The 54,180-nt window shown below is 63.9% G+C and carries 65 protein-coding genes and 2 tRNA genes (2 of these 67 running past the window's edge); 45 read left to right on the top strand and 22 right to left on the bottom strand.

Translation table 11 applies throughout. The annotated features are described in order from the left end of the window. The 18 genes from rplD to rpmD form a co-directional block, all read left to right on the top strand. Window positions 1–160 carry the 3' end of a 50S ribosomal protein L4 gene (rplD, locus tag DKT70_RS03880; protein WP_072295587.1) on the top strand. Its footprint begins 461 nt before the window's first position, so the window shows 160 of its 621 coding nt (coding positions 462–621); the start codon falls outside the window, past its left edge; its stop codon occupies window positions 158–160. Further along, window positions 157–453, top strand: a complete 297-nt coding sequence (locus DKT70_RS03875; RefSeq protein WP_072295585.1) for a 50S ribosomal protein L23 — start codon at window positions 157–159, stop codon at window positions 451–453. Before rplD ends, DKT70_RS03875 begins: the two co-directional genes overlap by 4 nt. A gap of 92 nt (window positions 454–545) precedes the next feature. Next, window positions 546–1,385, top strand: coding sequence for a 50S ribosomal protein L2 (gene rplB, locus DKT70_RS03870; protein WP_072295583.1), 840 nt, complete (start codon window positions 546–548; stop codon window positions 1,383–1,385). 3 nt (window positions 1,386–1,388) lie between these two features. Then, entirely contained in the window at window positions 1,389–1,667 is a 279-nt protein-coding gene (gene rpsS / locus DKT70_RS03865; RefSeq protein WP_072295582.1) for a 30S ribosomal protein S19, read from the top strand. 5 nt (window positions 1,668–1,672) lie between these two features. Then, entirely contained in the window at window positions 1,673–2,053 is a 381-nt protein-coding gene (gene rplV, locus DKT70_RS03860) for a 50S ribosomal protein L22 (RefSeq protein ID WP_072295580.1), read from the top strand. Then, on the top strand, window positions 2,053–2,763 hold the full coding sequence (gene rpsC, locus DKT70_RS03855; protein WP_072295578.1) for a 30S ribosomal protein S3: 711 nt from the start codon (window positions 2,053–2,055) through the stop codon (window positions 2,761–2,763). The genes rplV and rpsC overlap by 1 nt, the downstream gene beginning before the upstream one ends. A 12-nt stretch (window positions 2,764–2,775) precedes the next feature. Further along, window positions 2,776–3,189, top strand: a complete 414-nt coding sequence (gene rplP / locus DKT70_RS03850; RefSeq protein ID WP_072295576.1) for a 50S ribosomal protein L16 — start codon at window positions 2,776–2,778, stop codon at window positions 3,187–3,189. A 208-nt stretch (window positions 3,190–3,397) separates the two neighbouring features. Beyond that, the gene (gene rpmC / locus DKT70_RS03845; protein ID WP_072295575.1) at window positions 3,398–3,604 is read left to right on the top strand and encodes a 50S ribosomal protein L29; all 207 of its coding nucleotides are present in this window, start codon (window positions 3,398–3,400) and stop codon (window positions 3,602–3,604) included. Between the two features lie 12 nt (window positions 3,605–3,616). Beyond that, on the top strand, window positions 3,617–3,862 hold the full coding sequence (rpsQ, locus tag DKT70_RS03840) for a 30S ribosomal protein S17 (RefSeq protein WP_072295574.1): 246 nt from the start codon (window positions 3,617–3,619) through the stop codon (window positions 3,860–3,862). A gap of 76 nt (window positions 3,863–3,938) precedes the next feature. Next, a complete protein-coding gene (gene rplN / locus DKT70_RS03835; protein WP_072295573.1) occupies window positions 3,939–4,307 on the top strand; it encodes a 50S ribosomal protein L14 in 369 nt (122 codons plus the stop codon). Next, on the top strand, window positions 4,307–4,612 hold the full coding sequence (rplX, locus tag DKT70_RS03830; RefSeq protein ID WP_072295572.1) for a 50S ribosomal protein L24: 306 nt from the start codon (window positions 4,307–4,309) through the stop codon (window positions 4,610–4,612). Before rplN ends, rplX begins: the two co-directional genes overlap by 1 nt. Continuing rightward, window positions 4,612–5,172, top strand: coding sequence for a 50S ribosomal protein L5 (gene rplE / locus DKT70_RS03825; RefSeq protein WP_111557844.1), 561 nt, complete (start codon window positions 4,612–4,614; stop codon window positions 5,170–5,172). The genes rplX and rplE overlap by 1 nt, the downstream gene beginning before the upstream one ends. 20 nt (window positions 5,173–5,192) lie before the next feature. Next, window positions 5,193–5,498, top strand: coding sequence for a 30S ribosomal protein S14 (gene rpsN, locus DKT70_RS03820; RefSeq protein WP_072295569.1), 306 nt, complete (start codon window positions 5,193–5,195; stop codon window positions 5,496–5,498). Window positions 5,499–5,514: 16 nt separating this feature from the next. Then, window positions 5,515–5,907: a 30S ribosomal protein S8 gene (gene rpsH / locus DKT70_RS03815; RefSeq protein WP_072295664.1), complete on the top strand. Its 393-nt coding sequence runs from the start codon at window positions 5,515–5,517 to the stop codon at window positions 5,905–5,907. A 12-nt stretch (window positions 5,908–5,919) separates the two neighbouring features. Continuing rightward, on the top strand, window positions 5,920–6,453 hold the full coding sequence (rplF, locus tag DKT70_RS03810) for a 50S ribosomal protein L6 (protein WP_072295567.1): 534 nt from the start codon (window positions 5,920–5,922) through the stop codon (window positions 6,451–6,453). A gap of 12 nt (window positions 6,454–6,465) precedes the next feature. Then, entirely contained in the window at window positions 6,466–6,825 is a 360-nt protein-coding gene (rplR, locus tag DKT70_RS03805; protein ID WP_111557843.1) for a 50S ribosomal protein L18, read from the top strand. Window positions 6,826–6,944: 119 nt separating this feature from the next. Next, window positions 6,945–7,511 (top strand): 30S ribosomal protein S5, encoded by a 567-nt coding sequence (gene rpsE / locus DKT70_RS03800; protein ID WP_072295565.1) that lies wholly within the window; start codon window positions 6,945–6,947, stop codon window positions 7,509–7,511. Between the two features lie 12 nt (window positions 7,512–7,523). After that, window positions 7,524–7,709 carry a 50S ribosomal protein L30 gene (rpmD, locus tag DKT70_RS03795; RefSeq protein ID WP_072295563.1) on the top strand — a complete coding sequence of 62 codons (186 nt, stop codon included), beginning with the start codon at window positions 7,524–7,526 and terminating at the stop codon, window positions 7,707–7,709. Window positions 7,710–7,771: 62 nt separating this feature from the next. Here rpmD and DKT70_RS03790 read toward each other — a convergent pair whose 3' ends face one another. Next, window positions 7,772–8,386, bottom strand: a complete 615-nt coding sequence (locus DKT70_RS03790) for a hypothetical protein (protein WP_111557842.1) — start codon at window positions 8,384–8,386, stop codon at window positions 7,772–7,774. Between the two features lie 235 nt (window positions 8,387–8,621). Between DKT70_RS03790 and rplO the strand changes: the two genes are divergently transcribed. The 18 genes from rplO (at window position 8,622) to DKT70_RS03700 (ending at window position 24,494) form a co-directional block, all read left to right on the top strand. Then, complete coding sequence (gene rplO, locus DKT70_RS03785) at window positions 8,622–9,098, top strand: 50S ribosomal protein L15 (protein ID WP_111557841.1); 477 nt, start codon at window positions 8,622–8,624, stop codon at window positions 9,096–9,098. A 108-nt stretch (window positions 9,099–9,206) separates the two neighbouring features. Continuing rightward, entirely contained in the window at window positions 9,207–10,577 is a 1,371-nt protein-coding gene (gene secY, locus DKT70_RS03780) for a preprotein translocase subunit SecY (protein WP_111557840.1), read from the top strand. Window positions 10,578–10,647: 70 nt separating this feature from the next. Further along, window positions 10,648–11,295, top strand: a complete 648-nt coding sequence (locus DKT70_RS03775; RefSeq protein ID WP_111557839.1) for an adenylate kinase — start codon at window positions 10,648–10,650, stop codon at window positions 11,293–11,295. 180 nt (window positions 11,296–11,475) lie between these two features. Then, window positions 11,476–11,844: a 30S ribosomal protein S13 gene (gene rpsM / locus DKT70_RS03770; RefSeq protein WP_072295555.1), complete on the top strand. Its 369-nt coding sequence runs from the start codon at window positions 11,476–11,478 to the stop codon at window positions 11,842–11,844. Between the two features lie 11 nt (window positions 11,845–11,855). Then, complete coding sequence (rpsK, locus tag DKT70_RS03765; protein ID WP_042247912.1) at window positions 11,856–12,245, top strand: 30S ribosomal protein S11; 390 nt, start codon at window positions 11,856–11,858, stop codon at window positions 12,243–12,245. 115 nt (window positions 12,246–12,360) lie between these two features. Further along, on the top strand, window positions 12,361–13,377 hold the full coding sequence (locus DKT70_RS03760) for a DNA-directed RNA polymerase subunit alpha (protein ID WP_072295554.1): 1,017 nt from the start codon (window positions 12,361–12,363) through the stop codon (window positions 13,375–13,377). Between the two features lie 116 nt (window positions 13,378–13,493). Next, window positions 13,494–13,913 (top strand): 50S ribosomal protein L17, encoded by a 420-nt coding sequence (rplQ, locus tag DKT70_RS03755; RefSeq protein WP_072295553.1) that lies wholly within the window; start codon window positions 13,494–13,496, stop codon window positions 13,911–13,913. A 287-nt stretch (window positions 13,914–14,200) separates the two neighbouring features. Then, window positions 14,201–14,812, top strand: a complete 612-nt coding sequence (locus tag DKT70_RS03750; RefSeq protein WP_072295552.1) for a helix-turn-helix transcriptional regulator — start codon at window positions 14,201–14,203, stop codon at window positions 14,810–14,812. 58 nt (window positions 14,813–14,870) lie between these two features. Next, window positions 14,871–15,461, top strand: a complete 591-nt coding sequence (locus tag DKT70_RS03745; RefSeq protein ID WP_072295551.1) for an acyl-homoserine-lactone synthase — start codon at window positions 14,871–14,873, stop codon at window positions 15,459–15,461. A 54-nt stretch (window positions 15,462–15,515) separates the two neighbouring features. After that, window positions 15,516–16,838: a replication-associated recombination protein A gene (locus DKT70_RS03740; RefSeq protein WP_111557838.1), complete on the top strand. Its 1,323-nt coding sequence runs from the start codon at window positions 15,516–15,518 to the stop codon at window positions 16,836–16,838. 31 nt (window positions 16,839–16,869) lie between these two features. Continuing rightward, window positions 16,870–17,244 carry a fluoride efflux transporter FluC gene (locus DKT70_RS03735; RefSeq protein WP_111557837.1) on the top strand — a complete coding sequence of 125 codons (375 nt, stop codon included), beginning with the start codon at window positions 16,870–16,872 and terminating at the stop codon, window positions 17,242–17,244. After that, window positions 17,241–18,290 carry an RluA family pseudouridine synthase gene (locus DKT70_RS03730; RefSeq protein WP_111557836.1) on the top strand — a complete coding sequence of 350 codons (1,050 nt, stop codon included), beginning with the start codon at window positions 17,241–17,243 and terminating at the stop codon, window positions 18,288–18,290. The genes DKT70_RS03735 and DKT70_RS03730 overlap by 4 nt, the downstream gene beginning before the upstream one ends. Then, entirely contained in the window at window positions 18,287–18,943 is a 657-nt protein-coding gene (locus DKT70_RS03725; RefSeq protein WP_111557835.1) for an HAD-IA family hydrolase, read from the top strand. Before DKT70_RS03730 ends, DKT70_RS03725 begins: the two co-directional genes overlap by 4 nt. Then, on the top strand, window positions 18,940–19,653 hold the full coding sequence (locus DKT70_RS03720; RefSeq protein WP_111557834.1) for an ATP12 family chaperone protein: 714 nt from the start codon (window positions 18,940–18,942) through the stop codon (window positions 19,651–19,653). Before DKT70_RS03725 ends, DKT70_RS03720 begins: the two co-directional genes overlap by 4 nt. A gap of 169 nt (window positions 19,654–19,822) precedes the next feature. Continuing rightward, a complete protein-coding gene (locus DKT70_RS03715; protein ID WP_072295545.1) occupies window positions 19,823–20,848 on the top strand; it encodes an amino acid ABC transporter substrate-binding protein in 1,026 nt (341 codons plus the stop codon). A gap of 132 nt (window positions 20,849–20,980) precedes the next feature. Then, window positions 20,981–22,237, top strand: coding sequence for an amino acid ABC transporter permease (locus DKT70_RS03710; RefSeq protein ID WP_111557833.1), 1,257 nt, complete (start codon window positions 20,981–20,983; stop codon window positions 22,235–22,237). A 2-nt stretch (window positions 22,238–22,239) separates the two neighbouring features. Beyond that, complete coding sequence (locus tag DKT70_RS03705) at window positions 22,240–23,694, top strand: amino acid ABC transporter permease (RefSeq protein WP_111557832.1); 1,455 nt, start codon at window positions 22,240–22,242, stop codon at window positions 23,692–23,694. Between the two features lie 11 nt (window positions 23,695–23,705). After that, complete coding sequence (locus DKT70_RS03700; protein ID WP_072295542.1) at window positions 23,706–24,494, top strand: amino acid ABC transporter ATP-binding protein; 789 nt, start codon at window positions 23,706–23,708, stop codon at window positions 24,492–24,494. A gap of 67 nt (window positions 24,495–24,561) precedes the next feature. Here the strand turns inward: DKT70_RS03700 and DKT70_RS03695 are convergent, their stop codons facing one another. The 10 genes from DKT70_RS03695 to rpmH form a co-directional block, all read right to left on the bottom strand. Further along, on the bottom strand, window positions 24,562–25,080 hold the full coding sequence (locus tag DKT70_RS03695) for a SixA phosphatase family protein (protein WP_111557831.1): 519 nt from the start codon (window positions 25,078–25,080) through the stop codon (window positions 24,562–24,564). Between the two features lie 119 nt (window positions 25,081–25,199). Further along, window positions 25,200–26,099 (bottom strand): acetylglutamate kinase, encoded by a 900-nt coding sequence (gene argB / locus DKT70_RS03690; RefSeq protein ID WP_072295663.1) that lies wholly within the window; start codon window positions 26,097–26,099, stop codon window positions 25,200–25,202. Between the two features lie 62 nt (window positions 26,100–26,161). Continuing rightward, window positions 26,162–26,812: a ribosome biogenesis GTP-binding protein YihA/YsxC gene (gene yihA / locus DKT70_RS03685; protein WP_111557830.1), complete on the bottom strand. Its 651-nt coding sequence runs from the start codon at window positions 26,810–26,812 to the stop codon at window positions 26,162–26,164. Then, complete coding sequence (locus DKT70_RS03680; RefSeq protein ID WP_111557829.1) at window positions 26,809–27,570, bottom strand: MOSC domain-containing protein; 762 nt, start codon at window positions 27,568–27,570, stop codon at window positions 26,809–26,811. The genes yihA and DKT70_RS03680 overlap by 4 nt, the downstream gene beginning before the upstream one ends. Next, a complete protein-coding gene (yidC, locus tag DKT70_RS03675) occupies window positions 27,567–29,414 on the bottom strand; it encodes a membrane protein insertase YidC (protein ID WP_111557828.1) in 1,848 nt (615 codons plus the stop codon). The genes DKT70_RS03680 and yidC overlap by 4 nt, the downstream gene beginning before the upstream one ends. A 134-nt stretch (window positions 29,415–29,548) precedes the next feature. After that, complete coding sequence (locus tag DKT70_RS03670; protein ID WP_111557827.1) at window positions 29,549–30,889, bottom strand: EAL domain-containing protein; 1,341 nt, start codon at window positions 30,887–30,889, stop codon at window positions 29,549–29,551. A 58-nt stretch (window positions 30,890–30,947) separates the two neighbouring features. Beyond that, window positions 30,948–31,835 (bottom strand): tRNA 2-thiocytidine(32) synthetase TtcA, encoded by an 888-nt coding sequence (gene ttcA / locus DKT70_RS03665; RefSeq protein WP_111557826.1) that lies wholly within the window; start codon window positions 31,833–31,835, stop codon window positions 30,948–30,950. Between the two features lie 11 nt (window positions 31,836–31,846). Beyond that, window positions 31,847–32,110, bottom strand: coding sequence for a membrane protein insertion efficiency factor YidD (gene yidD, locus DKT70_RS03660; protein WP_111557825.1), 264 nt, complete (start codon window positions 32,108–32,110; stop codon window positions 31,847–31,849). Continuing rightward, entirely contained in the window at window positions 32,107–32,517 is a 411-nt protein-coding gene (gene rnpA / locus DKT70_RS03655; protein ID WP_111557824.1) for a ribonuclease P protein component, read from the bottom strand. The genes yidD and rnpA overlap by 4 nt, the downstream gene beginning before the upstream one ends. A 42-nt stretch (window positions 32,518–32,559) precedes the next feature. Further along, the gene (gene rpmH / locus DKT70_RS03650) at window positions 32,560–32,694 is read right to left on the bottom strand and encodes a 50S ribosomal protein L34 (protein WP_072295533.1); all 135 of its coding nucleotides are present in this window, start codon (window positions 32,692–32,694) and stop codon (window positions 32,560–32,562) included. Between the two features lie 261 nt (window positions 32,695–32,955). On the opposite strand from rpmH, the gene DKT70_RS03645 reads away from it, so the two are divergent. The 4 genes from DKT70_RS03645 to DKT70_RS03630 all read left to right on the top strand — a co-directional run bounded on the left by DKT70_RS03645 (window position 32,956) and on the right by DKT70_RS03630 (window position 36,663). Continuing rightward, a complete protein-coding gene (locus DKT70_RS03645) occupies window positions 32,956–34,368 on the top strand; it encodes a sensor histidine kinase (RefSeq protein WP_111557823.1) in 1,413 nt (470 codons plus the stop codon). Window positions 34,369–34,452: 84 nt separating this feature from the next. After that, window positions 34,453–34,529, top strand: a tRNA-Arg gene (locus DKT70_RS03640). Between the two features lie 309 nt (window positions 34,530–34,838). Then, entirely contained in the window at window positions 34,839–35,933 is a 1,095-nt protein-coding gene (locus DKT70_RS03635; protein WP_111557822.1) for a GSCFA domain-containing protein, read from the top strand. Beyond that, window positions 35,917–36,663 carry a hypothetical protein gene (locus tag DKT70_RS03630; protein ID WP_111557821.1) on the top strand — a complete coding sequence of 249 codons (747 nt, stop codon included), beginning with the start codon at window positions 35,917–35,919 and terminating at the stop codon, window positions 36,661–36,663. The genes DKT70_RS03635 and DKT70_RS03630 overlap by 17 nt, the downstream gene beginning before the upstream one ends. A gap of 31 nt (window positions 36,664–36,694) precedes the next feature. On the opposite strand, the gene opgC is transcribed toward DKT70_RS03630, so the two are convergent. From opgC to DKT70_RS03590, 8 genes are all read right to left on the bottom strand, one after another. Continuing rightward, entirely contained in the window at window positions 36,695–37,834 is a 1,140-nt protein-coding gene (opgC, locus tag DKT70_RS03625; RefSeq protein WP_111557820.1) for an OpgC domain-containing protein, read from the bottom strand. Next, complete coding sequence (gene mdoH, locus DKT70_RS03620) at window positions 37,831–39,897, bottom strand: glucans biosynthesis glucosyltransferase MdoH (RefSeq protein WP_233490402.1); 2,067 nt, start codon at window positions 39,895–39,897, stop codon at window positions 37,831–37,833. Before mdoH ends, opgC begins: the two co-directional genes overlap by 4 nt. 2 nt (window positions 39,898–39,899) lie before the next feature. After that, window positions 39,900–41,468, bottom strand: a complete 1,569-nt coding sequence (locus DKT70_RS03615) for a glucan biosynthesis protein (RefSeq protein ID WP_111557818.1) — start codon at window positions 41,466–41,468, stop codon at window positions 39,900–39,902. A gap of 130 nt (window positions 41,469–41,598) precedes the next feature. Next, window positions 41,599–43,845, bottom strand: coding sequence for a phosphoenolpyruvate--protein phosphotransferase (gene ptsP / locus DKT70_RS03610; RefSeq protein WP_111557921.1), 2,247 nt, complete (start codon window positions 43,843–43,845; stop codon window positions 41,599–41,601). A gap of 67 nt (window positions 43,846–43,912) precedes the next feature. Then, complete coding sequence (locus tag DKT70_RS03605; RefSeq protein ID WP_111557817.1) at window positions 43,913–45,169, bottom strand: aspartate kinase; 1,257 nt, start codon at window positions 45,167–45,169, stop codon at window positions 43,913–43,915. 84 nt (window positions 45,170–45,253) lie between these two features. Beyond that, a complete protein-coding gene (locus DKT70_RS03600; protein ID WP_111557816.1) occupies window positions 45,254–45,661 on the bottom strand; it encodes a DUF1178 family protein in 408 nt (135 codons plus the stop codon). A 35-nt stretch (window positions 45,662–45,696) separates the two neighbouring features. Further along, window positions 45,697–46,899 carry a 3-deoxy-D-manno-octulosonic acid transferase gene (locus DKT70_RS03595; RefSeq protein ID WP_111557815.1) on the bottom strand — a complete coding sequence of 401 codons (1,203 nt, stop codon included), beginning with the start codon at window positions 46,897–46,899 and terminating at the stop codon, window positions 45,697–45,699. A gap of 29 nt (window positions 46,900–46,928) precedes the next feature. Beyond that, window positions 46,929–47,002, bottom strand: a tRNA-Cys gene (locus DKT70_RS03590). Window positions 47,003–47,151: 149 nt separating this feature from the next. On the opposite strand from DKT70_RS03590, the gene DKT70_RS03585 reads away from it, so the two are divergent. The 3 genes from DKT70_RS03585 to DKT70_RS03575 are packed head-to-tail and all read left to right on the top strand — an operon-like array spanning window position 47,152 to window position 49,741. Next, entirely contained in the window at window positions 47,152–47,805 is a 654-nt protein-coding gene (locus DKT70_RS03585; RefSeq protein ID WP_111557814.1) for a protein-L-isoaspartate O-methyltransferase family protein, read from the top strand. Between the two features lie 50 nt (window positions 47,806–47,855). Then, complete coding sequence (locus tag DKT70_RS03580; RefSeq protein WP_111557920.1) at window positions 47,856–49,187, top strand: TolC family outer membrane protein; 1,332 nt, start codon at window positions 47,856–47,858, stop codon at window positions 49,185–49,187. Between the two features lie 23 nt (window positions 49,188–49,210). Then, a complete protein-coding gene (locus tag DKT70_RS03575; RefSeq protein WP_111557813.1) occupies window positions 49,211–49,741 on the top strand; it encodes a hypothetical protein in 531 nt (176 codons plus the stop codon). Between the two features lie 6 nt (window positions 49,742–49,747). Here the strand turns inward: DKT70_RS03575 and DKT70_RS03570 are convergent, their stop codons facing one another. Genes DKT70_RS03570 through surE form a run of 3 tightly spaced genes read right to left on the bottom strand, consistent with a single transcriptional unit; the run spans window position 49,748 to window position 52,362 of the window. Then, window positions 49,748–50,854: a LysM peptidoglycan-binding domain-containing protein gene (locus tag DKT70_RS03570; protein ID WP_111557812.1), complete on the bottom strand. Its 1,107-nt coding sequence runs from the start codon at window positions 50,852–50,854 to the stop codon at window positions 49,748–49,750. 36 nt (window positions 50,855–50,890) lie between these two features. Beyond that, window positions 50,891–51,547 (bottom strand): protein-L-isoaspartate(D-aspartate) O-methyltransferase, encoded by a 657-nt coding sequence (locus DKT70_RS03565; RefSeq protein ID WP_111557811.1) that lies wholly within the window; start codon window positions 51,545–51,547, stop codon window positions 50,891–50,893. Next, the gene (gene surE / locus DKT70_RS03560; protein WP_111557810.1) at window positions 51,544–52,362 is read right to left on the bottom strand and encodes a 5'/3'-nucleotidase SurE; all 819 of its coding nucleotides are present in this window, start codon (window positions 52,360–52,362) and stop codon (window positions 51,544–51,546) included. Before surE ends, DKT70_RS03565 begins: the two co-directional genes overlap by 4 nt. A 206-nt stretch (window positions 52,363–52,568) precedes the next feature. Between surE and DKT70_RS03555 the strand changes: the two genes are divergently transcribed. Together DKT70_RS03555 and DKT70_RS03550 are read left to right on the top strand one after the other, a co-directional pair. After that, the gene (locus DKT70_RS03555; RefSeq protein ID WP_111557809.1) at window positions 52,569–53,483 is read left to right on the top strand and encodes a sulfite exporter TauE/SafE family protein; all 915 of its coding nucleotides are present in this window, start codon (window positions 52,569–52,571) and stop codon (window positions 53,481–53,483) included. Continuing rightward, on the top strand, window positions 53,483–54,180 hold the 5' portion of the coding sequence (locus DKT70_RS03550; protein WP_233490401.1) for a TIGR02186 family protein. 184 nt of this gene lie beyond the right edge of the window; 698 of the gene's 882 nt are visible here — the first part of the coding sequence; the start codon lies at window positions 53,483–53,485; its stop codon lies beyond the right edge, outside the window. The genes DKT70_RS03555 and DKT70_RS03550 overlap by 1 nt, the downstream gene beginning before the upstream one ends.

Below are 54,180 nucleotides of genomic sequence, written 5' to 3'. Positions count from 1 at the left end.
CGGTTCCGAAGTGAACGAGAACTTCGCCCGTGCCGCCCGCAACCTCGAAGGCGTGGATATCCTGCCGTCGATGGGTGCCAACGTGTATGACATCCTCAAGCGTGACACGCTGGTGATCACGCGCGCTGGTGTCGAAGCTCTGGAGGCTCGTCTGAAATGAGCGCGAAAGCTGAACATTACGACGTGATCGTCAAGCCGATCATCACCGAAAAAGCGACCATGACCGCCGACAACAACGGCGTCGTGTTCCAGGTGAGCAAGGATTCGACCAAGCCGCAGATCAAGCAGGCCGTCGAAGCCCTGTTCGGCGTCAAGGTGAAGGCGGTCAACACCACCATCACCAAAGGCAAGACCAAGCGTTTCAAGGGTCAACTTGGCCGTCGGGTCGACGTCAAGAAAGCCTATGTCACGCTGGAAGCCGGCAACACTATCGACGTGTCGACCGGTCTCTGATAGCAGAGCACGATTCTGCGGCCACGGGCGTGTCCCGGGGCCGCATCGACTGAAACGGACCACCTCGGTCCAAAGCAACGGAAGACAGAAAGATGGCATTGAAGTCGTATAAACCGACGACGCCTGGCCAGCGTGGGCTGGTTCTGATCGACCGTTCGGAGCTTTGGAAAGGTCGCCCGGTCAAAACCCTCACTGAGGGTCTGACCAAGAAAGGCGGCCGGAACAACACCGGACGGATCACCATGCGTCGCCAAGGCGGCGGTGCAAAGCGCCTGTATCGCATCGTCGATTTCAAGCGGACGAAATTCGACGTGGCGGCTGTTGTCGAACGCATCGAATACGATCCCAACCGCACGGCATTCATCGCACTGGTCAAGTACGAAGACGGCGAGCAGGCCTATATCCTGGCCCCGCAGCGTCTGGCCATTGGCGACAAGATCTTCGCCGGCAAGAAAGTCGACGTAAAGCCGGGCAACGCCATGCCCTTCAGCGGCATGCCGATCGGTACGATCGTCCACAACGTCGAGCTGAAGCCCGGCAAGGGCGGCCAGATCGCACGTTCGGCCGGCACCTATGCCCAGTTCGTCGGTCGCGACGGCGGCTATGCACAGATCCGCCTGTCCTCGGGTGAACTGCGCCTGGTCCGTCAGGAATGCATGGCCACCATCGGTGCCGTGTCGAACGCCGACCACTCGAACCAGAACCTGGGTAAAGCAGGTCGCAACCGCCACAAGGGCATCCGTCCTTCGGTTCGCGGTGTTGCCATGAACCCGATCGACCACCCGCATGGTGGTGGTGAAGGTCGCACGTCGGGTGGCCGCACGCCGGTCACGCCCTGGGGTAAAGACACCAAGGGCAAGAAGACCCGCAGCAACAAGGCGACCGACAAGTATATCTTGCGTTCGCGCCACGCGAAAAAGAAGGGGCGTTGATCCATGGCACGTTCTGTTTGGAAGGGCCCCTTTGTTGACGCCTATGTGCTCAAGAAAGCGGAAAAGGCCCGTGACGCGGGAAAATCCGACGTCATCAAGATCTGGTCGCGTCGTTCGACCATCCTGCCGCAATTCGTGGGTCTGACCTTCGCGGTCTACAACGGGCACAAGCACATCCCCGTTGCCGTCAGCGAAGACATGATCGGCCAGAAATTCGGTGAATATTCGCCCACGCGCACCTATTACGGTCACGCTGCGGACAAGAAAGCCAAGAGGAAGTAATCGTCATGGGTAAGGAAAACAATCCGCGCCGCGTGGCGGAGAACGAGGCCTTCGCAAAGACGAAGATGCTTCGCACCTCGCCGCAGAAGCTGAACCTGGTCGCGCAACTGATCCGCGGCAAGAAAGTCGACAAGGCCTTGGCCGACTTGACCTTCTCGCACAAGCGGGTCGCTGGCGACGTGAAGAAATGTCTTCAGTCGGCAATTGCCAACGCTGAGAACAACCACGGCCTGGACGTCGACAACCTGATCGTTGCCGAAGCCTGGGTTGGCAAGAACCTGGTGATGAAGCGTGGCCGTCCGCGGGCACGTGGTCGTTTCGGCAAGATCATGAAGCCGTTTTCGGAAATCACCATCAAGGTGCGCCAAGTCGAGGAGCAAGCGTAATGGGTCAGAAGGTCAATCCGATCGGCATGCGTCTCCAGGTCAACCGCACCTGGGACAGCCGCTGGTACGCCGACGACAAGGAATATGGCAACCTTCTGCTTGAAGACCTGAAGATCCGGGACTTCATCAAGACGGAAGCCAAGCAGGCCGGCATCAGCCGCGTCATCATCGAGCGTCCCCACAAGAAGTGCCGCGTGACCATTCACGCAGCGCGTCCCGGTGTCATCATCGGCAAGAAGGGTGCGGACATCGAGGTCCTGCGCAAGAAGCTGGCGAACTTCACCGACAGCGAATTGCACCTGAACATCGTCGAAGTGCGCAAGCCCGACATCGACGCGGCGCTGGTCGCCGAATCGATCGCCCAGCAGCTGGAGCGCCGCGTGTCGTTCCGTCGCGCCATGAAGCGTTCGGTGCAGAATTCGATGCGTCAGGGTGCCTTGGGTATCCGCGTGAACGTCGCCGGCCGTCTTGGCGGCGCCGAGATCGCCCGTACCGAATGGTATCGCGAAGGCCGCGTGCCGCTGCATACCCTGCGTGCGGACATCGACTATGCGCTCTGCGAAGCCACGACCCCCTACGGGATCATCGGCGTCAAGGTGTGGATCTTCAAGGGCGAGATCATGGAACATGATCCCCAAGCCCGCGATCGCCGCGCTGCCGAGGCCCAGGAAGGTCCGGCACCCCGTGGTCCGCGCCGCGACGCTCGGTAAGGAGTAACCAAAATGCTGCAACCGAAACGCACTAAGTACCGCAAACAGCACAAGGGCCGTATCCACGGTGATGCGAAGGGTGGTTTCGACCTGAACTTCGGCTCGTTTGCACTGAAGGCCGTCGAACCCGAGCGTGTGACCGCGCGCCAGATCGAAGCGGCACGCCGCGCGATCACGCGTCACATGAAGCGTCAGGGTCGTGTCTGGATCCGTATTTTCCCGGACGTCCCGGTTTCGTCGAAGCCGACCGAAGTCCGTATGGGTAAGGGTAAGGGCTCGGTTGATTTCTGGGCTGCCCGCGTCCATCCGGGCCGGATCATGTTCGAAATCGACGGCGTCAACGACACCATCGCCCGCGAGGCCCTGCGCCTTGGCGCGATGAAGCTGCCGGTCCTGACCCGGATCGTCCAGCGCGAAGACTGGTAAGTCGGCGGCGCGCCTGACGCGCCCTTGACGATGCCCTGACCCCGCCGGGAAACCGGCGGGGTTTCCCTTTTCCCAGACACGCCGGGATAAAGGGTTGCATAAAGACGGAATCGCCTGTATGCGCAGGCCTTCATCACGAAACTCCACCGGAATCAGGGTGGCCCTGGATGTCAGGGGCCCTCCGGTGATGTTGAAAGGAAGAGGCGTCATGGACGCGAATGAACTCAGGAATAACACGCCTGACCAGCTGAAAGACCAGCTGGTTGCGCTGAAGAAAGAAGCCTTCAACCTGCGCTTCCAGCAGGCCACCGGCCAGCTTGCAAGCACTGCGCGCATGCGCGAAGTCCGTCGTGACGTCGCCCGCGTGAAGACGATTTTGAACCAGAAAGCGGCGGAAGCCGCGGCCTCTAACTAAGGAGCCCGGCACATGCCCAAACGCATCCTGCAAGGCCGCGTCACCAGCGACAAGAACGAACAGACCGTCACCGTCTTGGTCGAGCGCCGCTTCAAGCATCCGCTGCTGCACAAGACCGTTCGGTCGTCCAAGAAATACCGCGCCCATGACGCGGAAAACCAGTTCAAGGTCGGCGATATCGTCCGTATCACGGAATGTGCGCCCATCTCGAAGACGAAACGCTGGACTGTCCTGTTGGACGAAACCGCTTCGGCATAAGTCCATCATCACAGATCAGAAATGATCGAAACCCTGGGGCCGGACGATCCGGTCTCCAAAGGTCGGGAGAAACCAAATGATCCAGATGCAGACCAATCTGGATGTTGCTGACAACTCGGGCGCTCGCCGGGTTCAGTGCATCAAGGTTCTGGGTGGTTCGCACCGTCGCTATGCGTCGGTGGGCGACATCATTGTCGTGTCCGTCAAGGAAGCCATCCCGCGGGGCCGGGTCAAGAAAGGCGATGTCCGCAAGGCCGTCGTCGTCCGCACCGCAAAAGAAGTGAACCGTGAAGACGGCACCTCGATCCGTTTTGACCGCAATGCTGCCGTCATCCTGAACAACCAGGGTGAGCCGGTCGGTACGCGTATCTTCGGACCGGTCGTTCGTGAACTTCGCGCCAAGAGCTTCATGAAGATCATCTCGCTTGCGCCGGAGGTGCTGTAATGGCTGCCAAGCTTAAAAAAGGCGACAAGGTTGTCGTGCTGGCCGGCAAGGACAAGGGCAAGCAGGGTGAAATCACCGCTGTCATGCCCAAGGACAACAAGGCCATCGTGGACGGCGTGAACGTCGCCATCCGCCACACCCGGCAGTCGCAGACCAGCCAGGGCGGACGCGTGTCGAAGGCCATGCCGATCGACCTGTCGAACCTGGCGCTGATGGACAAGGACGGCAAAGCGACCCGCGTCGGCTTCCGCGAGGAAGACGGCAAGAAGGTCCGTTTCGCCAAGACCACGGGAGACGTGATCTGATGCTGGACGCAACCAAGTACACGCCGCGTCTTCGCGCGCAGTTCAACGATTCGATTCGTGCTGCCCTGAAGGAAGAATTCGGCTACAAGAGCGACATGCAGCTGCCCCGTCTGGACAAGATCGTCCTGAACATGGGTGTCGGCGAAGCTGTCAAGGACACCAAGAAGGTCAAGCAGGCCGCTGAAGAGCTGTCGCTGATCGCCGGTCAGAAGGCTGTCATCACCTATGCCAAGAAGTCGATCGCCGGCTTCCGCGTGCGTGAAGAGATGCCGCTTGGCTGCAAGGTGACCCTGCGCGGTGACCGCATGTACGACTTCCTGGACCGCCTGATCAACATCGCGCTGCCGCGCGTCCGCGACTTCCGCGGCGTGAAGCCGACCTCGTTCGACGGTCGTGGCAACTATGCGATGGGCCTGAAGGAACATATCGTCTTCCCGGAAATCAACTTCGACAAGGTCGACGAAGTTCTGGGCATGGACATCATCATCTGCACCACCGCGAAGACCGACGCGGAAGCGAAGTCGCTGTTGAAGCATTTCAACATGCCGTTCACCAGCTGAGTCGCGGAGGGAAAGAAGATATGGCAAAGAAATCCATGGTCGAGCGCGAGAAGAAGCGCGAGCGTCTGGTTCAGAAATACGCCGCAAAGCGTGCCGAACTGAACGAGATCGTTCATGACCAATCCCGCCCGATGGAAGAGCGCTTCAAGGCCACGCTGAAGCTGGCCGAACTGCCGCGCAACTCCTCGGCTACGCGTCTGCACAACCGGTGCCAACTGACCGGTCGTCCGCATGCGTATTACCGCAAATTGAAACTGTCGCGGATCATGCTGCGCGAGCTGGGCTCGAACGGACTGATCCCCGGCCTGGTCAAGTCCAGCTGGTAAGGGGGAACACAGAATGATGAACGATCCTCTCGGCGATATGCTGACCCGCATCCGCAATGCGCAGATGCGTGGCAAATCGACCGTTCGCACCCCTGCCTCCAAGCTGCGTGCTTGGGTTCTGGATGTGCTGAAGAACGAAGGTTACATCCGCGGATACGAGGAAGTGACCAATGCCGCCGGCCATAACGAGCTGGAAATCGGCCTGAAATATCACGACGGCGTTCCGGTTATCCGTGAAGTGGCGCGTGTCTCCAAGCCTGGCCGCCGCGTCTATACCGGTGCCAAGGCTATCCCGCAGGTTCGTCAGGGTCTGGGCGTCTCGATCGTCTCGACTCCGAAGGGCGTCATGTCGGATGCAGCGGCTCGCAGTGCCAATGTTGGCGGCGAAGTTCTCTGCACCGTGTTCTAAGGAGGGCAGCAGATGTCTCGGATTGGTAAAAAACCGGTCGAACTGCCCAAGGGCGTGACGGCCGAGATCAAAGGTCAGCAGATCGAAGTGAAGGGGCCGAAAGGCACCCGCAGCTTCACCGCGACCGATGAAGTGAACATCACGCTTGACGACAACCTCGTCAGCGTTGAGCCCCGCAACAACACCAAACGTGCTCGCCAGCAGTGGGGTCTGACCCGCTCGATGGTCGAGAACCTGACGATCGGTGTGTCCACGGGCTTCAAGAAAGAACTCGAGATCCAGGGCGTGGGTTACCGCGCAACGATGCAGGGCAATGTCCTGAAGCTGGCTCTGGGTTATTCGCACGACGTGAATTTCGATGTGCCCGAAGGCGTGACCATCACGGCTCCGAAGCAGACCGAGATTGTTGTCGAAGGCATCGACCAGCAACTGGTCGGCCAGGTTGCGGCGAACATTCGCGAGTGGCGCAAGCCCGAGCCCTACAAGGGCAAGGGAATCCGCTACAAGGGCGAGTATGTTTTCCGCAAGGAAGGCAAGAAGAAGTAAGGGGCGCATGAAATGGCACTGAAGAAGCAAGAGCTGTTCCAGAAGCGTCGCTTGCGCGTGCGGAACAAACTGCGGGCAATGTCGAACGGGCGTCCGCGCCTGTCGATCCATCGCTCGTCCAAGAACATCTCGGTTCAGGTCATCGACGATCTGAAGGGCGTGACCCTGGCTTCGGCCAGCACGCTGGAGAAGGATTTCGGCCTGGTCGGCAAGAACAATGTCGAAGCGGCTGCCAAGATCGGCGCGGCAATTGCCGAGCGCGCAAAGGCAGCCGGCGTGGAAGAAGTCGTCTTCGACCGCGGTGGTTTCATCTTCCACGGCAAGGTCAAGGCTCTGGCCGAAGCCGCCCGCGAAGGTGGTCTGAAGTTCTGATATTGCGGTCGGCGCGTGTCCTTTTTGGATACGCGCCGTCCCGATGATCCGGGGATGCTTCATCCACTTGGATCGGTCAACACGGCGCGATTTGCGCGCCACCGTAAAAGGAATGCCTCATGGCAGAACGTGACAATCGCCGGGGCGGTCGCAACGACCGCGAAGAAAACCCGGAATTCCAGGATCGCCTGGTCGCGATCAACCGCGTGTCGAAAACCGTCAAGGGTGGTAAGCGCTTCGGCTTTGCTGCACTGGTCGTTGTCGGCGATCAGCGCGGCCGCGTTGGTTTCGGCAAGGGCAAGGCCAAGGAAGTTCCGGAAGCCATCCGCAAGGCGACCGAGCAGGCCAAGCGTGGTCTGATCCGCGTGCCGCTGCGCGACGGTCGTACGCTGCACCACGATATCGAAGGGCGTCATGGTGCCGGCAAGGTGATCATGCGCACCGCCGTTCCGGGTACCGGCATCATCGCCGGCGGTCCGATGCGTGCCGTTTTCGAAATGCTGGGTGTCCAGGACGTCGTGGCCAAGTCGCAGGGTTCGCAGAACCCCTACAACATGATCCGCGCAACCCTGGATGGCCTGAAAAAGGAATCCAGCCCCCGTTCGGTCGCGCAGCGTCGCGGCAAGAAAGTGGCTGACATCCTGCCCTCGAACGACAAGCCGGCTGACGCCGCTGTCGAAGCGTAAGGAGCGAGGCACATGGCAACCATCGTCGTCAAGCAGATCGGATCCCCGATCCGTCGTCCCGCCATTCAGCGTGCCACGCTGAAGGGTCTGGGCCTGAACAAGATGAACCGCACCCGCGAGCTGGAAGATACCCCGGCGATCCGCGGCATGGTCGCGAAGATCCCCCACATGGTGGTGATCATCGAAGAAAAAGCCTGATCCATCAGGATCGGCCAAGAAAGGCGCCCCGCGAAAGCGGGGCGTTTTTTATTGCGCAGCGCCTAGTCCGCCTTGTGGCAGGCATAGACGGTGCCGCCCACCGCCACCACGGACACCGCCGCCCCCGTCAGCAGGACGGGCGATGCCGCGACAGCCGCCGCCGCGCCGCCAAGCGATGCCAGCGCCCCGGAAATGGCGCTGCCGGTGCCCGAGACGATCACCGCGCCCGAACCGTCGGGCAAGGCCCGCAGGCCTTGGACGGATTTGCGCGCCGCGGCCGATCCAATCGCCGCCGCGCCGCCGCTGACCTGGTTCACCCGGTTGCAGAGGGTCGCCGACGCAACCTTGCACCGGCCCCAGGCGTCGCGTTCGCCCAGGTCATAGCCCGCCACCGAATCGGTCTGCGCATCGTGGCGCAGACAGAAGGGCTGCCGCTGGTCGTCGCTGAGTTCCGGCGTCAGGCTGCGCAGCACGACATAGCTGGGACAGTCATGCTGGCCGATCCGCGCCGCCAGCCGTTCCCGACGCGAATAGTCAGCGACCATCCCGGCTTCCTCGCGGTCATAGCCAAGGATGACATCCTTGCCGTTGATGCGGGTGTTGCAGATGGTCGGTTCGGCCGCCGGGGCCATGGTCGACAGGAAGGGCAGGGCCAGGACGGCCAGAAGGATGCGCATGTCGGGGTCTTTCGGTTCTGGTCTTTCCCAGGACTAGCGCAGGTCGTGCCGCGCTCAAGACACAAGGGCGTGGGCGATGTCCGAAAGCCCGCGGCTGTGGCAGCCAGATCGCTTGAATGCCCGATCGATTGGGCGTATAGGCCCCCGGTGCCCTGACGGGCGCCACGATTCACGAAATGACATGCCGTGTCCCCCTGTATCGCTTCTGGGGTGTGTCCGGCGAAGGAGAAGCGACATGAAACTGCATGAAATCCGCGACAACGAAGGCGCGAACCGTTCCAAGAAGCGCGTTGCGCGTGGTCCCGGTTCGGGCAAGGGCAAGATGGCCGGCCGTGGTATCAAGGGCCAGAAGTCGCGTTCGGGCGTCGCCCTGGGTGGTTACGAAGGCGGCCAGATGCCGCTCTATCGTCGTCTGCCCAAGCGTGGCTTCACCGCGCCGAACGCGAAATCGTTTGCCGTCGTGAACCTGGGCCAGATCCAGGGCTTCATCGACGCGGGCAAGATCGACGGCAAGGCCGAGCTGACCGAAGACGCGCTGGTCGCGTCGGGTCTGGTTCGCCGCAAGCTGGACGGTATCCGTCTGCTGGCCAAGGGTGAGCTGAAGGCCGGCCTGACCATCGTCGTCACCGGTGCATCGAAGGCCGCCATCGAGGCTGTCGAGAAGGCCGGCGGCAAGGTTACGTTGCCCGCTCAGGCCGCGGCTGCTGAATAAGCTGTTGATCGGGGGTTTCGCGCCCCCTAGATAGCATCTAGGTTTTCAGGCGCCGCCGGTCCCCGGAATACGGGTCGGCGGCGCTGTCATGACACGGGACGGACACACATGGCGTCAGCCGCAGAACAGATGGCCGCGAACCTCTCATGGGGTCAGCTTGGAAGGGCCACGGAACTTCGCCAACGGATCTGGTTCACGATCGGTGTCCTGATCATGTATCGCATCGGCACCTATATCCCCGTGCCGGGGATCGACGGGGCCGCCTTGCGCAACTTCATGGATCAGGCCCAGTCCGGGATCGGCGGCATGCTGTCGATGTTCACGGGTGGCGCATTGGGCCGCATGGGCGTCTTCGCCCTTGGCATCATGCCCTATATCTCGGCCTCGATCATCGTGCAGCTTCTGACTTCGATGGTTCCCTCGCTGGAACAATTGAAGAAGGAAGGCGAGCAGGGCCGCAAGAAGATCAACCAATACACGCGCTATGGCACCGTCGCCCTTGCGCTGTTCCAGGCCTACGGTCTGGCACGCAGCCTGGAAGCGGGGGGGCTGGCGCATGAAGCAGGCCTGTTCTTCCAGGCCTCCGTCGTTATCACGCTGGTCGGCGGCACCATGTTCCTGATGTGGCTGGGTGAACAGATCACCGCGCGCGGCATCGGCAACGGCATCTCGCTGATCATCTTTGTCGGCATCCTGGCCGAGATCCCGGCGGCGCTGGCGAACTTCTTTGCCCAAGGGCGTTCGGGCGCGATCTCGACCCCGGTGATCCTGTTCGTGATCGTGATGCTGATCGCCGTCATCGCCTTCGTGGTCTTCATGGAGCGGGCGCTTCGCAAGATCCGCATTCAGTATCCCCGGCGCCAGGTCGGCATGAAGGTCTATGACGGCCAGTCCAGCCATCTGCCCGTCAAGGTGAACCCCGCAGGCGTCATCCCGGCCATCTTCGCCAGCTCTCTTCTGCTGCTGCCGATCACGATCTCGACCTTCTCGGGCAACGAATCCGGCCCGATCATGTCGACGATCCTGGCCTATTTCGGCCCCGGCCAGCCCCTGTACCTGCTGTTCTTCGCGTCGATGATCGTGTTCTTCACGTATTTCTACACGCAGAACGTGTCGTTCAAGACCGATGATGTTGCCGACAACCTGAAGAATCAGGGCGGCTTCATTCCGGGCATCCGGCCCGGCAAGCGCACGCAGGAATATCTGGACTATGTCGTGAACCGCGTCCTGGTCATCGGTTCGGCCTATCTGGCGCTGGTCTGCCTGATGCCTGAAATCCTGCGCACGCAGTTCTCGATCCCGGTCTATCTGGGCGGCACCTCGGTGCTGATCGTGGTTTCGGTGACGATGGACACGATCAACCAGGTCCAGAGCCATCTGCTGGCCCACCAATACGAAGGGCTGATTGAGAAATCCCAGTTGCGCGGTAAGCGTAAGCCGGGAACCGCCAAGCCGCGCCGCGCACCGTCGCGCCGCTGACCAGGCGGACGACGCCTTAAACATGACGCGAAAAATGGCCCAAGACAGGCCAGCCTGAGGGGGACACGCCATGACCATCAACATCATCCTGCTGGGGCCTCCGGGTGCCGGCAAAGGCACTCAGGCCCGCCGCCTGGTCGAGGAACGGGGCTTGGTCCAGTTGTCTACCGGCGACATGCTGCGGGCCGCACGCAGCTCGGGCACCGAGATGGGCCAGCGCGTCGCCGAGGTCATGGACCGTGGCCAGCTGGTCACCGATGAGATCGTGATCGGCCTGATCCGCGAACAGCTGGCCAAGGGTGGAAACGGCTTCATCTTCGACGGCTTCCCCCGCACTCTGGCGCAGGCCGACGCGCTTGGGGATCTGCTGGCCGATACCGGCATGTCGCTGGATGCCGTCATCGAGATGCAGGTCGACGACGAGGCGCTGGTGCGTCGCATCACCGGCCGCTTCACCTGCGGCAATTGCGGCGAGGTCTATCACGACGAGACCAAGCCCACCGCCCAGGCAGGTGTCTGTGATGTCTGCGGGTCGACCGATCTCAAGCGTCGCGCCGACGACAACGAAGACAGCCTGAAGACCCGGCTGCTGGAATATTACAAGAAGACGTCGCCGCTGATCGGCTATTACTATGCCAAGGACAAGCTGGCTCAGGTCGATGGGCTGGCACCCATGGATCAGGTCGGCGCGGATATCGCCGGGGCCCTGGAGGCCTGAGCCAAAGCGATGCGGAACCGGGCTTGACCCGGTCCCGCTCTGTCGATAAATCACGGCATCTCGTAAGAGAATCGCCCGGCAACGGGTGGTCATCGATTTGGCCCGAAGGCATGGCTTTCGGGCCTTGCGTTGTGAAAAAAGGTTCCGGTGCTACGGAACCGCAACTGAAAAGGAAAACGCGTGGCTCGTATTGCTGGCGTCAACATTCCGACGGGGAAACGCGTCCCCATCGCACTGACCTATATCCACGGCATTGGCGACATGTTTGCCAAGCAGATCTGCGAAGCGACCGGGATCGACCTGACCCGCCGCGTCAATGAACTGTCGGATGCCGAAGTCCTGTCGATCCGCGAATACATCGACGCGAACCTGACCGTCGAAGGCGACCTGCGCCGCGAAGTTCAGATGAACGTCAAGCGCATGATGGATCTGGGCTCCTATCGCGGTCTTCGCCACCGTCGCGGCCTTCCGGTCCGCGGTCAGCGCACGCACACCAATGCGCGCACCCGTAAAGGCCCGGCAAAAGCCATTGCCGGCAAGAAGAAATAAGGGGTAGCGACATGGCACGTGATAAAACTCGCATGAAGCGTAAAGAGCGCAAGAACATCGCCACCGGCGTTGCTCATGTGAACTCCAGCTTCAACAACACCAAGATCCTGATCTCGGACGTTCAGGGCAACGCGATTGCGTGGTCCTCGGCCGGCACGATGGGCTTCAAGGGTTCGCGCAAATCGACCCCCTACGCCGCTCAGATGGCTGCCGAAGATGCCGGCCGCAAGGCGCAGGAACACGGCGTTCGCACGCTGGACGTCGAAGTTCAGGGCCCCGGTTCGGGCCGTGAATCGGCCCTGCGCGCGCTGGCTGCTGCAGGCTTCAACATCACGGCAATCCGTGACGTGACGCCGATCGCCCATAACGGCTGCCGTCCTCCGAAGCGTCGCCGCGTCTGATTTCGGATCATCAACGACCGGACCGCACGTATTCCGCGCGGTCCGGATTTTCGCATTTCACCTCGGGCGTTTCCGACTTTGGTCATGAGACGGGGACAGGTATGGAGGCAAACCCATGATCCACAAGAATTGGGCCGAACTGATCAAGCCGACTCAGTTGGCCGTCAAGCCGGGCGCAGACGCGACCCGCACGGCGACCGTGGTCGCCGAACCGCTGGAGCGCGGCTTCGGCCTGACGCTTGGCAACGCGCTGCGCCGTGTCCTGATGTCGTCGCTGCAAGGCGCGGCCATCACCTCGGTCCAGATCGACAACGTCCTGCATGAATTCAGCAGCGTCGCCGGTGTTCGCGAGGATGTCACCGACATCGTCCTGAACCTCAAGGGCGTCACGCTGAAGATGGACGTCGAAGGCCCCAAGCGTCTGACGCTGTCGGCCAAGGGTCCGGGCGAGGTCAAGGCAAGCGACATCCAGGAAACGGCCGGGATCACCATCCTGAACCGCGACCATGTTATCTGTCACCTGGATGACGGCGCCGACCTGAACATGGAACTGACCGTGCAGACGGGCAAGGGCTATGTCGCGGCCGACAAGAACCGTCCCGAAGATGCCCCCATCGGCCTGATCCCGATCGACGCGATCTTCTCGCCGGTCAAGCGCGTCAGCTATGAAGTCACCCCGACCCGCGAAGGTCAGGTACTGGATTATGACAAGCTGACCATGAAGATCGACACCGACGGGTCGCTGACCCCGGAAGACGCCGTGGCCTATGCCGCGCGCATCGTCCAGGATCAGCTCTCGGTCTTCGTCAACTTCGACGAGCCGGAAGCCGCCAGCCGTCAGGACAGCGACGAGGGTCTGGAATTCGATCCGCGTCTGCTGAAGAAGGTCGACGAGCTGGAGTTGTCGGTCCGTTCGGCGAACTGCCTGAAGAACGACAACATCGTCTATATCGGCGACCTGATTCAGAAGACCGAAGCCGAGATGCTGCGCACCCCGAACTTCGGCCGCAAGTCCTTGAACGAGATCAAGGAAGTGCTGTCGGGCATGGGTCTGCATCTGGGCATGGATGTGGTCGATTGGCCGCCGGAGAACATCGAAGACCTGGCAAAGCGTTTCGACGACCAGTTCTGAGATTGCGGCGGGGCGCCTGATGGGCGCCTTGCCACACGATGGGCGCAAGCCCCAAGGAGAGCGGTCCGCTACGCATGGGCCGCCGGACAAAGCAAAAGACGTTTTAGGAGAATATCATGCGTCACGCACGTGGCTATCGCCGCCTCAACCGTACCCACGAACACCGCAAGGCGCTGTTCGCCAACATGTCCGGCTCGCTGATCGAGCACGAGCAGATCAAGACCACCTTGCCGAAAGCCAAGGAACTGCGTCCGATCATCGAAAAGCTGATCACGCTGGCAAAGCGCGGCGACCTGCACGCACGCCGCCAAGCCGCGTCGCAGCTGAAGCAGGACATGCATGTCGCCAAGCTGTTCGACGTTCTGGGTGAGCGTTACAAGGATCGCCAAGGTGGCTATGCCCGCATCCTGAAGGCCGGTTTCCGTTACGGCGACATGGCACCGATGGCCATCATCGAGCTGGTCGACCGCGATACCTCGGCCAAGGGTGCTGCGGACCGCGCACGTCTGGAAGCAGAGTTCGCCGCCGAAGAATGATCCCCGGATCACCGTCAGGTTGAATCAACCCCGTCGTGCAGCCGCATGGCGGGGTTTTTTCACCACTTGCATGACGTGACGTTACGCAATCTTTGCACGTGAAACTTCCACGCAACCCGATGCTTGAAGTAGGCTTGCGCAATGTGGCTGCGCGCGCCCCATGACTTTCAAGGAGGAAATTCGATGTATCAGGCGGAATTCTTACGCCCATTAACTTGCGGGAAACTATATCACCGCAAGCTGACCATGAAGATTCTTCCCTCTCCTTGCAACTTGTACAAAAAACCATGTCATCTCGTGCAGATATAAACGCCGGACTCGCGAAGCTGGGCAAGCTTGCCCACTCGGGGTATTTTGTCGGTCTGCACATCCGCTTTGCGGCGCCGTTGATGCAGTTTCAGACCTATTCCGAGGAATGGTCGGAATTCTATTCGCAAAACGGCTATGCTCTGCGGGATCCCACGATCGCTTGGGGCTTTTCGACGACCGGCGCGTGCCGCTGGTCGGCGCTGCCAATTCCCGACCCCTTCAACATCCTGCGCGAGGCTGCGAATCACGGCCTCACCTATGGTCTGACGGTGTCGAACGGACCCATCTCGTCGCGGACGATCGCCTCCTTCGGGCGGGCCGACCGCGAATTCACCGATGACGAGATCGAGCAGATCTCGGTCACGATAAAGCGGCTTCATGAAATCACAGAGCCGCCTGCGAGCCTGACAAAAGCTCAGAAAGAAGCCCTTCGCTGCATTGCACAGGGTGACCGTCACGCGGCGGCGGCTGCAAAGCTTGGAATTACCGAAAGCGCATTCAAGGCGAGGCTTATTTCAGTCCGTGAACGGCTGAAGGCGAGAACGACCGCCGAGGCGCTGCAACGGGCCAAGGAATACCGTTTGCTGTAAATGTCACCTTGGGGTCCGCATGGCAGGGAAGGGGGCCCTTACACCCCAGGAGCATCGAATGCAGATCACGACCCTGTCCTTTTCAAACCTTCATAACCACGGTGAATTGTTCGCCAATCTTTTCCGGGCCAGAAAGCAGAGCTTTATCGTTCACAAGAACTGGGATCTTCCAGAATCGGACGATATGGAGTTCGACCAGTATGACACCCCCCAGAGCCGCTGGATCGCCATCCACGACATGGGCGAGGTTCTGGCAGGCATCCGCCTGACGCCGACCACGGCCCGCTGCGGCATCTATTCCTACATGATCCGGGACGCGCAGGAAGGCATCCTTGGCGGATCGATCCCGCAGGATCTGCTGGATCAGAAGGCGCCGGTCGATCCGCATGTGTGGGAATGTTCGCGGGTCTTCGTCAGCCATTCGATCCCGCAGATGTATCGTCGCAAGGTGCATTTCAAGATGGTCGAGGCGATGACATCCTCGGCCCGCGACCTTGGCGCCACCAAGCTGATCGCGCTGACCGGGGCCAACTGGCCACGCTGGTACGGCCGCTGCGGACTGACCGCCGAAGCCTTGGGCCGCGAGATGTGGATCGACGACGGTCATTTTCAATGCGTGGCCATCGATCTGGCGTCCAAGATGCACTGACGGTCGCGAATGGGGGCTGTTGCATGCGGTGCGACGGCCCTAGACTGCGCCATCATGGCTGACCTGTTCGATACGTCCCCGACTCCGACCCCGAACCCCGCGGCTGGCAGCGGTCCAAGGCCGCTGGCGGACCGCATCCGTCCCTCTCGCCTGTCCGAGGTGATCGGGCAAGGCAAGGTGCTGGGACCCGACGGCCCGCTTGGCAGCATGCTGGCGGCGAACAGCCTGTCTTCGCTGATCCTGTGGGGCCCGCCCGGCGTCGGCAAGACGACCATCGCCCGCCTGCTGGCGGACGAAACCGATCTGGCCTTTGTCCAGATCAGCGCAATCTTCACCGGTGTCCCTGATTTGCGGAAGGTCTTCGATGCGGCCCGGCTGCGGGCCAGTCAAGGGCGTGGAACGCTGCTTTTCGTCGACGAGATCCACCGATTCAACAAGGCGCAGCAGGACAGTTTCCTGCCGCATATGGAAGACGGCACAATTCTGCTGGTCGGGGCGACGACAGAGAACCCCAGCTTCGAGTTGAACGCCGCCGTCATGTCGCGGGCGCAGGTCATCGTGCTGGAGCGTCTGTCGCTGGCCGACCTGGAACTGATGGCCCAACGCGCCGAGCGCGAGATCGGTCGTAAGCTGCCGCTGACCGCCGAGGCGCGCGACGCCCTGCTGGAGATGGCGGATGGTGACGGCCGCGCGGCGCTGAACCTGATCGAGCAGGTGGCGGCGTGGAAGACCGACGGCAAGATCGATCGCGATGCCTTGGCGCAGCGCCTGATGAAGCGGGCGGCGAAATACGACAAGTCGGGGGATGAACATTACAACCTGATTTCGGCGCTGCACAAATCCGTGCGGGGCAGCGATCCCGACGCGGCGCTTTACTGGTTTGCGCGCATGCTGGAGGGCGGCGAGGACCCCCGATACCTGGCGCGGCGCATCACCCGCATGGCGGTCGAGGATATTGGCCTGGCCGATCCCGCCGCGGCGCGTCACTGCCTGGATGCCTGGTCGATGTATGAACGCCTTGGCAGCCCCGAAGGGGAACTCTCACTGGCTCAGGCGGTGCTGTATCTGGCACTGGCCCCGAAATCGAACGCAGGTTACGCCGCCTACAAGAATGCCCGCGCCGAGGCACGGCGCACCGGCAGCCTGACGCCACCTGCCCACATCCTGAACGCCCCCACCAAGATGATGAAGGAGCAGGGCTATGGCGCCGGATATGCCTATGACCACAATGAGGAGGATGGCTTCAGCGGGCAGAACTATTTCCCTGACGGCATGAAGCGGCCCGTGCTCTATAACCCGGTCGAGCGGGGGTTCGAGCGGGAATTGAAACGCCGCCTGGACTGGTTCGTGGCACAGCGCCTGAAGCGCGGCGGTTGACTTTGTCCGCTGCTGGCGACACACCCGCGCGATGATGAATCCCTTTCTTCAAGTCGCGATCGGCGGTGCGCTTGGCGCCACCGGTCGTTTTGCCGTTTACCGGATGATCCCGCCTCATTGGGCCGGGCTTGGCCTTGCGACGGGTGTGGTGAACATTGTCGGGTCGTTCCTGATGGGGCTGCTGGCGGCGCTGTTCGCGCATCGTCTTGGAAACGCCTATGCGCCCTTGCTGCTGACGGGGTTTTTGGGGGGGTTCACGACGTTTTCGGCCTTTTCGCTGGATGTGCTGACGATGTGGGAACGGGGCCAAGGCGCGATTGCCCTGGCATATGTGGCGGGCACGGTCCTGCTGTCGCTGGCGGCCGTCATGGCGGGGCTGGCCTTGGGTCGAGGAATATGGGCATGAGCGGCGTACAGACAATCCAGGTCACCGAAGAGGACGGCGAACAGCGGCTGGACCGCTGGTTGCGCAAGCGTTTCCCGCATGTGTCGCAGGTGGCCATCGAAAAGCTGTGCCGCACGGGCCAGCTGCGGGTCGATGGCGGCCGCGTCAAGGGCGCCACCCGCGTGCAGCCCGGCCAGGAGATCCGCATTCCGCCCATGCCCGAACCGGGGCCGGCGCGCGAACGCAGCGAACGCCCCCTGGGACCGCAGGTCAACCATGCCGACGAGCAGATGATTCAGGAGGCCGTCCTGTGGAAGGACGACCATATCATCGCGCTGAACAAGCCGCCGGGCCTGCCCAGCCAAGGCGGCAGCGGTCTTGGCGGTCGCCATGTGGATGGGCTGACCACCGCGCTGATGTTCGGCTACAAGGAACGTCCCAAGCTAGTGCACCGGCTGGACAAGGATACTTCGGGGATCCTGCTGCTGGCGCGCACCGACCGGATCGCCCGCGCCCTGTCCGAGGCCTTCCGCCTGCGCAGCACGCGCAAGATCTATTGGGCGGCCGTCGCGGGCGTGCCCCATCCCCGGATGGGCACGATCCGCTATGGCCTGGTCAAGGGCGGCCATCGCGGCGGGGATGAGAAGATGATCGCCGTCCATCCCCGCGACATCGACAAGACCGAAGGCGCCAAGCGCGCCACCACCGATTACGCCGTGCTGGACGCCCTTGGCACGCGCACCAGCTGGTGCGCGCTGGTGCCGATCACCGGCCGTACTCACCAACTGCGGGCGCATATGGCCGAACTGGGCCATCCCATCGTCGGCGACGGCAAATATGGCGGCTCGGGCCAGGAAAACCTGGGCGATGGCTGGGGCGCGCAGCTGGGCGGAGAGATCAGCAAGAAGCTGCATCTGCACGCCCGCAGCCTGACCTTCGATCATCCGATCACCAAAAAGCGCATCACCTTGACCGCGCCGTTGGCCGAACACATGTCCCGCACGTGGAAATCGCTTGGCTGGCATGAAAACGACGTGCCCGCCGATCCCTTCGCGGAGGACGAATGAGGCTTGTCGTCTTCGATGTCGATGGCACGTTGGTCGACAGCCAGGGGCTGATTCTGACGGCCATGGACAGCGCCTTCGCGGGGGCGGGGTTGGCGCCTTTGCCGCGCGAACAGGTCCTGTCCATCGTCGGGCTGTCCCTGCCGGTGGCCGTCGCGCATCTGCTGCCCGGTGCCTTGCCCGATCAGCAGGACCGGGTGGTCGAAGGTTACAAGACCGCCTATGCCGCCGCCCGTGCCGCGCAGGCCGCGCCGCTGTATCCGGGCGTGGCCGCATGTCTGGACCGGCTTTCGGCGCGCGACGACCTGCTGTTGGCGGTGGCTACGGGCAAGTCGCGCCGGGGTCTGGACGCGGTTATAGCGGGCCATGGCTGGCGGGGCCGCTTCATCAGCCTGCAGACTGCGGATGGGCATCCGTCCAAGCCGCATCCCTCGATGCTGCATGCCGCGATGTCGGATGCCGGGGTCGGTCCCGCCGATGCGGTGATGATCGGCGACACCAGCTTCGACATGCAAATGGCACGGAATGCCGGCATGGCGGGCTTTGGCGTCGCATGGGGGTATCACACCCGCGATGCGCTGTTGCAGACCGGGGCGTCGCGCATCTTCGACGATTTCGCATCCCTCACCCAAGCCATCGAGGAGTGGTCGGCATGACCGAATGGAAAGCACGCCGGTTCTGGAAAGCCGCCGCAACCCGCCCCGTCGGCGACGGATGGGAGATCGCTTTGGACGACCACCCCCTGCGCACGCCCGGCAAGAAGCCCCTGATCCTGCCGACCCAGGACCTGGCGCTTGCGGTGGCGCAGGAATGGGACGCGCAGGACGACATCATCCGCCCCGACACCATGCCCCTGACGCGAGCCGCCAATTCGGCCGTCGAAAAGGTGGCCCCCCAGTTCCAAGGGGTTGCGACCATGCTTGCCGAATATGGCGGCACCGATCTGCTGTGTTATCGGGCAACCGAGCCCCAGCCGCTGATCCGCCTTCAGGCCGAGGCTTGGGACCCGCTGATCGAATGGGCGGCCACCTGTCACGAGGCCCCGCTGCACGTCACCCATGGCGTCATTCCAGTCGACCAGCCGGCCGAATCGCTGATGCGTCTGCATGGCCAGGTGGCGGGGCTGGACCTGTATGGACTGACGGCGCTGCATGACCTGGTGACGATTCCGGGGTCTCTGGTCCTGGGGCTGGCCGTCGTCCAAGGCCGGATTGACGCAACGGAATCCTTCCGCCTGTCGCGCGTCGACGAGGAGTTCCAGATCGCCAATTGGGGCGAGGATGAGGATGCCCAGCAGGCTGCGGCCGCGCGTTTGCTGGCGATGAAACAGGCAGAGCGCCTGTGGCATCTGTCGCGCCGGGGTTGAAAGCGCTTCGCGGTTGGCCTGCGGTTCTTGACGCGGGGCTTTGTATCGGCACAATGTCGCCTATTGGGGCAACGAAACTGCGCCGAGAAAAAGAACAAGGACCGGAAATTCGGTCCATCCCGCGTCAGGCCGATCCTGTCGGTCCCGGCGCTCCAACACAGAGGTAGCAATGACAAAATCGGTTTTCCTGGGAACAGTGGCCGCAGCGACGTTGATCGCCGGCATGGGCATGGCCCAAGAAGGTTCGACCCTGGCCCAGGTCAAGGAACGCGGCGAGCTGAACTGCGGCGTCAACACCGGCCTGGTGGGCTTTGCCGCCCCCGATGCGAACGGCAACTGGGCAGGCTTCGACGTGGCGCTGTGCCGCGCGGTCGCTGCGGCGGTCCTGGGTGATGCATCCAAGGTCAAGTTCGTCCCAACCACCGGCCAGACGCGCTTCACGGCCGTCAGCTCGGGCGAGGTGGATGTCCTGGCCCGCAACTCGACCTGGACCTATTCGCGCGACACCGACCTGAAGCTGGATTTCGTGGGCGTCAACTATTACGACGGCCAAGGCTTCATGGTGAACAAGGAACTGGGCGTCACATCGGCCAAGGAACTGGACGGCGCGACGATCTGCATCCAGACCGGCACCACGACCGAGCTGAACTTGGCCGATTACTTCCGCGCCAACCAGATGGAATACACGCCCGTCAACATTGACAGCAACGCCGAGGGTGAACAGCAGTACATGGCTGGAGCCTGCGATGCCTATACCACCGACGCATCCGGCCTTGCCGCGACCCGCGCCGCCTTCGCCAACCCCGAGAACCACATCATCCTGCCCGAGATCATCTCGAAGGAACCGCTTGGGCCGGCCGTTCGCCATGGCGACAACAACTGGGGCGACATCGTCCGCTGGACGCTGAACGCCCTGATCGCCGCCGAGGAATATGGCGTCACCTCGCGCAACATCGAGGAACTGGTCCGGTCTTCGGAAAACCCCGAGGTCCAGCGCCTTCTGGGCACGACTGACGAACTGGGCGCCATGATGGGGCTTGATGCCGATTGGGCCAAGCGCGCCATCCTGGCCAGCGGCAACTATGGCGAGATCTTCGCCGCCAATATCGGCGAACAGACCCCGATCGGCCTGGCCCGCGGCTTGAACGCCCAGTGGACACAGGGCGGGCTGCTTTACGCACCTCCGTTCCGCTGATCCGGACGGACTAAGGGACCGGGCCCCTGCTGGGCCCGGTCCGCACCCTTCGGGGCCCTTCCAACAACGACAAACCCGCCACCGACATAAACGGCGCAAAGCCGTACCGGCGGGCCACAGGGGTAAAACAAGATGACGGACGTCTCGGCATCGGCGCATGCGTCGTTCCGGCCCAGCATGCTGATATATGATCGGCGCTATCGGTCCCTGACCTTTCAGGTCATCGTGTTCATACTGGTCATGGCCGCCTTGTGGTGGCTGATCGGGAACACCATCAGCAACCTGAACGCCATGGGCAAGAGCTTCGATTTCGGCTTCCTGTTCCAGCGCGCGGGATACGACATCTCCGGGACGCCCATCCCTTACACGGGCAATGATTCCCACCTGCGCGCGACGATGGTCGGCCTGCTGAACACCTTGATCGTGTCGATACTGGGTTGCATCGCGGCCACGATCCTGGGGGTCGCGGTCGGCGTGGCACGCCTGTCCAAGAACTGGCTCTTTGCCCGGCTGATGACGGTCTATGTCGAGATCTTTCGCAATATTCCCCTGCTTTTGTGGATCCTGGTCATCTATGCCGTCTTCACCGAGATCCTGCCCGCCCCCAACGCCTATCGCGGAGAGAGCCCCGCCTGGTCGATGATCCTGTTCGACCATGTCGCGCTGACCAACCGCTATACCGCGATCCCGACGCTTGGCATGGACAATGATCCCGGCAGCCTGGACCTGGGCGCCCGCGTCACCGTCAACTGGGCGACCATCGCCTTCGTCGTGGCACTGGTCGGCGGCTGGTTCATCCGTCGGGCGATCAACGCGCATGCCCAAAAGGTTCAGGACCGCACCGGCATCCGCCCTGCGACGCTGTGGAAGAACCTGGCGGTCATGATCCTGCCGTCGCTGTTCCTGATCTGGTACTTCGGGCTGCACCTGCTGGCGCCATCGCTTCAGGGCTTCAACTTCACGGGCGGGCTGAACATCACGAACTCGCTGGTGGTGCTGTGGCTGGCGCTGACGCTCTATACCGCCGCCTTCATCGCGGAAATCGTGCGCGCCGGCATCCTGGCCGTCAGCCGCGGCCAGTCCGAGGCCGCCTTCGCCTTGGGTCTGCGCCCCAAGCGCACGATGAACCTGGTGATCCTGCCGCAGGCGCTGCGGGTGATCATTCCGCCGCTGATTTCCCAGTATTTGAACCTGACCAAGAACAGCTCGCTGGCGATCGCCGTGGGCTACATGGATCTGCGCGGCACGCTTGGCGGGACGACGCTGAACCAGACCGGCCGAGAGCTGGAAGCCATCGTCCTGATGATGCTGATCTATCTTGCCCTCAGCCTGATCATCTCGGCGGGCATGAACATCTTCAATTCCCGCGTCAAACTGAAGGAACGGTAAGGATGAGCGATACCCATGCCCAAACCGTGCCCTTCGTGCGCGACACGATGCTGCCGGCGGCCCCGCCGCCCGCCACCCAGGCCGGTGCCGTGCGCTGGCTGCGCGAAAACCTGTTTTCGGGCCCGGTCAACACGGTCCTGACCATCATCGGCCTGCTGATCATCTGGTTCCTTGTCTCGCATTACTGGGACTGGTTCGCCCATTCCGTCTGGAACGCGAACAGCCTTAACGAATGCCGCCAGATCATCATCGATACCTGGGGCGAAGGTGCCCGCGGCGCCTGCTTTGCGGTGATACGCGAACGCTGGAACCAGTATGTCTTCGGCTTCTATCCGCCCGAACTCTATTGGCGCCCCACCATGACCTTCGGCCTGCTGATCGTGGCGCTGGTGCCGGTGCTGTTCTCGGCCTCGCTGACCATTCGTCGGGCGGTGCTGGTCATCACGGCCATCGCGACGCTGACCTCGATGATCGCGCTTGGATCGCCCGTCATCTGGCTGGCCTTTGCCACGCTCGTTCTGGCCGGGGGCTTTGTCGCATCGGAACGCAACCTGGGCTGGCTGTTGCCGTTTTCGATGCTCTATCCGCTGATGGGGGTCTGGTTCCTGTGGGGCGGCAGCGTCTGGGGACCTGTCTTCGTGCTGGTCGGGCCCGTGCTGGGCTGGATCGCATGGCGCATCCTGGCCGGGCGCATGCCGGTGATCGCAGTGCTGGCCGGCGTCGTCGTGACGCTGCTGTTCTGGCTGTTCCTGTCGGGATCGGCGGCCGAAGACGCACAGCGCCTGTTGCCGATGGGGATCGAGGCCGTGCGTTCGGACCGGTTCGGCGGCTTCCTTCTGTCGGTCACGATCGGCGTGGCGGGCATCGCGCTGTCGTTACCGCTTGGCATCGTCTTGGCCCTGTCGCGACAGTCGGACATGTTCCTGATCAAGTCGCTGTCGGTGGTCTTCATCGAATTCATCCGCGGCGTGCCCCTGATCACGCTGCTGTTCGTGGCCTCGCTGCTGCTGAATTATTTCCTGCCGCCGGGCACCAATTTCGACATCATCCTGCGCGTCATCATCATGGTGACCCTGTTCGCCGCCGCCTATATGGCCGAGGTGATCCGGGGGGGCCTCGCGGCCCTGCCGCGCGGGCAGTATGAGGCCGCCGACGCCCTGGGGTTGGATTACTGGAAGGCGCAGCGCCTGATCATCCTGCCGCAGGCGCTGAAGATCAGCATCCCGGGCATCGTCTCGACCTTCATCGGGATGTTCAAGGACACGACGCTGGTCACCTTCGTGGGGCTTTACGACCCCCTGAAATCCATGTCGGACGCCGTTCGCGCCAATATCGAATGGAAGGGTATCTACTGGGAGCCTTTCATCTTTGTCGGCGCCATCTTCTTCATCATCTGCTTCGCCATGTCCCGGTACTCGATGTATCTGGAACGTCGCCTGCAGCGTGACCACAAGTAAGGATCAGATCCATGAGTGAAGCGATCAACCGGCAGGTCGACCACAGCCACATGCAGGTCAGCGACCGCGTGGCCATCGACATCCGCAACATGAACAAGTGGTACGGCACCTTCCACGTGCTGCGCGACATCGACCTGACCGTCTATCAGGGCGAACGCATCGTCATCGCGGGGCCTTCGGGATCGGGAAAATCGACACTGATCCGCTGCATCAACCGGCTTGAGGAACATCAGGCCGGTCATATCAGCGTCGACGGGGTCGAGCTGACCAGCGACATCAAGAATATCGACAAGGTGCGGTCCGAGGTTGGGATGGTGTTCCAGCACTTCAACCTGTTCCCGCATCTGACGGTTTTGGAGAACTGTACCCTGGCCCCGATCTGGGTACGCAAGACTCCCCGTCGCGAGGCCGAGGCCACGGCCATGCATTTCCTGGAAAAGGTCAAGATCCCCGACCAGGCGCATAAATATCCGGGTCAACTGTCGGGTGGCCAGCAACAGCGGGTCGCCATCGCGCGGTCGCTGTGCATGCAGCCCAAGATCATGCTGTTCGACGAACCGACCAGCGCCCTTGACCCCGAGATGATCAAGGAGGTCTTGGATACCATGATCCAGTTGGCCGAAGAGGGGATGACGATGATCTGCGTGACCCATGAAATGGGCTTTGCCCAAGCCGTGGCGAACCGGGTGATCTTCATGGATCAGGGCCAGATCGTCGAACAGAACACCCCGTCCGAGTTCTTCAACAACCCCAAATCGGAACGGACCAAGCTGTTCCTCAGCCAGATCCTGGGGCACTGACAACGGTTTAAAACGAAGCGGGGGCTGGGGCGATCACCCCGGCCCCCGTTCCATTGCGCGGCTTGTCTCAGTCGCGCCCGTCGAAGCGGACGAAATCCATCACGCTGCCTTGGCCGGGCTGGACCTGGTCCCAGCTGTCCACCTGGAAATCGACGACCAGCGTCGCGGCGGTCGCATAGCGGCGGAACTCGGGGTCCATCGGCACCCGCGCCGGCAGTCGCGCAGCAAATTCCGAAATACCGGGATTGTGGCCCAGCATCATCACCGTGGGTTGGGTCGCCGTGCGCAGCACCGCCAGCATCTTGTCCGGACCTGCCTGGTAGAGCGCTTGTTCGAAGCGCACCTGGGGGCGTACCTCGATCGCGGCGGCGGCGATGACGTTCCAGGTTTCCTGGGTGCGTGCGGCGGTCGAACACAGCACCTCTTCGGGTTCATAGCCACGGCTGGCCAGCCAGTCGCCCAGTGCCAGCGCCGAGCGGCGGCCGCGATCGTTCAGCGGACGATCGTGATCGTCCAGCGTGGGATCGTCCCAGGCCGATTTGGCATGGCGGGTCAGGATCAGGCGTCGATGTCCAAGGGGGGTCATGGGGTGCGGCCTCTTTCTGCCATGCTCTGTGTCTTGGGAGACTGCCACAGGATTTGTGGATACGGCAAGCAAATCAAGGTCGTCGAGGAAAACCTGCGACAACCCGCCTTACACGCGGCCTAGAGGCCCGGATCGACCTGCCGCAACCCGCGCGGAACGACCCGCGGCTCTGTCTTGCGGATCAGCGACCCCGCGCCATGTTCGGTGAAAAGCTCCAGTAGACAGGCATTGGGCACCCGTCCATCCAGGATGACGACGGCCCGCACGCCCTTTTCGATGGCTTCCAGCGCGGTTTCAGTCTTGGGAATCATGCCCCCGGCGATCTGTCCGTCGGCGATCATCTGGCGCACCTGGTCGGGATGCAGCTGGGTCACGACCTCTCCGCTGGCATCCTTGACGCCCGCGACATCGGTCAACAGCAGCAGGCGATCCGCCTGCAGGGCCCCCGCGATGGCGCCTGCGGCCGTGTCGCCATTGACGTTGAAGGTCTCGTTATCGGCCATGCCGGTCGCGACGGGCGCGATGACCGGGATCATGCCGGCGCCGTAAAGGTCGCGGATGATCTGGACGTTCATCTCGATCGGGCGGCCGACGAAGCCCAGTTCGGGGTCGTCCACCTCGCAGACCATCATGTCGTCATCCTTGCCGGAAATCCCCACCGCGCGCCCGCCCGCGTCGTTGATCGCCTGAACGATGCGCTTGTTGACCAGTCCCGACAGGACCATCTCCACCACCTCGACGGTTTCCTTGGTGGTGACGCGCTTGCCACGGACAAAGCGGCTTTCGATGCCCAGCCTGTCCAGCAGGTTGTTGATCATCGGGCCGCCGCCATGGCAGACGATGGGGTTCATGCCGACCTGCTTCATCAGCACGATGTCTCGTGCGAATTCGGCCATCGCATCATCATCGCCCATCGCGTTGCCGCCGAATTTGACCACGACGACCGAATTGGAATAGCGCTGCAAATATGGCAGGGCCTCTGACAGGGTACGAGCGGTGGCGATCCAGTCACGGTTCATGTTCTGCTTTCTCATCCTCAAGATCCTTGGGCGACGGTCGGACCCTATGGCGCAAGGCCGGGTCAGTCCAGTCCGGCGATGATGGTGCGCAAAGTGGCGATGCCCTCGTTCTTTTCCGAGGATGTCACGACCAGTTCGGGATAGGCGGCGGGGTGCTTCTGCAATTCCTCGGCCACCTGGGCCAGGACAGGCTTCAGGGCGTTCGGACCCAGCTTGTCGGTCTTGGTCATCACGACCTGGAAGGGCACGGCCGAACGGTCCAGCAGCTTCATGATCTCGTGATCGACTTCCTTGATGCCGTGGCGGGCGTCGATCAGGCAGAAGGCGCGCTTCAACGTCTGGCGACCGGCCAGATAGGTCTTCAGCAGTGTCTGCCATTTGGCCACGATCGCCAAGGGTGCCTTGGCATAGCCATAGCCCGGAAGGTCAACCAGGTAGGAATGTTCGCCAAGCGTGAAATAGTTGATTTCCTGCGTCCGGCCCGGCGTGTTCGACGCGCGCGCCAGCCCCTTGCGACCGGTCAGCGCGTTGATCAGGCTGGACTTGCCCACGTTGCTGCGGCCCGCAAAGCAGACCTCGGGGCGGGTGGCGGGGGGCAGGCCGTCCATATGGACGACGCCCTTCAGGAAATCGACGGGACCGGCGAACAGCAGGCGCGCGGCCTCGGCTGCGGCGGGGTCGGGGGCGGCGGCGACGGGGAAATTGACTTTCATGGGGTGATCCGGTCCTGAAGGCGGATCGCGCCGCCCGTGACGACTTCGGCAAAGACGCCGAAATCCGTATGTCCGTAATGGCGCTGCAAACAGCCGATCATGTCAAGATCGACGCGCCCCGTAGTTGTGTCGGCATTGGTGGCAGCGCAGCGGCCGATATGGTCGGTGATGCGCAGCTCGGCCTCTCCGATACGGATGATCTGGCCGATCAGGCTGCGTTCGTGGAAGGCGGGCCATCCCTCGACCCACAGATTGCCGCGCCAGCGATGGGTACCCAGATCCAGCCCCGCCTTGGTCGACAGGTCCGCAAGGCTGTCCAGCGACAGGATCGAGATCCACGGCCATTTCTGGTCGGTCCAGATGGCGGCGCCGCGCACCAGGCGGGTCGGCTGCGGGGCATCGGCAGGCCAGAGCGGGCGCAGCCAGGCGACCAGCGCGTCGCTGTCGGTTTCGGGGTCGATGGTGATGGATGTCTGGCGCGGATGGGACAGGGTCAGCTTGTCCACATCCCAACCGCCCGTGACGGCCTGCAGATCGGGGCAGACGGCCCCGCGCAGAAAGCAGGATTTGGGCAGCCAGCGGTCCGGCTGTCCCATTGATTGGCTGGCCAGCGCATGACGTTCGCCGTTTTCGGTCAGGATCGCAAAGCTGCGGTCGCCGGGCAGGCGGCGGGCCGCCTGCAGGGTCACGCCATCCAGCCCCTCACCACCGACCGATTTGATCGGATGGCGGCGGATCAGGGCCAGACGTGCGGTCACTTTCCTTTGCCCTTGGCGCCCTTGGCAGGGATCTTGGGCATCGAGGACTTGATGTTGCCGAACATGTCGGGACGGTGCCCGTGCATCGACATGATCGTGTACTGCTGCAGGATCGTAATCGTGTTGTTGGTGATCCAGTAGAGCACCAGCCCCGAGGCGAAGCCGCCCAGCATGAACATGAAGACCCACGGCATCCAGGCAAAGATCATCTTCTGCGCGGGATCGGCGGGCGCCGGGTTCAGGCGCTGCTGCATCCACATGCTGATGCCCAAGAGGATCGCCAGCGCGGGCAGCGACAGCGAGTGCAGCAGCGTGCCCTGCGCCGGTGCCGCATAGGGCAGCAGGCCGAACAGGTTCAGCAGGCTGGAGGGATCGGGCGCGGAAAGGTCGCGGATCCAGCCGAAGAAGGGCGCGTGGCGCAGTTCAATCGTGACGAAGATCACCTTGTAGAGCGAGAAGAAGATCGGAATCTGCAGCAGCACGGGCAGACAGCCGGCCGCCGGGTTCACCTTTTCACGCTTGTACAGCTCCATCGTTTCCTTCTGGAACTTCATGCGGTCGTCGCCGGTGCGTTCCTTCAGTTCCTGGATCTGCGGCTGCAATTCCTTCATCTTTGCCATCGAGATGTAGGATTTGCGCGCCAGCGGGAAGACCAGCGTCTTCAGCACGAAGGTCAGCGCGATGATGGCCAGGCCCATGTTGCCGATGATGCCGTTCAGCCAATGCAGCAGCTGGAAGATCGGCTTGGTCAGGAAATAGAACCAGCCCCAGTCGATCGAATCGACCAGACCCTTGATCCCGACGCCATCCTCATAGCCCTTCAGGACTTCCCAGACCTTGGCGCCCGCGAACAAATAGCTGTCGGCGGTGACCTGCGTGCCCGGTGCGACGGTCTGCATCGGGAAGCGAGCTTCCGTCTGATAGATGTCGGCACCCTCGGCGTATTTCACGACCGCGGTAAAGGCTTGCCCGGGGGCCGGGGCCAGCGTGGTCATCCAGTACTTGTCGGTGAAACCGATCCAGCCATCCGCGCTGACGTCATAGACCTGAGCGCGGCCTTCGCGGGCGATCGGGTCCAGATCGGCGATGTTCTTGTATTTTTCCTCGATCAGCGTGCCGTCATGCATGCCGACGACGCCCTCGTGCAGGACGAAGAAGTTCTGCGTGTCGGGGCGGCCATGGCGCGCGATGATGCCATAGGGGGCGGCCGCGAAATCGGCGTCGCCGTCGTTCTGCAGGCTCTGCGAAACGCTGAACAGATAGTTCTCGTCCAGGCTGAAGGTGCGGCGGAAGATCTGGCCTGCGCCGTTGTCCCACGCCAGCCTCACCGGCTGGCCGGGGGCCAGCGTGCTGCCCGATTCCTGCGTCCAGACCGTGGTCGGGTTCGGAACCAGTTCGGGATCGGTGCCGGGGCCAGGGGTCCAGCCATAGACGGTGTAATAGGGCTTGGTCGCGCCCGTTTCGATATTGCCGTCGGCCGTTGCCGAGGAGGGCGACAGAAGCCGCACATCGGGCGAACCCTCGTCCAGCGTTTCCTGATAGCGTTTCAGCAGCAGGTCGTCGATGCGCCCGCCCGCCAGCGAGATCGAGCCTTCCAGAGCCGGCGATTGGATCTCGATGCGGCCCGCGGGCTGCGCCTGATCGGCAAGGTCGGCCGGGGCGGCGGTGGTCGTGCCTGCGGGGGCATCCGCCGTCAGAGGCTGATCGCCCACCGATTGTTCGGCCAGCGGCTGGCCCGAAGGTTGGTCGGATACGGGTTCCGGAGCGAAGACCGTGTACCAGACCAGGATCACCAGAAACGACAGGACCGTCGCCAGGATCAGATTGCGGTTGTTGTCTTCCATTCCCTCACCACTGTCATCGCGTCAGTCGCGCCGGTTCAACAGAACGGGCCCCGAAAGGTCAAGCGGATTTGGCCGGATGGGCAGGAATGCTTGGGGAATAGGTCATATCCGGCCCATTTGGGCCGGGCTGACGGTCAGATGCGGCGCGCGATGCTGGGAAGATCCGCCGCGGCGGCACTGTGACGGGTCAAAAAATCCATGGTCGCCGACAGCGGCATGGGGCGGGCAATGGCATAGCCTTGGACCTCGTCGCAGCCCATCTGGGCCAGGAAGGCATGTTCTTCGCGGGTTTCGACCCCCTCGGCCAAGGCGGCGATGCCAAGCCGTTCAGCCAGTGCCAGAATGGCCAGGATCATTCGCTGCTGCCCCGGATCGATGTCGCAGCCGGTGACAAAGCTGCGGTCCAGCTTGATGCGGTGGATGCCGAACTGCCGGATGGCGTCCAGGCTGGCATAGCCGGTGCCGAAATCGTCCAGGTCGATATGACAGCCGGCCTTGGACATCTTGCGCAGGTTCACCCGCGCATCAGCATTGCTGGTCACCGGGCCGACACTCTCCAAGACCTCGATCACCAGCCGTTCGGGGCGGATCTCGTGGCGGTCCAGTTCCCAAAGCAGGCAATCGGCGAAACCGCGTTCTGACAATTCATGGTTCGAGATGTTGACCGACACCGTCGGCACGCGAAATCCGGCATCGTCCCATTCCTTCAGCGCACTGAGCGATTGCTGCAGCATGACATAGGTCAGGGCGGTGTGATCGGTATCCGACATCTGGGGCATGAAGACACCTGGTGCCAGGATGCCGCGGGTGGGGTGATTCCACCGGGCCAAGGCTTCGAAACCGGTGACCGAGCCCGAATGGCAGCAGATCTGCGGCTGAAACCAGGCCTCGACCTGACCCGCCTTGATCGCTTCGCCGATCGTGACGATCAGCGGGGCACCTGCCAGCGTGGTATCGTAGGGATAAAGCCGCAGCTGGCCCAGATCTCCGTCGGGCGTGTCCTGCAGCCTGCGCCTTGCATTGTCGATCAGGGTCTCGACCGGGGGAAGGTCGGGGCCGGGCAGATGCGCCCGAGCCGGATCGGGGCCCGACAGGGACGAACCATCGGCATGCACCAAGGCACCGCTGATGACCGGGGTCAGCGTTTGTCCCGCCAGCGCGATCGGCGCCTGCGCCTGGCGGTGCAGCCTGTGGGCGACATGCATCGCGTCGCGGTCGGTGCGGTTGCGCAACACGAAGGCGAACAGCCCCGGTGACAGGACACGCACCGGATCATAGGGCCGGACCGCCCGACCCAAGGTCATCGACAGCTGTACCAGCAGGTGACTCATGGCGGCCTTGTCCAGCGTGCGGGCCAGGATCTCGGTGTTTTCCAACTGCAACAGCAGCACGCTGCGGGAATGGTCGCGGGCTTCGGCAGGGCAGCCCAGCAGCTTGCGGATCGGGGCGAGGAAACGCGTAACATTCTTGGACATGCCGGACCTTTCACGGAATCACCGTGGTCAGTCCTAATCCCGAAAGCTTTGCGTTCCGTTAAAGTTTCCGTTCTGAATCGCGCAGATTCGGCACGGCATTCCCGTCCGAGTCGTTTTGGGCGGGAAAAAGCGCCGCGAAATCAAACAGCGCAGGGTCCAGAAGATGCGAGGGGCGCACATTCATCAGCGACCGGAACATCACCTGCCGCCTGCCAGGGGTGCGTGCTTCCCATTCGTCCAGCAGGCGTTTGACCTGAACGCGTTGCAGCCCTTCCTGGCTGCCGCACAGATCGCAGGGAATGATGGGATAGTTCAGCGCCTTGGAAAACCGCTCGCAATCCGCTTCGGCGACATAGGCCAGCGGACGCAGCAGGGTCAGGTCGCCTTCCTCGTTCAGCAGCTTGGGTGGCATGGTGGCCAGGCGCCCGCCATGGAACAGGTTCATGAAGAAGGTTTCCAGAATGTCGTCGCGGTGATGGCCAAGGACCACCGCCGAACAGCCTTCTTCGCGCGCGATGCGATAGAGATTTCCCCGGCGCAGGCGCGAACACATCGCGCAATAGGTCCGGCCCGCAGGCGTCTTGTCCTTCACGATGGAATAGGTGTCGCGATATTCGATGCGATGTTCGACGCCGCGGGCCTTCAGGAATTCCGGCAGCACCGTGGCGGGAAAATTGGGCTGTCCCTGATCAAGATTGCAGGCCAGCAGATCGACCGGCAACAGGCCCCGCCATTTCAGTTCATGCAGGATGGCCAACAGGGCATAGCTGTCCTTGCCGCCGGACAGGCAGACCAGCCAGCGATCGCCGGGACGGACCATGCCGTAATCCTCGATCGCGGCGCGGGTTTCGCGGACCATCCGCTTGCGAAGCTTGCGAAATTCCGTCGATGAGGGCGCGCCTGCGAAAAGCGGGTGGATGTCCTTGTCGTCCAGATCGTCCAGCATGGTGGTCCCGTTCAGTGATGGTGGTCGCAGGTCTTGTCGGCGCAGGTGGTGTCGGTGCCGGGCACAGAATCAAAGCCCGACCCGCCCCAAGGGTGGCACCGTCCGATCCGGCGCAGCATCAGCCAAGTCCCGCGAAAGACCCCGTGATGGTCCAGGGCCTGCAGTGCATAGGCCGAACAGGTCGGCTGAAAGCGGCAGCCATGGCCCACCCAGGGCGAAGCGACCAGGCGATAGGCGCGGACCGGCAGCGCCATGACGCGGGCCAGCGGTTTCACTTGTGGACCTTGCGCATGGCGCGGGCGAAATCGTCGCAAAGCTGGGCAAAATCCAAGCTGGCGGTGGCGCCGGGGCGTCCGACCAGGACATAATCCCAGCCCTGCTGCGCAATTTGCGGCATGATCAGGCGGGCAATCTCGCGCAGCCGGCGCTTGGCGCGGTTGCGGGCGACGGCATTGCCGACCTTCTTGGAACAGGTAAACCCGATGCGCGCCGGACCCGCATCATCGCGATGGCGCGCCTGCAGCAGGAATCCGGGCATCGCCTGACGACGTGCCTTGGCGGCCGCCAGAAAATCGGCGCGCTTGCCGATCACCGGGGGCATCTTGAACCCTTCGGCCACGCGAAATGCCGCCGTGCCGGCATCCTGGGGCTGGGTCTCAGCGGGATGGGGCAGTGGCGGCATGTCGAAAGCCTTCATGTGGCAGCGTGACGCTGCCGGGCGCTATCAAGCCGACAGGCTCTTGCGGCCTTTGGCGCGGCGTGCGTTCAGAATGCGACGGCCGCCTTTGGTGGCCATGCGTGCGCGAAAGCCGTGACGGCGCGCACGAACGAGGTTCGAAGGTTGGAAAGTGCGCTTCATAATCAGTCTCCGGGTCGTATCTTGCGGGTGGCATCAAGTCAGGGCAGGGTAGCAGGATACTGCCCCGCGCGACGGCGCTGGTTGTTCGAAGCCCGCTGAATAGGGGACAAGCACGCCTGCGTCAACCGGTCTTGGCAGCAAACGGCGTCATGCTCGCGCGAACGCCGCAGATGGAACCATGATACGATCACATTCGTTTGATCGCCACATTCTTATTTCGTCGGCTGACAAGTTGCACCGGCACAACCATATCCGGACTCCATGCGACTGAACACGATCTCTGGCCGATTCGCCGCGTTGACGATGATGTTCGTCATCTTGGCAGAATTGTTCATCCTGTTGCCTTCATTGGCCTCTTTCAGGTTGGATTACTTGGAATCGCGGCTTGAGCGTGCTCAGATCGCAAGTCTCGCGCTGTTGGCGACGGACGAATCGCTGGCCTCGGACTTGGAGGCCGAGCTGTTGCAGAACGCCGATGTCTTCAACGTCGTGCTGCGCCGCAACGACATCCGGCAGCTGGTTTTGTCGTCGCCCATCCCCGGGCCCATCGCCGCAACCTATGACCTGCGCGAGGATGGCGTGCTGCGAACCATCGACGATTCGCTGGGGACCTTGGTCACCCGGCAGAATCACGTGGTTCGGGTGATCGGTGCGCCCGTGAACCAGGCCGGCCAGCTGATCGAGATCACCATGGAGACCGCCCCCCTGCGGCAGGCGATGCTGGATTACGGCCTGCGACTGCTGGGCGTATCGGCGGCGTTTTCCATTTTGACGGCGGTGCTGCTGTTTCTTGCGGCGCAGCGACTGATCCTGGTGCCCATGCGCCGGGTCATCAGCCACATGTCCGACTATGCCAGCGCCCCCGAAGACGGGCGGCACATCATCATCCCCGGCGCCCGCCTGGAGGAACTGCGCGAGGCCGAGGATGCGCTGCGGTCGATGCAGCAGACGGTGACATCTTCGCTGAAGCAGAAGGAGCGGATGGCCCAGCTGGGCCAGGCCGTCGCCAAGATCAGCCACGATCTGCGCAACATCCTGACCACCGCGCAGATCTTTGCCGATCGGCTGGAGGACAGCGCCGACCCCAAGGTCCGCCGCGCGGCACCCAAGCTGGTGAACTCGATCACGCGGGCGGTGAACCTGTGCGAGACCACGCTGGCCTTCGGCAAGGCCGAGGAACCGGCGCCCACCCTGTCGCGCTTCAATCTGCACCAGCTGGCCTCCGAGGTGATCGAGGCCGAGGTCCTGGCAGCCGAAGCCGCGGGGCAGGTCGACTTTCTGTCCGACATTCCCGCAACGCTGACGATCCGTGCCGATCGCGACCAGCTGTACCGCGTCCTGTCGAATCTGATGCGCAATGCCCGTCAGGCGATCGAAGCCACGGGCAAGCCCGGCACGGTCGAGGTGGGCGCGGGCGAAGGGGACAGCGAATGGTGGATCCGGGTGGGCGACACGGGGCCAGGTCTGCCGGACAAGGCCAAGGAATACCTGTTCAAACCCTTTACCGGCAGCACGCGTCGCGGCGGGACGGGCCTTGGCCTGACCATCGCGGCCGATCTGGTCCGGGGTCATGGCGGCACGCTGGAACTGCTGCGCAGCGACGGTGAAGGCAGCCAGTTCTGCATCCAGATCCCGCGCGGCGCGGCCCGATCCGAACTGCGCCGGATAGCGTAAGACAGTTTTTTGAAAAAACGACCGTTTTTTTCATTTTCATCCCTTGCACCCCCCGAACACTGAGGCTATTCACCCTCTCAAGATGCACCCGTAGCTCAGCTGGATAGAGCACCAGACTACGAATCTGGGGGTCGGGCGTTCGAATCGCTCCGGGTGCACCATTTCATCCCAAGCCATATCCCTTCGGTGACATGTGCTGAAAAAAGACGCCTGCGCCTGATGGCGGCAGGCGTCTTTTTCGTTGGCGCGGACCGAACTGGTCATGACCACGCATCCGCATGGGCCCAAGGATTGGTCATGGATTGGGCAGGTTCGCGGGGCTTTGCCAGCGGGTCAGAGATGCTTTGCAACCACTCGCGTAAAAATTGTACAGAACTTGCAACAATTCACCGCGCGTGGAAAGCTTCCGGCAGAATGGTTTTTTAAGACGCCAGCATCAGACCACGCCGGTTCCAGACAAGGGTCGCAGCATGTCCTCGGCACATCCCTACAGCAAACTGCCCCGTCAGGCCTATTGGCGGACCTCTGTCGCCCGTGCCGCGCGGTCCGGCGATGTCCTGCCCGATCTGTGGACGCCCAAGTTCCCGCTGACGCGCGACGACCCGATTCTGACGACGGGCTCCTGCTTCGCCCAGCATATCAGCCGTGCGCTGGCCCAGGCTGGGTTCACGTGGCAGCAGGCCGAACGCCCGCCCTATGGCTTGAACGCGGCGACGGCCCGCGATTTCGGGTATGGCATCTTTTCCTTCCGGACCGGCAATATCTATACGACGCGCATGCTGGTCCAACTGTTGGGCTGGGCCCTGGAACCGGACAGCCAGGACCAAGAGGTCTGGGCCGAAGATGGCGCCTTTCTTGATCCGGTTCGCCCGCAGATCGAACCGGGCGGCTTTGAAACCGTCGAAGAGCTGTTCATGGCCCGCAAGGCCACCCTGCAGGCCATCCGTCGCGGCGTTCAGGACAGCAGCCTGTTCATCTTTACCCTTGGCCTGACCGAGGGCTGGATGAACAGCCGCACGGGCCTGCGCTACTCCGCCTGCCCGGGCACCATGGGCGGAACGTTCGACCCCGACCTGCATCGGTTCGAAAACCTGCACTATCCCGATATTCTGGCAGACCTGAAGAAGATCCGCTTTCAGCTGCGCAAGATGAACCCGTCGATCAAGATCCTGCTGACCGTGTCGCCGGTGCCCCTGGCCGCGACGGCCCAACCGGGCGCCCACGTCCTGACGGCCACGACGCAGTCCAAGTCGGTGCTGCGGGCCGCAGCCGGGCATTTCCAATCTCTGCATCCCGACGTGGACTATTTCCCGTCCTACGAGATCGTCAGCAGCCCCGGTCTGGATCGGCAGATGTTCGAGGATGACCGTCGTTCGGTGACGCCCGATGGCGTGGATTACGTGATGCGGCATTTCCTTCAGGGGCTGGGGATCGGGGATGCCGGGGATGAACTGCCCGCTGCCCCGGACAGCCGGATCGCCAAGGCCGTCGCCAAGGCCGCCCACGACCATGACATTATCTGCGAGGAAATCGCCTTGGACCGCTTCAATGACGACCGTGATTGACGCCGCATTGGTGGGTGATTCCCACGCCTCGATCATGATCAAAAGCGGCGAGGCCACCGGTCTGGAATTCAAGCGCGCCATCGCTGCCGCCTCGCCCAATTTCGTCGGTGCGGAGTTCGTGACAGGCCAGGATGGCAGGGTTGATTTCCAGCTGTCGCAACTGCGCCGGGATGACGGGTTTTACGGAGCCGACCGGACCGAACGCTTTGCGCGAAAGGCCGCCAAGCTGAACGTCCTGTTCCGACAGGCCTTCGCGCTGAAGCTGCCGATCTATGCCAATGTCGGCATGACGGCGATCCATTTTGTCCGGGACATCACGACCGCGGCCCAAGCCAATGGGCAGGACGGAACCCTGATTTCGGCCAAGATCGCGCGTGCCACCGCCGAGGATTACATCGCGGATTATCTGCAGTTCTATCAGACGCTGGTGCGCATGGCGCCCCGTGTGACCTGCGTTTTCGGGCCGACCCGGTTCCTGCCGGAAAATCGCCATATCTGGATGGCGTATGACGGGGTGATCAGCGAACGACTGACCGGAATGGGCATCCGCATCCTGGATCTGCGTGGCCGCTTCGGGGATGACCGGATGCTGCTGGACCCGCGCTATTACAAGAGCCCGAACGATGATCTGGTCCATGCCAATGATCAGTGGGGGCTGGAGATGATCGAGGCAATCCGGCAGGACATGACCGAGGCCACGTCCGGCATGGCCCTGGCCCATAAGACCTGAGAGTACTGCTGCGCGGCGACAGGTTGTCCGGTCAGGCAGCGGTGCCGATGCTGCGCCGCGTCTTGCGGGCGCGTTGCCACGGCGCGCCATATTCCAGCCAGATGATCGATGCCCACCAGAGGGTCACGCATGCCCAGATGTCGATGGCCAGCCGCAGCAGGGCGGATTTTCCCTCGGGGTTCATCTGGAACGCGTCACCGGCGACCGACAGCAGGACACAGATGACAAAGGACCACAGCCCGCCACGCCCGATCTGCTGGAAGGCGACGCCAAGCCGGCTGGCCGAGAACCACTCCATCGGTCGGGAAAAGGGCACGGCAACCAGCCAGGCCGCCGCGACGATGGCCAGATAGCGGGTACCGTCCAGGTTCCACTTGTCGACCTCGCCATAAAGCGTCTTCATCGCGGTGCGCAGGGCCAAGGCCGGTTCGCCGATGCGGGCGGCGATGACGATGGTGCAGCCAAAGACGAACATGCCAATCGCGATCACGGTCAGGGCATGGCGATAAGGGTGCAGACGCGCCATCAGGCTCTGGCGGAACAGGCCCATGGCCGTGCCGGTAAAGAACAGCATCTGCCAGCCGAAGGGGTTGAACAGGAACCCGTTCCTGTTGCCGAAGGTGGGGATCGGGGCGTTCAGCTGGGGTGCGAACCACCACATGACGACCGAACCCACCGCGACCAGCAGCGGCCAGCGCAGCATCAGGGGCACCACCGCGATCGAGGACGCGATCAGCACCACATAGACCGCCAGAACGTCGATGATGTTGGGTTGCAGCCACATCGACGCCACGCCCGCAATGTAGAACAGCGGGTTTTCGACGATCCAGATGGCGTATTGGTTCCAGATCGCGGTGTGCGGCCGCCCCGACGCCCAAAGGGCCGCCGAAAGCCCCGCCATTACCAAGGCGCCAAGAATCATGGCCCGCCAGACTTCGAAACTGCGGCGGGCAAAGCGGCGCTGCGCGGTGCGCCGGCCTTCCTTGGCCTCGACGCTGCGCCAGACCATTCCGACCAGAAAACCCGACAGCAGGACGAACAGCTCAGACGCGTCGAAGATCGAGAAATTGGGCAGAGTGACGGACCGCATGACCGACAGCGGCATGTGGTTGACCATGATGCTGAGCAGGGCATAGCCCCGCAGCATATCAAGCGTGATCAGGCGTTTCATGCGGGTAGGCTGCTCCAACGGGTCAGCAGGGCCGGGTCCAGGACCATGGCGTCGGTTTCGCTGCGGTCCATGTCGTCCAGCGCCTGATTGCGTGTCGCGGCGTGGGCGATCTTGGCCTCGGCAGTGATGCGGGCCAGGCGCAGGCCGCGTGGCTGGTCCTCGGGCAGGGGCGAAAGCATGGCGATGTGATTGTCGAGGGCCTGCCTGTCCGTCGCAAGGCGCCGCAGGCTGTCGCGGCCGCTGACGGCCAAGGGCAGGCGGCGGGTGATGGCCGCGGCCTCGGTCAGGATGGCGGGGGGATTGCGTTCCTCGGGGGTCAGCAGCAGGCCGCGCATCCGTGCCCAACGACCGAAGAGCGGGCTGGCCGACAGGCGCGAGGTCAGCGGCGACAGGATCAGGCCCGCCAGGATCGGCGACAGCCAGATGAGCTGTTCCGGAGAGAAGGTCGCCAGAACCACCAGCGTACCCAGCCCCAAGGCGACATGCGCCCAGTGATGGCGCAGCACCACGCCCCAGCCGGGCATGTGGCCGGCGCGGACCTGCGCGTCCCAACCGCTGTCGCGGCCGCTGAGGATCTCGAAGATCTGGCGGGTCTGGACCAGCATCTGCACGGGCGCGATCAGCGCCGACAGGATGGTTTCGAACAGCGCACTGGCCAGCACCCGCTTGCGCCCGCCCGCCTGTTTCGCCAAGGGGCGCGAAAACGCCCGGAAGGTGGCGATGAACTTGGGCAGCAGCAGCAGCGTCATGGCGGCGACGAACAGCCACAGCATGCGCTGGCTGTCGAAGACCGGCCATTCGGGGAACAGCTGATAGGAGTTCGGGAAATATTCCGGCGTCGACAGCAGCACCGTGGCCGACAGGACCAGTCCGACCAGGATCAGGGCCAGCCACAAGGGGCTCATCAGGAAGCCCATGATGCCGATGAAGAAATGCGCCCGGCTGATGCCGCGCAGGCCGCGCATGCCGAACAGGCGGCTGTGCTGCAAGTTGCCCTGCGCCCAACGGCGTTCGCGTGCCGCCATGTCCAGCAGGGTCGGGGGGCATCCTTCAAAACTGCCGCGCAGGTCGTGGTCCAGCCGCACCTTCCAGCCGGCGCGGCAGAGGGCCGCGGCCTCGACGAAGTCATGCGACAGGATGGTGCCGCCAAAGGGGGGCTTGCCCGACAGGCGGGGCAGGCCGCAGGCCTGGGTGAAGGCCTCGATGCGGATCATCGCGTTGTGGCCCCAGTAATTGCCGGTATCGCCCGACCATGCCGACACCCCGCGCGCAATCATCGGACCATAGACGCGGCCCGCGAACTGGGTCAGGCGGGCGAAGATGGTCTCGCCCCCCACCAGCATCGGCATGGTCTGGATCAGCCCGATGCGGGGATCGGCGTTCATGCGGGCCGACAATTCGCGCACCGTCGCGCCCGAGATGACGCTGTCGGCGTCCAAGACGACCATCTGGTCATAGCGTCCGCCCCAGTTGCGCACGAATTCCGCGACATTGCCGGATTTGCGGTCTTCGTTCGACAGGCGGCGGCGATACCAGATCGGCAGGGGCGATATCTGGCGGGCCTGATGGACGACCAAAGTTTCGTTCACCGCGATCTCGGGGTCGCGGGTGTCGGACAGGATGAAAATCTCGGCGCGATCGGCCATGCCCTCGGCCTGCAGCTGGTTGGCCAGCGCCACCAGCAGGCCGGTGCTGACGGCGACGTCTTCGTGATAGATGGGCATGACGACGACCACGCGGGCGTCGTTCGGGCCGTCGGGCGTCGTCAGGTTCGGCGCGAAAAGCCCCGCCAGCACGCCACAGAAGGAAAACCCGACCCATGCGAAGGTCGGCGTGAACAGCACCAGCAGCGCGATCTGCATGGCCGTCGGATCATCGCCAAAGGCCGTCAGCATCTGGGTAAAACCAATGATCGCGATGACCAGGGCGCCCCCGAAGGTCAGCAGGCGCGCCATCCAAGTGCGCAGGTCGTTCATCTGTCGCGCAGGCCCGCCCTTGGGCATCGCCGCGAAATCCTGCACGGGCATCGCCAAGGGGGCAAGGGGCGGGGCGCTGTGGGTCATGTTCACACCGTCCAACGGGTCAACCATTTCTCGCTGAGGGCGACGCCCTCCTCGTTGGTCAGTTGGGCCTGCAATTCGGCGACCTGTTCGCGGCCCGGTTCGAATTCGAAGGCAAGGCGCAGGGCGTTCTGGTCGGGCAGGGGCTTCAGATAGGCATGCACGATCCGCCCGGCCGAGGCTTGGACCTGGAACTGCGGCAAGGTTTCGCGGAACAGGCCCAGATCGAAATCGATGACAAAGCTGCGCGTGGTCTCGACGTTGATCGATCGGCCCGACCTGACCTGACGCACCTTGGCCAAGGGCAGGTCGCTGGGCGGCAGCGCTGCAAAGGACAGACGATAGCGGTATTCGTGCCGCTGCCCGCGCGCCAGGGGTTCCTTGGGCGCCCAATAGCTGACGATATTGTCGTTGAACTCGTTTTCGACCGGGATCTCGACCAGACGTACCTCGCCTTCGCCCCAGTCGCCTTCGGGCTGAATCCAGGCCGAAGGGCGCAGATGGTACATCGCCTCGGCGTCCTGATAGCTTTCGAAATCGCGGGCGCGCTGCACCAGGCCAAAACCCTTGGGGTCCTTGTCGACAAAGCCCGAAATCTGCAGCGTGCGCGGCGACATCAAGCCGCGCCACAGCGACTGGTCGGCCCCGGTCTGCATCTGCAAGCCGTCGCTGTCATGGCAGGCCGGGCGGTAATCGTCGACCGAACGACGGCTGGCCGGGCTGAACCAGAACATCGAGGTCAGCGGCGCGATCCCGGTTTCACGCAGATCGACCCGCGGGAACAGCGCCATGCGCGTACGCACCATCGTCACGGCGCCCGGTGTCACATCGAACTGGAAGGCGGCGGTGGCCGATTTGCTGTCCAGCAGGGCATGGATGCGCACGGTGTCGGAATGTTCTTCGGGTTCGTGGATCCAGAAATCCGTGAACAGCGGGAATTCCTCGCCATCGGGGCTGCCCGTCTTGATGGCCAGGCCGCGCGCCGACAGGCCGTAAAGCGTGTTGCGCGCCACGGCCCTGAAATAGCTGGCACCTTGGAAGACCAGGAATTCGTCCATCACGCCAGGGCGGTTCAGGAAGGTGCGGACCCGAAAGCCGGACCAGCCCATGTCACCGACCGTCTCCAGGTCCGGGCCGTCGGGAAACTGCGCGGGATCGAATTCCAGCATCGACGGATCGAAGGGAATCGCCTGGGGCATGCCCGCCCGCACCAGGCTGATGTTGACGGGTTCGTAAAAGATCATCCCCGGCGCCAGCAGATCGATCCCGAAGCGGTCGCTTCCGGCCCAGGGGTCGCGATCACGCCGGAAGCGGATGCCCCGGTACTTGTCGTAATTCAGATCCGCGAAACTGCCCACCAGCTTCGAGATGGGCTGTTCATAGACCCGTGTGGCGCGATCCTCGGCCATCTTGGCCACGGTTTCGAAGCCGAAAGCTTCGGGCTTGGCGGGGCCGAAGGCCTGGGCGTCCTTTTCGGGGTCGCCTTGGGGATCCTGTGCCTGGGCGGGAACCGCCATCAGCGACCCGCCGGCAGCCATCGCGGTGGCAGCATTCAGAAATTGACGACGCTTCATATCGGGGGATATCTCAAGAAAACCGTGTGATCATAGGACGCAAGCGCGTTTGCGGCAAGCATGGGCAAATCCGGCATGACGTATCGACCGATACGCGCCGTGACGGCAACCCGCAAAACCGCCGTTTTGTTCACTGTTTTGCCAGCCAGGCCGTGACCGGACCGCGAACGCTGTTCAATCCTTGGGCTTCTGCCTCGGCAATGACCTGTTGCAGTTCGGTGATGGAAACGCGGCGGATCAGGTGCTTGACCGGCCCGATCGAGGCTGGGCGCATCGACAGGCGCCGGATGCCCAAGGCGGCAAAGGTCAGCGCCTCGATCGGCCGGCCCGCATCCTCGCCGCAGAACGAGACCGGCACGCGCGCATCTTCGCATCGCGCGATGATCTGGCGCAGCAGCGCCAGGAAGGACACGTTCAGCGTGTCATAGCGCCGCCGCACGCGTTCGTTTTCCCGGTCCGCCGCAAAGAAGAACTGTTTCAGGTCATTGCCGCCGATGGACACGAAATCGCACATCTCGAAGAAACGCTTGGGCGCAAAGGCCAGCGACGGCGTTTCCAGCATTGCACCCACGCGAACGTCGGTGGGCATCTGATGGCCGAGGCGCTGTTCGCGGGCCAGTTCCTGCATCAGGATGCGGTGCGCGGCCTCGTATTCGGTGATATCGGCCACGAAGGGGAACATGACGTGCAGGGGCCGCCCTACCGCCGCACGGATCAGCGCCTGCAGCTGCATGCGCAAGACGCCGCGCTTGTCCAGGCCCACGCGGATCGCCCGCCAGCCCATCGCGGGGTTCGGTTCGTCCTGCGGCTTCATGTAGGGCAGCACCTTGTCCGAGCCGATGTCCAGCGTGCGGAACATGATCGGCTTGCCATGGGCGTTGTCCATGACGCGGCCGTAAAGGCCTGCCAGTTCGGCCCGGCGGGGGACATGGTTGCGGATCAGGAATTGCAATTCGGTGCGGAACAGGCCCACGCCTTCGGCCCCCGACCCGTCCAGCGAGGGCAGGTCGGCCATCAGCCCGGCATTCATGTAAAGCTGGATTGTGGTGCCGCAGGTGCCGGTGGCGGGCAGGTTGCGCAGGCTGGCATAGCGGTCCTGCGCCTCGGCCTGCATGGCGATCTTGTCCTGAAAGGCCTTGGCGACGCTTTCCTCGGGGCGCAGGTGGACGATGCCCTGGTCGCCGTCGATCAGGATCGGGTCGCCGTTCAGCGCCTCGGTGGTGATGCGGGTGGCGTGGATGACCAGCGGAATGGCCAGCGCCCGGGCCACGATGGCGGCGTGGCTGCCGACGGAGCCTTCCTCCAGCACGACGCCTTTCAGGCGGCGGCCGTATTCCAGCAGCTCGGCTGGCCCGATGTTGCGCGCGACAAGGATCGGGTTGTCCGGCATTTCGGCACCCGTGTCGCTGCCCTGACCGGTCAGGATGCGCAGCAGCCGGTTCGACAGGTCGTCCAGATCGTGCAGGCGGTCGCGCAGATAGGGATCGGCCGCCATTTCCAGCCGCGCGCGGGCCGAGGATTGTTCCTTTTCGACGGCGGCCTCGGCCGAGAGGCCAAGGCGGATATCCTCGGCCATGCGCTTCAGCCAGCTGCGCGAATGGGCGAACATGCGATAGGTTTCCAGAACGGCGGCATGTTCGCCATCGCCGTCCATATCCGCGGCGGCGACCATCGAATCGACGCGGCTGCGCAGCTTGTCCACGCCTTCATGCAGGCGGGCCAGTTCCGTTTCCGGATCGTCGCCCACGGGGTTCGCGATGACGACACGCGGTTCATGCAGCCAGACGCGCCCCTCGGCCGCGCCCTCCTGGCCGGTGGCGCCGCGGACCATCAGTGGAAAGCGGTGGGCCAGCGGCATGCTGTCGGCATTGCTGCCCTGAAAGGCGCCCAGCTCGGTCATCTCGGCCAGGACCATGGCCACGACCTCGAGGCCATAGACCTCGTCCTCGGTGAACTGGCGGGCGGTGGAACATTGCACGACCAGCACCCCCAGCCGTTCGCCCACGCGCTGGATCGGCACGCCGAGGAAGGCCGGAAAGACCTCCTCGCCGGTTTCGGGCATGAAGCGGAAGCCGGGTTCGGATGGCGCATCGGCGGTGTTGACATGGCGTCCGGTGCGGGCGACGCGGCCCACCAGGCCCTCGCCAAGGCGCAGGCGCGTCTGGTGGACGGCCTCGGGGCGCAGGCCTTCGGTGGCGCAGAGTTCCAGCGTGCTGGCGTCGCGGAACAGATAGATGGAACAGACCTGGGTGCCCATCGAATCGGCGATGTGATGGGTGATCTGATCCAGCCGGTCCTGCCCGCCACCGGCCGCGGCAAGGATTTCCTTCAGCCGCCGCAGCAGCTTGCGCGAGTCGCTGTCCGTGCGATCCTGCATCGCATGTCCGCCTTGTGCCTTGCGCATCAGCCCCGCCCGAACGGGCGAGGCCCCTGTCGAACGGGCCTTATGCCTGTTCCAATCCAAAGGCATCATGCAGTGCCTGCACGGCCAGTTCCATATATTTGCGGTCGATCAGCACCGAAATCTTGATCTCGCTGGTGGCGATGACCTTGATGTTGACGTTGTCGTCGGCCAAGGCCTTGAACATGCGGGCGGCAACGCCCGTGTGGCTGCGCATGCCGATGCCGACGACGCTGACCTTGGCGACCTCGGTGTCGATGTTCAGGTCGTCATAGCTGATTGTGCCGGCGGCACGCGCCTCTTCCATGGCCTTTTTGGCGCGTTCCACCTGGTTGATCGGCACCGAGAAGGTCATGTCGGTCACCGAACCGGGGTGATCCTCGTAATCCTTCTCGGAGATGTTCTGCACGATCATGTCCACGTTCACGCCCGCATCGGCCAGGGGCGCGAAGATCGCCGCCGAGATGCCGGGGCGGTCCTCGACCGTCACGAGGGTGATCTTGGCTTCGTCGCGCGACGAGGCGATGCCATTAACGACTTTCGATTCCATGATTTCATCCTCATCGCAGATCAGCGTGCCCGAATTGTCGTCCGTCTCCTCGAACGAGGACAGGACGCGCAGCCGGACCTTGTAACGCATGGCCAGTTCGACCGAACGGGTCTGCAGCACCTTGGCACCCAGGCTGGCCAATTCCAGCATCTCCTCGAAGGCGATGCGGTCCAGCTTGCGCGCCTTCGAGGTGATGCGCGGGTCGGTGGTATAGACGCCGTCCACGTCGGTATAGATGTCGCAGCGTTCGGCCCCGAAAGCCGCGGCAAAGGCCACTGCGGTCGTGTCGCTGCCGCCACGGCCAAGCGTGGTGATGCGTCCGTCGGGCGCCAGGCCCTGGAAGCCGGCGACCACGGCAACCTTGAACCCTTCGGCGAATTTCTGGTCCAGGTTGGCGCGGGGAATGTCCACGAAGCGGGCGGCGGAATGCGCGGCGGTGGTGTTGATCGGCACCTGCCAGCCCTGCCAGCTGCGGGCGGGCACGCCCAGTTCCTGCAGGGTCAGGGCCATCAGCCCCGCGGTGACGTTCTCGCCCGAGCTGACGATGGCGTCGTATTCGCGCGCATCGAACAGCGGAGAGGTCTGTTCGACCCAGCCCACCAGTTCGTTGGTCTTGCCCGACATCGCGCTGACGATGACGATGACGTCATAACCACGCTCGACCTCGCGCTGCACCTTAAGGGCGGCGTTCTTGATCCGGTCCAGATCGGCCACAGACGTGCCGCCGAATTTCATCACCAGAAGCGGCATATACGGGCCCCCAGCCAAAGGTTGTTTGTCGGCGGGGCTTGTATGGGTGGAAAGGCGAAAGGGCAAGGCCCTGTTCGCGCAAGATCAGTTCGCCTTCTGCCGTGGAAGGAAGGGCAGCGGGGCAATCGGGACGCCGTCCTCGATCAGCTTGCGGGCCTCCTCGATACGGGCCTCTCCGTGGATGGCGCGCTCGGGGCGGCTGCCCTGATGCATGGCGCGGGCTTCGGCGACGAAATTGCTGCCGACATAGTCCGACGTCTTCTCGACATGCTGGCGAAGCTTGTCCAACGCGGTTTCGTCCGGCGATTTCGGCTTGGTGATCGGGCGCGGTTCGGACACGGCGGGCGCCATCAGAGCCTTTTGCACCTCGGTCGATCCGCAGGTCCCGCAGGACACCTGGCCTGCCGCGCGCATGGCGTCATAGCCGTCCGAGGACCGGAACCAGCTGTCGAAATCATGTCCATTGGCGCAGCGCAGGGCATAGCGGATCATCGCAGAAATCCTTCCGTCATCCCGTCTATATCGGGTCAGGCGGGCCGCTGTGCAAGTTCGTCCAGCCGCGACACCAGCGCAGCGGGATCGCCCGCACGCGCGATCAGCAACTGCCGCGCGGCGTGGCCCATGCGCCGTGCCAGGTCGGCATCGGCGGCGAGGCGCAGGATATGTGACGCCATGTCTTCGGCCGTGACCGGCAGCGCGCCGCCGGCCCCCTGAAGGGCCGCGAAGGCCTCGGCGAAATTGGCGGTATGCGGCCCATGCAGCAGCGCGCAGGCCCGTGCTGCCGGTTCCCAGGGCGTGTGCCCCCCATGGTCGCGGAACGATCCGCCAATGATGCAGATGCCGGCGGCGGCATACCAGCGGGGCATCTCGCCCAAGGTATCGGCCAGCAGGACGCCCCCGGCGGGGGGCAGGTCGGCCCCGGCGCTGCGGCGTGACACCGCGATCCCGCGCGCGGCGATCAGTGCCGCGATGGCGTCGCCACGGTCCGGATGGCGCGGGGCCAGGATCAGGCGCAATTCGGGACGTTCGGCGCGGGCCGTCAGGAAGGCATCCAGGATCGGCGCATCCTCGCCCTCATGGGTCGAGGCCGCCAGCAGCGTCGCGTTGCGCAAGGGGGCATCGGGCGGCGCGGGCACCGAGGCCGGGTCCAGCAGTTTCAGGTCCAGCCGGGGCAACAGCGCCGAACTGGGCAGCCCAAGCGTCAGCAGGCGGGCCTCGCTGGCCTGGTCCTGGGCCGACAGTGCCGCGATTCGGCCCAGCATGGGGCGGATGATGCGCGGGAATCGACCCCAGGTTCCGGCCGACCGTTCCGACAGCCGTGCACCGATCAGGGCCTGCGCCACGCCGCGTTCGGCCAGCAGGCGCGACCGCAATGGCCAGAACTCGGCCTCGATGCTGACGGCCAGACGGGGGCGGCAGGCGCCCAGAAAGCGGTCCAGTGATCCGGGCAGGTCCAGGGGGGCCAGCATCGCGGGCAGACCCCAGCCCGCCGCAAGATCGCGCCCCGTTTCGCTGTTGGCGGTGATCTGCACGGAATGGCGTTGCGCCAGAAGGTGGATCACCTGCCGCGCCGATGTCAGTTCGCCCACCGACGCGCCATGCACCCAGATCGTGGCGGGATCGGGTCGCGGGCCGGAAACCAGCCTCTCGCGCAGGGTGGCCGGTCCGCCCAGGCCCGCGCGCAGCCGCAGCGCGGCTTCTGCGATGCGGGTCGTTGCGGTATAGATCATGGGAAAGTCACCCTCGCGTCGGGTCGAAGTGGAGGTGGGTACCGGAATCGAACCGGTCTTCACGGATTTGCAATCCGGTGCGTAACCTCTCCGCCAACCCACCGCCGTCGAGAGTGGGCATGGCTTAATGGATTGCGCGGCGCCTTGCAAGACGCGATCTGACCGATGCCGCGACCTGTCACGTCCGGCGTTGCCCAGTTCGTGCAAACATGGCAATAAGCGGTCAAAGAGGTCGAGCAGAGGTTCCCCGACATGAGCGATTTCGCCACCCGGCGCACGATGATGGTGGACACGCAGGTCCGCCCCAGTGACGTGACCAAATTCCCGGTGATCGAGGCGATGCTGGACATCCCGCGCGAGGACTTCGTTCCGGCCAGCCGCCGCTCGGTCGCCTATTCCGGTGAGAATCTGGACATTGGCAACGGCCGCGTGCTGCTGGAACCGCGCACGCTGGCCAAGCTGGTCGATGCGCTGGACATCCAGCCCGACGAGCTGGTTCTGGATCTGGGCTGCGGCTATGGCTATTCGGCCGCGGTGATGTCGCGCATGGCCGAGGCGGTCGTCGCCATCGAGGACAGCGAGGAGCTGGCGGCCGAGGCCGAGACGCGCCTGTCGGATGCCGGCATGCACAACGTCGCGGTCCTGAAGGCCGAGCTGACCGAAGGCGCCCCCAAGCAGGGCCCCTATGACGTCATCCTGATCGAGGGTGCGGTCGAGGATGTTCCCCCCGCGATCATGGACCAGCTGCGCGATGGCGGCCGCATCGCGGCCCTGTTCCGCGAAGGCAATCTGGGGGTCGCCCGCATCGGGCACCGGCTGAACGGCCGCGTCAGCTGGCGCTATTGCTTCAATGCCAATGCGCCGATGCTGAAGGGTTTCGATCGCGCCCGAGGGTTCTCTCTGTGAGGCCGCTGGCCCGCCTTGCCGGCGTTGCGCTGCTGGGGCTGGCCGCCGCCATGCCCGCGCGGGCCGAATCGCTGGCCGACACGATGGTCGCCGCCTACCGCCATTCGGCGCTGATCGAACAGAACCGGGCCGTGCTGCGGGCCGCCGACGAAGACGTCGCCGCCGCCGTGGCGGCGCTGCGTCCGGTGGTGGAATGGGTCGCCAGCTATGGCGCCGCGCGGACCGAAGGGGACACGACGCGTCGCTCGACCTCGCTGGAACTGAACGCCAGCCTGACGCTCTATGATTTCGGTCGGTCGCAGCTGGCCATCGACGGCGCCAAGGAACAGGTTCTGGCGACCCGTCAGGCGCTTGTGGCGATCGAGCAGCAGGTGCTGCTGGATGCGGCGCTGGCCTATTTCAACGTGCGCGAGGCGATCCAGCAGGTCGCCCTGCAGCAGAACTCGGTCGAGGTGCTGTCGCGCGAACGCCAGGCCGCCCAGGACCGCTTCGACGTGGGCGAGATCACCGTCACCGACGTGGCGCTGGCCGACGCCCAGCTGGCCGCCACCCGCGCCAGCCTGGCCGCCGCGAATGGTGATCTGGAGGTCCAGCGCGAGGCCTATCTGGCCGTGACGGGCAAGCTGCCCGTGTCGCTGTCGGCGCCGCCGCCGCTGCCCAAGCTGCCCGCCACGCTGAACGAAGCGCGCGCCATCGCGCAGCGCACCCATCCTTCGGTGTTGCAGGCGCAGCGCAGCGCCGCGGCCGCCGAAATCGGCGTGGCCGCCGCCGCTGCCGAACGCAACCCGACCCTGTCGGGAACGGCGGGCGTCGGTGTCAGCCGTCAACCCCAGGCCCTGCTGAACGGCGGTTACGGCAGCACCAACGATGCCTCGGTCGGGCTGCGGTTGAACCAGACGATCTATTCGGGCGGACGCCTGTCGGCGGCCCATCGCAAGGCCATGGCGCAGCGCGACCAAGTGCGCTCATCGCTGTTGAACACGGCGCGCCAGGTCAGCCAGACGGTCGGCGAGACATGGGCGAATATCGACGTGGCACGCGCGCAGATCACCGCCATCGCCGAGCAGATCTCGGCCGCCCAGCAGGCCTATGACGGCGTGCGCGAGGAAGCCCTGCTGGGCGCGCGGACGACGCTGGACGTGCTGGACGCGGAACAATCGCTGCTGGAGGCGCGGGCCGATCGCATCACGGCGGAATCCAACCTGCAGTTAGCGCATTATCAACTTCTGGCTGCTATGGGTCTGTTGACGGTAGAAAACCTGAAACTGGGAATTCCGACCTATGACCCATCGCAATACTACAACGCCGTGCGCAATGCGCCGGCCACCAGCAAGCAGGGCGAAAGCCTGGACCGCGTGCTGCGCGCCATCGGCCGCAACTGATCCTCTGACCGGTGGTTTGCGGCATGGCTAGGCCGCGTCGCAAACCCGCCCCGGCCCCCGCACTGCGCCTGTCCCGCAAGCGCCGCGGCAACCGCTTCACCCGCCCCCAGATCGCACAAGTGACGTCGGACGCCCTGCGCCTGCGGGCCGATATCGGCACTACGGTCCGCACCATCCGCACCATGATTGACGCGGATCCGACAGTGCTGAGCATTGCCGAACCGTCGGTCGTTCCACCGCGCCCGACGCTGTTCCGCATCTGGCAGGCCTGCTGCGCGCGCATCCTGACCCGTCTGGAACCGCCGGCGCCTACGGTGCCGGAACCGGTCATCCAGCCTGCGCCGCCGGTTGAACAGCCGGAACCCGCGCCCATCCCCACGGCGCAGGACATCGCGCGGATCGTCATGTCCCATCCCGACCTGCGGGATCAGCTGCACTCGGCCGTTCATGAAAAGCTGGAGGGCGAGATGGGGCAGAAATTCTCGGCGAACCTGCGGGCGGTGATCCGTGCCCAGGTCGCCATGGCGGTCGAAGACAGGCTGGTCGACCTTTAGGCGGCTTCAGTTCAGCATCTTTTCGGGGTCCACGCTTTCAAAACCGCGCCGGACCTCGAAATGGACGAAACCGTCATTGCCGGCCTTGCCGAGGCTTTGTCCCGCGCTGACGGTGTCGCCCTTGGCGACATCCACCCCGTCCAACCCGGTATAGACCGTCATCAGGTCGCCTTCGTGGCGGACGACGATGATCGGGACGCCGGACGTGTCGCGGGTGATCGCGGCCACGCTGCCAGCCCCGGCCGCCGTCACGGGCGTCCCGGAAGGGGCGGCAATGTCGATGCCGTCGTTTTTGCCTTTTTCATAGATCCGGATGATCGACCCCGAAACCGGCATCCGCAGCGGTCCGCCCCCCGACGCCGCGGTCCGTGTCGCCCCAAGATCCGTCGTCGGCGCATCCGGCTTCGGTTCGGATGCAGGGGCGGTGGTTTCATCGGGCAGGGGGGTCTCGGCAGAAGGCGGCTTGGGGGTCGGGCTGCCGGTGCCGGGAACGGTGGTCGCCAAGACATCGGGTTTCGTGCCGGGCCTGGGGACGATCAGGCGCTGTCCGACCCGCAGGTCCATATTCGCGGGCAGGCCGTTCCACGACGCCAGATCCTGCACCGTCACGTCATATTTGCGGGCGATCGACCATGCGGTTTCGCCCGAAGCCACGACATGTTCCGAAGGCGTCTGCGGAGAGGGGGCCGCGGCTTTGGTGCCCGTGCCCTTGGCAAAGGGATCGGTGACGATGGCCGCGATGCCGGTCGGTCGTGCCACGGTGCCCTGAGCGACCTTGGTGGGCAGGACCAGCACCGCCCCGCTGCGCAGGGGCGCATCGGCGGGCAGGGCGTTATGGGACGCCAGCTGCCCCGCATCCAGCCCCAGCCGGGCTGCGACGGTGGCCGGCGTATCGCCCGCCTGCGCGACCGCCACCTGGCCGTTGGCAAAGGTGATCACGCCACGGTTGTCCGGCTGGGGGCGGGGTGCTGCCTGCGCCGCGGCCGGGGCGGTGTCCAGGCCGCCATTCATCCAGCCGCGCAGATCGGGGTCGAAGCCGCCCTCGGTGCCGCAGGACGCCAAGGCAAGGGACGCGACGACGACGCCAGCGACACGACAAGAGCCATTCTTCATGATGATATCCTCAGCCTGCCTGTAATCGGCCGGGGGTCATGTCTGGCCCAACCCCTCGACCAGCGGAACGAACCGGACCTGTCGCAGCTCGTCATAGTCGAACCCGGTTTCGGATCGGCTGACGCGGATCAGGGTCTGGACCGCGTCCGACTGACCGACAGGAACCACCATGATACCGCCGATCTTCAGCTGTGCCAACAAGGGGCCGGGCGGATCTTCGGCGGCGGCGGTCACAAGAATGCGGTCGAAGGGGGCCTGGTCGGGCAAACCGCGCGATCCGTCGCCCACCTGCGCGATGATATTATGCAGGCCCAGTTGACGGAAGGTGGCCTCGGCCTCCTGGACAAGGCGGCGGTGGCGGTCGACGGTATAGACGCGGCGGCACAGCCCAGAGAGGATCGCCGCCTGATAGCCCGAGCCGGTGCCCACCTCCAGCACGGTGTCGCGCGGCCCGACCGACAGCGCCTGCGTCATCAGGCCGACCACGGATGGCTGGCTGATCGTCTGGCCGCAGGGGATGGGCAGGGGGGTGTCCTCATAGGCGCGGTCGGCGAACTGGCCGCGTACGAACAGCCCGCGGTCGATCCCCTCCATCGCTTCCAGCACGCGGGGATCGGTGACGCCCCGCGACCGCAGTTGGAACAGAAAGCGCATCTTGCGTTCGGCCGGGCTGTCCTGGGGTTCGTCGTTCATTCGGCAGCCTCGCCGGGAAGGGTCAGGTCGTTCAGCGCCCGGCCCAGGCCCACCAGCGAATCATGGCAGGTCAGATCGGCGCGCATCGGCGTGACCGAGACATAACCCTCCAGGTTCACCGCGACATCGGTGCCGTCCTGCGCGGGCGCCTGCTGCGATCCGCCCGCGATCCACATGAAGCGCCGCCCGTTCGGCGCGGTCTGCGGCACGACGCCGAAGCTGCTGCCGTGGCGCTTGCCCTGGCGGGCGACGCGGATGCCCTGCACGGCCGCGGCGGCGACGGGCGGGAAGTTGATGTTGTAGAACAGCCGGAAATCCGCGTCCGATGTCCAGTCGCCATGATCCAGCAACCGCCGGATCACCGTTGCACCGTGCAGACGCGCGGCCTCGAAGGGATCGTCCAGCTTGGCGGTCTCCGGGCCCAGATATTGCGACAGGGCGATGGCGGGAAGACCCTGCAGGGCCGCCTCCATCGCGCCGCCAATGGTGCCGGAATACATCGCGTTCTCTCCGGCATTGTTGCCGCGGTTGACGCCCGACAGCACCAGGTCGGGCAGGGCGTCGGCCATGATGTCGCCGACGGCCGCCAACACGCAATCGGCGGGGCTGCCCTCGGCCGCGAAGCGGCGGGGGGCCAGTTCGGCGACCATGGTGGGGTGGGAATAGCTGATGCAATGACCGACGCCCGATTGCTCGAACGCGGGGGCCACGGTCCAGACCTGTCCGTCGGGGCCGGCAAGTTGCGTCGCGATCTGGTGCAGCACCTCGAGGCCCGGTGCGTTGATGCCGTCGTCATTGGTGATGAGAATGCGCATCCTGCCCCCTTGTAATCAGGCCCTGCATGTCCGGCACCGGCGGGATTTTGCCTTTGCACGCGGATGTGACCTTGCCTTTGCTTAGCCGTCGCATGGTCGCGCTTCAACCCGAACATGCGCAACCGTGATGGCGGGGGGCGGAAAGCGGTTTGACCTGACATGCGGGGCGATGCATCCTTGACGCAACGAAACGGACCGCGACGCGTATGCAGATATACCTTCCCATCGCCGAGGTCTCGGTCAATGCCTTCACCCTGATGGGTTTGGGCGGCCTTGTCGGCGTCATGAGCGGGCTTTTCGGTGTCGGCGGCGGTTTCCTGATCACGCCCCTGCTGTTTTTCATCGGCATTCCGCCCACCATCGCCGTTGCGACCGGCGCGAACCAGGTGGTGGCGTCCTCGGTTTCGGGGGTTCTGGCGCATATGAAGCGCAAGACCGTCGATTTCCGCATGGGGGGCGTGCTGCTGGCGGGCGGGCTGATCGGGTCCGGTCTGGGCGTTCTGGTTTTCAACATCTTGCAGCGGCTGGGCCAGGTCGAGCTGGTCGTGCAGCTGTGCTATGTCGTGTTTCTGGGCCTGATCGGCGGGATGATGCTGCAGGAAAGCCTGCGCGCCCTGCGCCGCGCCCGACATCCGACCGGTCGCCGGCGGCTGCATCAGCACAACTGGGTCCACCGCCTGCCCTTCAAGATGAAGTTCCGGACCTCGGGGCTCTATATCAGCGTCATCCCGCCCTTGCTGGTGGGTGTGGCGGTCGGCGTGCTGGCGGCGATCATGGGGGTCGGGGGCGGCTTCATCATGGTGCCCGCGATGATCTATCTGCTGGGGATGCCGACCAAGGTGGTGGTGGGGACATCGCTGTTCCAGATCACCTTTGTGACGGCCTTCACGACGCTGATGCATGCCGTCAGCTATAACACCGTGGACGTGATGCTGGCGCTGCTGCTGATTGTTGGGGGCGTCATCGGGGCGCAGATCGGCACCACGCTGGGCGCGAAACTGCGGGCCGAACAGCTGCGGATCCTGCTGGCGCTCTTGGTGCTGGCAGTCTGCGCCAAGCTGGCGCTGGATCTGTTCCTGACGCCCGATGACCTGTATTCCATCGTCACGCGGGTGCGCTGATGTCCCGACATGCCCCCCTGATCGCCCTGATCGTCGCGCTGCTGCTGCCGGGGGTGGTTGCCGCGCAGTCGCAGGGATCGCTGATGCCCGCAGACGATACGGGCGCGGGCTATCCGCTGTTTCCCGATCCGGGCCGTCCGCGCAGCGCGGTCCCCGAAAACGTGCCGAAACCGGCCGAACAGGTGGTGGCGGGTCTGTCGGATGATTCGGTCTCGATCACCACCAGCTTCGACGGGTCCGAGATCCTGATCTATGGCGCCATCCGCCGCGAGGCGCCGATCCCCGAAGGCCGGCTGGACGTGATCGTCACCATCGAGGCACCTTCGCAGCCGATGACCATCTGGCGCAAGCAGCGGCGCCTTGGCATCTGGGTCAACACCGAACGGGTCGAGGTCGGTGCGGCGCCTAGCTACTATGCCGTGTCCAGCACCGGGCCCCTGGACCAGATTCTGCTGCCCGGATGGGACAGCCGCTATCGCATTTCGCTGCCGCAGGCGCTGCGGGCCTTCGAGGGTGCCCCCGAGGTCGCGGATGCCCCGGCCTTCACGCAGGCCATGGTGCGGCTGCGCGAAGATGACGGCCATTTCCGGCTGGACGAGGGTGGGATCGAGCTGGCGCAGGATACGCTGTTCCGGGCCGACATCCGGTTGCCCGCCAACCTGTTGGAGGGGGATTACAAGACCCGGATCTTCCTGCT

Source organism: Paracoccus sediminilitoris (genome assembly GCF_003259195.1).
GTDB classification, from domain to species: Bacteria; Pseudomonadota; Alphaproteobacteria; order Rhodobacterales; family Rhodobacteraceae; genus Paracoccus; species Paracoccus sediminilitoris.
Note: the sequence above shows the minus strand (reverse complement) of the source record. Positions and strands in the feature narration are given on the sequence as shown.

Coding starts and splice junctions, on each gene's coding strand:
- DKT70_RS03875 (WP_072295585.1), top strand. CDS start 157: ATGAGCGCGAAAGCTGAACATTACGACGTGATCGTCAAGCCGATCATC.
- rplB (WP_072295583.1), top strand. CDS start 546: ATGGCATTGAAGTCGTATAAACCGACGACGCCTGGCCAGCGTGGGCTG.
- rpsS (WP_072295582.1), top strand. CDS start 1,389: ATGGCACGTTCTGTTTGGAAGGGCCCCTTTGTTGACGCCTATGTGCTC.
- rplV (WP_072295580.1), top strand. CDS start 1,673: ATGGGTAAGGAAAACAATCCGCGCCGCGTGGCGGAGAACGAGGCCTTC.
- rpsC (WP_072295578.1), top strand. CDS start 2,053: ATGGGTCAGAAGGTCAATCCGATCGGCATGCGTCTCCAGGTCAACCGC.
- rplP (WP_072295576.1), top strand. CDS start 2,776: ATGCTGCAACCGAAACGCACTAAGTACCGCAAACAGCACAAGGGCCGT.
- rpmC (WP_072295575.1), top strand. CDS start 3,398: ATGGACGCGAATGAACTCAGGAATAACACGCCTGACCAGCTGAAAGAC.
- rpsQ (WP_072295574.1), top strand. CDS start 3,617: ATGCCCAAACGCATCCTGCAAGGCCGCGTCACCAGCGACAAGAACGAA.
- rplN (WP_072295573.1), top strand. CDS start 3,939: ATGATCCAGATGCAGACCAATCTGGATGTTGCTGACAACTCGGGCGCT.
- rplX (WP_072295572.1), top strand. CDS start 4,307: ATGGCTGCCAAGCTTAAAAAAGGCGACAAGGTTGTCGTGCTGGCCGGC.
- rplE (WP_111557844.1), top strand. CDS start 4,612: ATGCTGGACGCAACCAAGTACACGCCGCGTCTTCGCGCGCAGTTCAAC.
- rpsN (WP_072295569.1), top strand. CDS start 5,193: ATGGCAAAGAAATCCATGGTCGAGCGCGAGAAGAAGCGCGAGCGTCTG.
- rpsH (WP_072295664.1), top strand. CDS start 5,515: ATGAACGATCCTCTCGGCGATATGCTGACCCGCATCCGCAATGCGCAG.
- rplF (WP_072295567.1), top strand. CDS start 5,920: ATGTCTCGGATTGGTAAAAAACCGGTCGAACTGCCCAAGGGCGTGACG.
- rplR (WP_111557843.1), top strand. CDS start 6,466: ATGGCACTGAAGAAGCAAGAGCTGTTCCAGAAGCGTCGCTTGCGCGTG.
- rpsE (WP_072295565.1), top strand. CDS start 6,945: ATGGCAGAACGTGACAATCGCCGGGGCGGTCGCAACGACCGCGAAGAA.
- rpmD (WP_072295563.1), top strand. CDS start 7,524: ATGGCAACCATCGTCGTCAAGCAGATCGGATCCCCGATCCGTCGTCCC.
- DKT70_RS03790 (WP_111557842.1), bottom strand. CDS start 8,386: ATGCGCATCCTTCTGGCCGTCCTGGCCCTGCCCTTCCTGTCGACCATG.
- rplO (WP_111557841.1), top strand. CDS start 8,622: ATGAAACTGCATGAAATCCGCGACAACGAAGGCGCGAACCGTTCCAAG.
- secY (WP_111557840.1), top strand. CDS start 9,207: ATGGCGTCAGCCGCAGAACAGATGGCCGCGAACCTCTCATGGGGTCAG.
- DKT70_RS03775 (WP_111557839.1), top strand. CDS start 10,648: ATGACCATCAACATCATCCTGCTGGGGCCTCCGGGTGCCGGCAAAGGC.
- rpsK (WP_042247912.1), top strand. CDS start 11,856: ATGGCACGTGATAAAACTCGCATGAAGCGTAAAGAGCGCAAGAACATC.
- DKT70_RS03760 (WP_072295554.1), top strand. CDS start 12,361: ATGATCCACAAGAATTGGGCCGAACTGATCAAGCCGACTCAGTTGGCC.
- rplQ (WP_072295553.1), top strand. CDS start 13,494: ATGCGTCACGCACGTGGCTATCGCCGCCTCAACCGTACCCACGAACAC.
- DKT70_RS03750 (WP_072295552.1), top strand. CDS start 14,201: ATGTCATCTCGTGCAGATATAAACGCCGGACTCGCGAAGCTGGGCAAG.
- DKT70_RS03745 (WP_072295551.1), top strand. CDS start 14,871: ATGCAGATCACGACCCTGTCCTTTTCAAACCTTCATAACCACGGTGAA.
- DKT70_RS03740 (WP_111557838.1), top strand. CDS start 15,516: ATGGCTGACCTGTTCGATACGTCCCCGACTCCGACCCCGAACCCCGCG.
- DKT70_RS03735 (WP_111557837.1), top strand. CDS start 16,870: ATGATGAATCCCTTTCTTCAAGTCGCGATCGGCGGTGCGCTTGGCGCC.
- DKT70_RS03730 (WP_111557836.1), top strand. CDS start 17,241: ATGAGCGGCGTACAGACAATCCAGGTCACCGAAGAGGACGGCGAACAG.
- DKT70_RS03725 (WP_111557835.1), top strand. CDS start 18,287: ATGAGGCTTGTCGTCTTCGATGTCGATGGCACGTTGGTCGACAGCCAG.
- DKT70_RS03720 (WP_111557834.1), top strand. CDS start 18,940: ATGACCGAATGGAAAGCACGCCGGTTCTGGAAAGCCGCCGCAACCCGC.
- DKT70_RS03715 (WP_072295545.1), top strand. CDS start 19,823: ATGACAAAATCGGTTTTCCTGGGAACAGTGGCCGCAGCGACGTTGATC.
- DKT70_RS03710 (WP_111557833.1), top strand. CDS start 20,981: ATGACGGACGTCTCGGCATCGGCGCATGCGTCGTTCCGGCCCAGCATG.
- DKT70_RS03705 (WP_111557832.1), top strand. CDS start 22,240: ATGAGCGATACCCATGCCCAAACCGTGCCCTTCGTGCGCGACACGATG.
- DKT70_RS03700 (WP_072295542.1), top strand. CDS start 23,706: ATGAGTGAAGCGATCAACCGGCAGGTCGACCACAGCCACATGCAGGTC.
- DKT70_RS03695 (WP_111557831.1), bottom strand. CDS start 25,080: ATGACCCCCCTTGGACATCGACGCCTGATCCTGACCCGCCATGCCAAA.
- argB (WP_072295663.1), bottom strand. CDS start 26,099: ATGAACCGTGACTGGATCGCCACCGCTCGTACCCTGTCAGAGGCCCTG.
- yihA (WP_111557830.1), bottom strand. CDS start 26,812: ATGAAAGTCAATTTCCCCGTCGCCGCCGCCCCCGACCCCGCCGCAGCC.
- yidC (WP_111557828.1), bottom strand. CDS start 29,414: ATGGAAGACAACAACCGCAATCTGATCCTGGCGACGGTCCTGTCGTTT.
- DKT70_RS03670 (WP_111557827.1), bottom strand. CDS start 30,889: ATGTCCAAGAATGTTACGCGTTTCCTCGCCCCGATCCGCAAGCTGCTG.
- ttcA (WP_111557826.1), bottom strand. CDS start 31,835: ATGCTGGACGATCTGGACGACAAGGACATCCACCCGCTTTTCGCAGGC.
- rnpA (WP_111557824.1), bottom strand. CDS start 32,517: ATGCCGCCACTGCCCCATCCCGCTGAGACCCAGCCCCAGGATGCCGGC.
- rpmH (WP_072295533.1), bottom strand. CDS start 32,694: ATGAAGCGCACTTTCCAACCTTCGAACCTCGTTCGTGCGCGCCGTCAC.
- DKT70_RS03645 (WP_111557823.1), top strand. CDS start 32,956: ATGCGACTGAACACGATCTCTGGCCGATTCGCCGCGTTGACGATGATG.
- DKT70_RS03635 (WP_111557822.1), top strand. CDS start 34,839: ATGTCCTCGGCACATCCCTACAGCAAACTGCCCCGTCAGGCCTATTGG.
- DKT70_RS03630 (WP_111557821.1), top strand. CDS start 35,917: ATGACGACCGTGATTGACGCCGCATTGGTGGGTGATTCCCACGCCTCG.
- opgC (WP_111557820.1), bottom strand. CDS start 37,834: ATGAAACGCCTGATCACGCTTGATATGCTGCGGGGCTATGCCCTGCTC.
- mdoH (WP_233490402.1), bottom strand. CDS start 39,897: ATGACCCACAGCGCCCCGCCCCTTGCCCCCTTGGCGATGCCCGTGCAG.
- DKT70_RS03615 (WP_111557818.1), bottom strand. CDS start 41,468: ATGAAGCGTCGTCAATTTCTGAATGCTGCCACCGCGATGGCTGCCGGC.
- ptsP (WP_111557921.1), bottom strand. CDS start 43,845: ATGCAGGATCGCACGGACAGCGACTCGCGCAAGCTGCTGCGGCGGCTG.
- DKT70_RS03605 (WP_111557817.1), bottom strand. CDS start 45,169: ATGCCGCTTCTGGTGATGAAATTCGGCGGCACGTCTGTGGCCGATCTG.
- DKT70_RS03600 (WP_111557816.1), bottom strand. CDS start 45,661: ATGATCCGCTATGCCCTGCGCTGCGCCAATGGACATGATTTCGACAGC.
- DKT70_RS03595 (WP_111557815.1), bottom strand. CDS start 46,899: ATGATCTATACCGCAACGACCCGCATCGCAGAAGCCGCGCTGCGGCTG.
- DKT70_RS03585 (WP_111557814.1), top strand. CDS start 47,152: ATGAGCGATTTCGCCACCCGGCGCACGATGATGGTGGACACGCAGGTC.
- DKT70_RS03580 (WP_111557920.1), top strand. CDS start 47,856: ATGCCCGCGCGGGCCGAATCGCTGGCCGACACGATGGTCGCCGCCTAC.
- DKT70_RS03575 (WP_111557813.1), top strand. CDS start 49,211: ATGGCTAGGCCGCGTCGCAAACCCGCCCCGGCCCCCGCACTGCGCCTG.
- DKT70_RS03570 (WP_111557812.1), bottom strand. CDS start 50,854: ATGAAGAATGGCTCTTGTCGTGTCGCTGGCGTCGTCGTCGCGTCCCTT.
- DKT70_RS03565 (WP_111557811.1), bottom strand. CDS start 51,547: ATGAACGACGAACCCCAGGACAGCCCGGCCGAACGCAAGATGCGCTTT.
- surE (WP_111557810.1), bottom strand. CDS start 52,362: ATGCGCATTCTCATCACCAATGACGACGGCATCAACGCACCGGGCCTC.
- DKT70_RS03555 (WP_111557809.1), top strand. CDS start 52,569: ATGCAGATATACCTTCCCATCGCCGAGGTCTCGGTCAATGCCTTCACC.